At 62.2% G+C, this 56,818-nt stretch carries 51 protein-coding genes and 2 tRNA genes (2 of these 53 only partly in view); 28 read left to right on the plus strand and 25 right to left on the minus strand.

All coding sequences use genetic code 11. The features are described 5' to 3' along the window. Positions 1-737, minus strand: the 5' portion of a protein-coding gene (gene nudC, locus SPHS8_RS10090) for an NAD(+) diphosphatase (RefSeq protein WP_201515363.1). The gene continues 166 nt to the left of window position 1, outside the view; the window shows 737 of its 903 coding nt (coding positions 1-737); its start codon is at positions 735-737; the stop codon falls past the left edge of the window. Then, positions 727-1,794: an A/G-specific adenine glycosylase gene (gene mutY / locus SPHS8_RS10095; RefSeq protein WP_201515364.1), complete on the minus strand. Its 1,068-nt coding sequence runs from the start codon at positions 1,792-1,794 to the stop codon at positions 727-729. Before mutY ends, nudC begins: the two co-directional genes overlap by 11 nt. A gap of 26 nt (positions 1,795-1,820) precedes the next feature. Here mutY and SPHS8_RS10100 point away from each other — a divergent pair, with 26 nt between their 5' ends. The 6 genes from SPHS8_RS10100 (at position 1,821) to SPHS8_RS10125 (ending at position 8,794) form a co-directional block, all read left to right on the plus strand. Beyond that, positions 1,821-2,363 carry a DUF721 domain-containing protein gene (locus tag SPHS8_RS10100; protein ID WP_201515365.1) on the plus strand — a complete coding sequence of 181 codons (543 nt, stop codon included), beginning with the start codon at positions 1,821-1,823 and terminating at the stop codon, positions 2,361-2,363. A gap of 99 nt (positions 2,364-2,462) precedes the next feature. Continuing rightward, positions 2,463-3,134, plus strand: coding sequence for a thioredoxin domain-containing protein (locus tag SPHS8_RS10105; protein WP_201515366.1), 672 nt, complete (start codon positions 2,463-2,465; stop codon positions 3,132-3,134). Between the two features lie 45 nt (positions 3,135-3,179). Continuing rightward, a complete protein-coding gene (locus tag SPHS8_RS10110) occupies positions 3,180-3,914 on the plus strand; it encodes a thioredoxin domain-containing protein (protein ID WP_201515367.1) in 735 nt (244 codons plus the stop codon). A gap of 80 nt (positions 3,915-3,994) precedes the next feature. After that, positions 3,995-7,435 carry a chromosome segregation protein SMC gene (smc, locus tag SPHS8_RS10115; RefSeq protein ID WP_201515368.1) on the plus strand — a complete coding sequence of 1,147 codons (3,441 nt, stop codon included), beginning with the start codon at positions 3,995-3,997 and terminating at the stop codon, positions 7,433-7,435. A gap of 215 nt (positions 7,436-7,650) precedes the next feature. Beyond that, entirely contained in the window at positions 7,651-7,833 is a 183-nt protein-coding gene (locus tag SPHS8_RS10120) for a hypothetical protein (protein WP_201515369.1), read from the plus strand. Positions 7,834-7,909: 76 nt separating this feature from the next. Beyond that, entirely contained in the window at positions 7,910-8,794 is an 885-nt protein-coding gene (locus tag SPHS8_RS10125; RefSeq protein ID WP_201515370.1) for a bestrophin family protein, read from the plus strand. A 2-nt stretch (positions 8,795-8,796) separates the two neighbouring features. On the opposite strand, the gene SPHS8_RS10130 is transcribed toward SPHS8_RS10125, so the two are convergent. Both SPHS8_RS10130 and ubiA read right to left on the minus strand, forming a co-directional pair. Next, positions 8,797-10,257, minus strand: a complete 1,461-nt coding sequence (locus tag SPHS8_RS10130) for a phospholipase D-like domain-containing protein (RefSeq protein ID WP_201515371.1) — start codon at positions 10,255-10,257, stop codon at positions 8,797-8,799. Next, on the minus strand, positions 10,254-11,156 hold the full coding sequence (ubiA, locus tag SPHS8_RS10135; RefSeq protein ID WP_201515372.1) for a 4-hydroxybenzoate octaprenyltransferase: 903 nt from the start codon (positions 11,154-11,156) through the stop codon (positions 10,254-10,256). Before ubiA ends, SPHS8_RS10130 begins: the two co-directional genes overlap by 4 nt. Before the next feature lie 109 nt (positions 11,157-11,265). Here ubiA and SPHS8_RS10140 point away from each other — a divergent pair, with 109 nt between their 5' ends. Both SPHS8_RS10140 and SPHS8_RS10145 read left to right on the plus strand, forming a co-directional pair. Continuing rightward, positions 11,266-12,012 carry a 16S rRNA (uracil(1498)-N(3))-methyltransferase gene (locus SPHS8_RS10140; protein WP_097090615.1) on the plus strand — a complete coding sequence of 249 codons (747 nt, stop codon included), beginning with the start codon at positions 11,266-11,268 and terminating at the stop codon, positions 12,010-12,012. Positions 12,013-12,124: 112 nt separating this feature from the next. Next, a complete protein-coding gene (locus SPHS8_RS10145; RefSeq protein WP_201515373.1) occupies positions 12,125-13,498 on the plus strand; it encodes a glutamate--cysteine ligase in 1,374 nt (457 codons plus the stop codon). Between the two features lies 1 nt (position 13,499). Here SPHS8_RS10145 and SPHS8_RS10150 read toward each other — a convergent pair whose 3' ends face one another. The 3 genes from SPHS8_RS10150 to SPHS8_RS10160 form a co-directional block, all read right to left on the minus strand. Further along, positions 13,500-14,801, minus strand: a complete 1,302-nt coding sequence (locus SPHS8_RS10150) for a methyltransferase family protein (RefSeq protein ID WP_201515374.1) — start codon at positions 14,799-14,801, stop codon at positions 13,500-13,502. Between the two features lie 46 nt (positions 14,802-14,847). Beyond that, positions 14,848-15,486 (minus strand): DUF1345 domain-containing protein, encoded by a 639-nt coding sequence (locus SPHS8_RS10155; protein WP_201515515.1) that lies wholly within the window; start codon positions 15,484-15,486, stop codon positions 14,848-14,850. A 291-nt stretch (positions 15,487-15,777) separates the two neighbouring features. Further along, entirely contained in the window at positions 15,778-16,353 is a 576-nt protein-coding gene (locus tag SPHS8_RS10160; RefSeq protein WP_201515375.1) for a peptidase S14, read from the minus strand. Between the two features lie 137 nt (positions 16,354-16,490). On the opposite strand from SPHS8_RS10160, the gene ruvA reads away from it, so the two are divergent. The 3 genes from ruvA to SPHS8_RS10175 all read left to right on the plus strand — a co-directional run bounded on the left by ruvA (position 16,491) and on the right by SPHS8_RS10175 (position 19,987). Continuing rightward, positions 16,491-17,099, plus strand: a complete 609-nt coding sequence (ruvA, locus tag SPHS8_RS10165) for a Holliday junction branch migration protein RuvA (RefSeq protein WP_201515376.1) — start codon at positions 16,491-16,493, stop codon at positions 17,097-17,099. Then, positions 17,096-18,115, plus strand: a complete 1,020-nt coding sequence (ruvB, locus tag SPHS8_RS10170; protein WP_201515377.1) for a Holliday junction branch migration DNA helicase RuvB — start codon at positions 17,096-17,098, stop codon at positions 18,113-18,115. Before ruvA ends, ruvB begins: the two co-directional genes overlap by 4 nt. 129 nt (positions 18,116-18,244) lie before the next feature. Beyond that, complete coding sequence (locus tag SPHS8_RS10175) at positions 18,245-19,987, plus strand: AMP-dependent synthetase/ligase (protein WP_201515516.1); 1,743 nt, start codon at positions 18,245-18,247, stop codon at positions 19,985-19,987. 3 nt (positions 19,988-19,990) lie between these two features. On the opposite strand, the gene SPHS8_RS10180 is transcribed toward SPHS8_RS10175, so the two are convergent. From SPHS8_RS10180 to SPHS8_RS10190, 3 genes are read right to left on the minus strand one after another with little or no spacing between them, the layout of a single operon-like run. Next, the gene (locus tag SPHS8_RS10180) at positions 19,991-20,398 is read right to left on the minus strand and encodes a hypothetical protein (protein WP_201515378.1); all 408 of its coding nucleotides are present in this window, start codon (positions 20,396-20,398) and stop codon (positions 19,991-19,993) included. Between the two features lie 58 nt (positions 20,399-20,456). Next, positions 20,457-21,179 carry a hydroxyacylglutathione hydrolase gene (gene gloB / locus SPHS8_RS10185; RefSeq protein ID WP_201515379.1) on the minus strand — a complete coding sequence of 241 codons (723 nt, stop codon included), beginning with the start codon at positions 21,177-21,179 and terminating at the stop codon, positions 20,457-20,459. Between the two features lie 4 nt (positions 21,180-21,183). Then, entirely contained in the window at positions 21,184-21,618 is a 435-nt protein-coding gene (locus SPHS8_RS10190) for a VOC family protein (RefSeq protein ID WP_201515380.1), read from the minus strand. Between the two features lie 103 nt (positions 21,619-21,721). Between SPHS8_RS10190 and SPHS8_RS10195 the strand changes: the two genes are divergently transcribed. Continuing rightward, positions 21,722-22,426, plus strand: coding sequence for an SIMPL domain-containing protein (locus SPHS8_RS10195; protein ID WP_201515381.1), 705 nt, complete (start codon positions 21,722-21,724; stop codon positions 22,424-22,426). Positions 22,427-22,440: 14 nt separating this feature from the next. Here SPHS8_RS10195 and SPHS8_RS10200 read toward each other — a convergent pair whose 3' ends face one another. Both SPHS8_RS10200 and SPHS8_RS10205 read right to left on the minus strand, forming a co-directional pair. Beyond that, positions 22,441-23,298: a tetratricopeptide repeat protein gene (locus tag SPHS8_RS10200; RefSeq protein ID WP_201515517.1), complete on the minus strand. Its 858-nt coding sequence runs from the start codon at positions 23,296-23,298 to the stop codon at positions 22,441-22,443. After that, positions 23,295-24,050 (minus strand): alpha/beta fold hydrolase, encoded by a 756-nt coding sequence (locus tag SPHS8_RS10205; RefSeq protein WP_201515382.1) that lies wholly within the window; start codon positions 24,048-24,050, stop codon positions 23,295-23,297. The genes SPHS8_RS10200 and SPHS8_RS10205 overlap by 4 nt, the downstream gene beginning before the upstream one ends. Before the next feature lie 142 nt (positions 24,051-24,192). Here SPHS8_RS10205 and SPHS8_RS10210 point away from each other — a divergent pair. Both SPHS8_RS10210 and SPHS8_RS10215 read left to right on the plus strand, forming a co-directional pair. Next, positions 24,193-24,279, plus strand: a tRNA-Leu gene (locus SPHS8_RS10210). 61 nt (positions 24,280-24,340) lie between these two features. Next, positions 24,341-24,712 carry a DUF6538 domain-containing protein gene (locus tag SPHS8_RS10215; RefSeq protein ID WP_328805326.1) on the plus strand — a complete coding sequence of 124 codons (372 nt, stop codon included), beginning with the start codon at positions 24,341-24,343 and terminating at the stop codon, positions 24,710-24,712. Positions 24,713-25,126: 414 nt separating this feature from the next. Here the strand turns inward: SPHS8_RS10215 and SPHS8_RS10220 are convergent, their stop codons facing one another. Further along, positions 25,127-25,288, minus strand: a complete 162-nt coding sequence (locus SPHS8_RS10220; protein WP_201515384.1) for a hypothetical protein — start codon at positions 25,286-25,288, stop codon at positions 25,127-25,129. A gap of 87 nt (positions 25,289-25,375) precedes the next feature. On the opposite strand from SPHS8_RS10220, the gene SPHS8_RS10225 reads away from it, so the two are divergent. The 4 genes from SPHS8_RS10225 to SPHS8_RS10240 all read left to right on the plus strand — a co-directional run bounded on the left by SPHS8_RS10225 (position 25,376) and on the right by SPHS8_RS10240 (position 29,825). Beyond that, positions 25,376-26,656: a CmpA/NrtA family ABC transporter substrate-binding protein gene (locus SPHS8_RS10225; RefSeq protein WP_201515385.1), complete on the plus strand. Its 1,281-nt coding sequence runs from the start codon at positions 25,376-25,378 to the stop codon at positions 26,654-26,656. 17 nt (positions 26,657-26,673) lie between these two features. Further along, entirely contained in the window at positions 26,674-27,633 is a 960-nt protein-coding gene (gene ntrB, locus SPHS8_RS10230; RefSeq protein ID WP_236575074.1) for a nitrate ABC transporter permease, read from the plus strand. A 16-nt stretch (positions 27,634-27,649) separates the two neighbouring features. Next, the gene (locus tag SPHS8_RS10235; protein WP_201515387.1) at positions 27,650-28,453 is read left to right on the plus strand and encodes an ABC transporter ATP-binding protein; all 804 of its coding nucleotides are present in this window, start codon (positions 27,650-27,652) and stop codon (positions 28,451-28,453) included. 100 nt (positions 28,454-28,553) lie between these two features. After that, complete coding sequence (locus SPHS8_RS10240; RefSeq protein ID WP_201515388.1) at positions 28,554-29,825, plus strand: alginate export family protein; 1,272 nt, start codon at positions 28,554-28,556, stop codon at positions 29,823-29,825. Between the two features lie 233 nt (positions 29,826-30,058). Here the strand turns inward: SPHS8_RS10240 and SPHS8_RS10245 are convergent, their stop codons facing one another. Both SPHS8_RS10245 and SPHS8_RS10250 read right to left on the minus strand, forming a co-directional pair. Further along, positions 30,059-32,527 (minus strand): TonB-dependent receptor, encoded by a 2,469-nt coding sequence (locus tag SPHS8_RS10245; RefSeq protein WP_201515518.1) that lies wholly within the window; start codon positions 32,525-32,527, stop codon positions 30,059-30,061. 281 nt (positions 32,528-32,808) lie between these two features. Beyond that, on the minus strand, positions 32,809-33,654 hold the full coding sequence (locus SPHS8_RS10250) for an SMP-30/gluconolactonase/LRE family protein (protein ID WP_236575075.1): 846 nt from the start codon (positions 33,652-33,654) through the stop codon (positions 32,809-32,811). Positions 33,655-34,184: 530 nt separating this feature from the next. Here SPHS8_RS10250 and SPHS8_RS10255 point away from each other — a divergent pair. Further along, positions 34,185-35,549 carry an aspartate aminotransferase family protein gene (locus SPHS8_RS10255; RefSeq protein ID WP_201515390.1) on the plus strand — a complete coding sequence of 455 codons (1,365 nt, stop codon included), beginning with the start codon at positions 34,185-34,187 and terminating at the stop codon, positions 35,547-35,549. Between the two features lie 147 nt (positions 35,550-35,696). Here SPHS8_RS10255 and SPHS8_RS10260 read toward each other — a convergent pair whose 3' ends face one another. Both SPHS8_RS10260 and SPHS8_RS10265 read right to left on the minus strand, forming a co-directional pair. Then, positions 35,697-36,401 (minus strand): LuxR C-terminal-related transcriptional regulator, encoded by a 705-nt coding sequence (locus tag SPHS8_RS10260; RefSeq protein WP_236575076.1) that lies wholly within the window; start codon positions 36,399-36,401, stop codon positions 35,697-35,699. 575 nt (positions 36,402-36,976) lie between these two features. Continuing rightward, the gene (locus tag SPHS8_RS10265; protein WP_201515392.1) at positions 36,977-37,528 is read right to left on the minus strand and encodes an outer membrane protein assembly factor BamE; all 552 of its coding nucleotides are present in this window, start codon (positions 37,526-37,528) and stop codon (positions 36,977-36,979) included. A gap of 88 nt (positions 37,529-37,616) precedes the next feature. On the opposite strand from SPHS8_RS10265, the gene SPHS8_RS10270 reads away from it, so the two are divergent. Genes SPHS8_RS10270 through dinB form a run of 3 tightly spaced genes read left to right on the plus strand, consistent with a single transcriptional unit; the run spans position 37,617 to position 39,794 of the window. After that, complete coding sequence (locus SPHS8_RS10270) at positions 37,617-38,132, plus strand: ubiquinol-cytochrome C chaperone family protein (RefSeq protein WP_201515393.1); 516 nt, start codon at positions 37,617-37,619, stop codon at positions 38,130-38,132. Beyond that, positions 38,129-38,659, plus strand: a complete 531-nt coding sequence (locus SPHS8_RS10275) for a YceD family protein (protein WP_201515394.1) — start codon at positions 38,129-38,131, stop codon at positions 38,657-38,659. The genes SPHS8_RS10270 and SPHS8_RS10275 overlap by 4 nt, the downstream gene beginning before the upstream one ends. Positions 38,660-38,714: 55 nt before the next feature. After that, positions 38,715-39,794 (plus strand): DNA polymerase IV, encoded by a 1,080-nt coding sequence (gene dinB / locus SPHS8_RS10280; RefSeq protein ID WP_201515395.1) that lies wholly within the window; start codon positions 38,715-38,717, stop codon positions 39,792-39,794. A gap of 7 nt (positions 39,795-39,801) precedes the next feature. Here dinB and SPHS8_RS10285 read toward each other — a convergent pair whose 3' ends face one another. Beyond that, the gene (locus tag SPHS8_RS10285; RefSeq protein ID WP_201515396.1) at positions 39,802-40,596 is read right to left on the minus strand and encodes a DUF1134 domain-containing protein; all 795 of its coding nucleotides are present in this window, start codon (positions 40,594-40,596) and stop codon (positions 39,802-39,804) included. Positions 40,597-40,828: 232 nt separating this feature from the next. On the opposite strand from SPHS8_RS10285, the gene SPHS8_RS10290 reads away from it, so the two are divergent. Continuing rightward, a tRNA-Ser gene (locus tag SPHS8_RS10290) sits at positions 40,829-40,921 on the plus strand. Positions 40,922-40,952: 31 nt separating this feature from the next. Here the strand turns inward: SPHS8_RS10290 and SPHS8_RS10295 are convergent. Then, complete coding sequence (locus tag SPHS8_RS10295; RefSeq protein ID WP_236575077.1) at positions 40,953-41,936, minus strand: polysaccharide deacetylase family protein; 984 nt, start codon at positions 41,934-41,936, stop codon at positions 40,953-40,955. Positions 41,937-42,036: 100 nt separating this feature from the next. Here SPHS8_RS10295 and cofE point away from each other — a divergent pair, with 100 nt between their 5' ends. From cofE to cofC, 3 genes are read left to right on the plus strand one after another with little or no spacing between them, the layout of a single operon-like run. Then, on the plus strand, positions 42,037-42,792 hold the full coding sequence (cofE, locus tag SPHS8_RS10300) for a coenzyme F420-0:L-glutamate ligase (protein WP_201515519.1): 756 nt from the start codon (positions 42,037-42,039) through the stop codon (positions 42,790-42,792). Further along, entirely contained in the window at positions 42,789-43,721 is a 933-nt protein-coding gene (gene cofD, locus SPHS8_RS10305; RefSeq protein WP_201515398.1) for a 2-phospho-L-lactate transferase, read from the plus strand. The genes cofE and cofD overlap by 4 nt, the downstream gene beginning before the upstream one ends. Positions 43,722-43,723: 2 nt before the next feature. Next, the gene (gene cofC, locus SPHS8_RS10310; protein ID WP_201515399.1) at positions 43,724-44,311 is read left to right on the plus strand and encodes a 2-phospho-L-lactate guanylyltransferase; all 588 of its coding nucleotides are present in this window, start codon (positions 43,724-43,726) and stop codon (positions 44,309-44,311) included. 9 nt (positions 44,312-44,320) lie between these two features. Here cofC and SPHS8_RS10315 read toward each other — a convergent pair whose 3' ends face one another. After that, positions 44,321-46,582, minus strand: coding sequence for an NADP-dependent malic enzyme (locus tag SPHS8_RS10315; RefSeq protein ID WP_097090580.1), 2,262 nt, complete (start codon positions 46,580-46,582; stop codon positions 44,321-44,323). 127 nt (positions 46,583-46,709) lie between these two features. Between SPHS8_RS10315 and mutS the strand changes: the two genes are divergently transcribed. Then, positions 46,710-49,355 (plus strand): DNA mismatch repair protein MutS, encoded by a 2,646-nt coding sequence (gene mutS / locus SPHS8_RS10320; protein WP_236575078.1) that lies wholly within the window; start codon positions 46,710-46,712, stop codon positions 49,353-49,355. 15 nt (positions 49,356-49,370) lie between these two features. Beyond that, positions 49,371-52,133, plus strand: a complete 2,763-nt coding sequence (locus SPHS8_RS10325; RefSeq protein ID WP_201515400.1) for a [protein-PII] uridylyltransferase — start codon at positions 49,371-49,373, stop codon at positions 52,131-52,133. Positions 52,134-52,142: 9 nt separating this feature from the next. Here the strand turns inward: SPHS8_RS10325 and SPHS8_RS10330 are convergent, their stop codons facing one another. The 5 genes from SPHS8_RS10330 to SPHS8_RS10350 form a co-directional block, all read right to left on the minus strand. Further along, positions 52,143-52,643, minus strand: a complete 501-nt coding sequence (locus SPHS8_RS10330) for a L,D-transpeptidase family protein (protein ID WP_201515401.1) — start codon at positions 52,641-52,643, stop codon at positions 52,143-52,145. Next, a complete protein-coding gene (ribA, locus tag SPHS8_RS10335; protein WP_201515402.1) occupies positions 52,640-53,698 on the minus strand; it encodes a GTP cyclohydrolase II in 1,059 nt (352 codons plus the stop codon). The genes SPHS8_RS10330 and ribA overlap by 4 nt, the downstream gene beginning before the upstream one ends. Before the next feature lie 13 nt (positions 53,699-53,711). After that, complete coding sequence (gene xth, locus SPHS8_RS10340; protein ID WP_201515403.1) at positions 53,712-54,509, minus strand: exodeoxyribonuclease III; 798 nt, start codon at positions 54,507-54,509, stop codon at positions 53,712-53,714. Positions 54,510-54,776: 267 nt separating this feature from the next. Further along, positions 54,777-55,415 carry a LolA family protein gene (locus tag SPHS8_RS10345; protein WP_097090574.1) on the minus strand — a complete coding sequence of 213 codons (639 nt, stop codon included), beginning with the start codon at positions 55,413-55,415 and terminating at the stop codon, positions 54,777-54,779. Positions 55,416-55,680: 265 nt separating this feature from the next. Then, positions 55,681-56,818, minus strand: the 3' end of a protein-coding gene (locus SPHS8_RS10350) for an FtsK/SpoIIIE family DNA translocase (RefSeq protein WP_201515404.1). The gene runs 1,184 nt beyond the window's last position; only the last 1,138 of its 2,322 coding nucleotides appear in the window; its start codon lies beyond the right edge, outside the window; the stop codon is at positions 55,681-55,683.

Here is a 56,818-nt window from a genome sequence, read left to right on the forward strand (position 1 = left end):
TCGTCCAGCTTCAACGCATCATCGTCGGCCTGGCCGATGCAGGCGATCATGAGCGAGGAGGGGAAAGGCCAGGGCTGGCTCATCACATAGCGGACGGAATGGACGGTGATGCCCGCTTCTTCCTTGATCTCCCGCATGACCGCTTCTTCGATCGTCTCACCAGGCTCGACGAAGCCTGCGAGGGCGGAATAAAAGCCTTCGGGCCAGCTATGCTGCCGCCCCACAAGCACGCGGCCCTCATGCTCGGCAAGCATGATGACGACCGGGTCGACACGGGGGAAATGCTCCGCGTTGCAGGCGCCGCAACGGCGTGCCCATCCGGCCTTTTCGGGCGATGTGCGCGATCCGCACACCGAGCAGAAGGGGTGACGGCCATGCCAATGGACGAGGCTGCGAGCCGCGCCATAGAGCGCAACTTCGTCGGCCGGGATTTCAGTGACGATGGCACGGCTACGGGGGCTGGGGAAGAAATTGCTGCCGACTTCCTGAGCAAGGCGGACGAAGACCGGGCGCTGTTCGTCGTCGAGGCCGAGCAGCAGATGATCGTCAAGTCTGGCGTCTGTCGCGACCGGCTCCATCAGCAGATGGCCATCCTGCGTGACGGGATCCAATCCATCGAGCACGAGGCAACGCGCGCCGGGCGAAGCGAGGGCTTGCGCTGCCTGATCGGGGTTCATGCGAATATAATCCGCCCTGTCGAGACGACCGCCGACATAGCCAAGCTGCTCAAGGGGCATGTGCTTCACTCTCCTTCATCGCCACATCTGCCGCGCGACGGAACAAGGTCGGCAATCCCGCCTCTTCCAACCGGGCGAGCGGCCACCATTCCCCTTCGCCGGGAGGTATGCTTTCATTTGCCACATGGGCGACATGGACGGTCAAGGCCAGCGAGAAATGGGTGAAGACATGGCCGACAGGTTGGGAAGCTGTTTTCCATTCAGCCGCCATGGGTGGGGCGGCGGTGGGCGCGTCGCTCCAGTCCGAAGAAGGGAGCGCGCGCATGCCGCCAAGCAGGCCCTTGGACGGACGGCGAATTAGCCAGACATGGCCGTCCGGTCGCTCGATCCACCAGCCATGGCCCAGGCGGTGCGGCTTTGCCTTCTTCGCGGCCTTGACCGGAAAGGCGGTTGGATCGGCGGTGTGGAAGGCCGCACAATCCTGGCGCAACGGGCAGATGCCGCAGGCAGGGTTGCGGGGCGTGCAGATGGTCGCGCCAAGGTCCATCATCGCCTGGGCAAAGTCGCCAGCACGCACATCGGGGGTAATGCGATTGGCGGCAGCGCGGATCGCGGGACGCGCTGCGGGCAACGGGGTATCGATCGCAAACAGGCGAGCAACCACGCGCTCCACGTTGGCATCCACCACGACGGCGCGGCGGCCAAAGGCGATCGCCGCCACCGCAGCGGCGGTATAAGCGCCGACGCCGGGAAGGGCGCGCAACCCATCTTCATCGCCCGGAAAGAGGCCGTCATGCTGCTGCGCCACGGCGCGGGCGCAGGCGAGCAGGTTGCGGGCGCGGGCATAATAGCCAAGGCCCGCCCATGCCGCCATGACATCGGCATCCTCGGCTGCCGCAAGTGCTTGGACCGTGGGCCAGCGGGCCGTGAACTTTGCGAAATAAGGGGCGACCGCCGCCACCGTCGTTTGCTGAAGCATGATCTCGGACAGCCAGACTCGATAGGGATCTGTTGCGTTGCTCCGGGGCGGCGCGCGCCATGGCAGGCGGCGGGCATGCACATCATAATGCGCGAGCAGATCTTCTGCGATTTTCTGCGGGGTCCCCTCGACGTGCATGGCCGCCCTATGCCATTAAGCGGCGCATGACGGAACGGCCCGCGACACCCAAATTGAAAAGCCGTGCAGAAGCGGCGGCCGAACGGCCCCGCGTCGGCGGCCCGCGTCAGATCGCCGACCTGATGCCGCAAATTGGCGCTGCGGCCTTTCGCAAGTTCGGTTTTGTCCAATCCAGCATCGTCACCCGCTGGGCCGAGATCGTCGGATCGCATTATGCGGAGATTTCCGCGCCCGAATCGATCCGCTTCCCCGTTGGCAAGAAGGCAGGCGGGACGCTCCAGCTCACGGTCATGAGTGGCCATGCTCCGATGATCCAGCATGTGCTGCCGGACATTATCGAGCGGGTGAACCGATTCTTCGGCTATGCCGCGGTGGCGAAGATCGCGATGAAGCAGGGTGAAGTACGTGGGACAGCGGCCGAGCGGCGGCCACCGCCGCGCAACTTGCGGCCAGTCCCGATCGAGCTCGGCGATTCGCTGCGGGATATCGGCGACCCGGAACTGCGCGCCGTGCTGGAATCCCTGGCACAGGGGCTTGCCAATTCGAACGGCTTGCCGAAAATCAGCTAGCAAAAAAAGGGCGTGGTTCTGACAGCTATGCTGCGACCGGTACTGCCGCCTGCATCAATTCAACAGCCGTACAGGGGCGGCGCTTCATTGGGTGATCGCATGATGAAACTCCGCTTTGCCGTGCTTGCTCCATTTGCCCTACCCTCCGTCCTGATGGCGGCTCCCGCTGCCAACTGGACCGCGCGGGTCGCGCTTTCACCCATCGGCGGCCATGTGCTCGGCAATCCTGCCGCACCGACGAAGCTGGTCGAATATGTAAGCTATACCTGTTCGCACTGCGCGCATTTCGTGGGCGAGGCGAGCGCACCCTTGAAGGCGAACTATGTGAAGGGCGGCAAGGTGAGCGTCGAAGTGCGCAATGCCGTGCGCGACAAATATGACCTTACCGCCGCACTGCTGGCGCGATGTGGAGGCCCAAGGCGCTTCTTTGGCAATCACGAGGCACTGTTTGCCAATCAGGACGCCTGGATGGCGCAGTTGCAGGCCTATGACCGCGGTGCCGCCAAGCCATCCGAGCAAATCCCCGCGCTCAAGGACATCGGGCGGAATACCGGGCTCTACACGTTGATGGGCAAGCGCGGCTTCACGCCCGCGCAGCTTGATGCGTGCATTGCCGATCCGACCGCGATGAAGCAGATATTGGCGATGACCGACGAGGCGTGGAACAAGGTGAAGATCGGCGGGACACCCGCCTTCACGATCAACGGGACGCGGGCCGGGGGGTCAAGCTGGACGAGCTTGCGCGATGCATTGCCCGCCGCCGCACAGTGAACTAAACCCCTGATACCGACGCCCGAGCAACGGAGCCTGCACCCAGTGAAAGCCATTATCGGACTTGCCCTTATCGCCCTCTCGCTGACCATTTCCGCCTGCGGGAAAAAGGACGCGGCCAGCAACTCTTCCGCCGAGCCCGTCGCCGCGGTTGCCGCGCCGGCAGGGACCAACTGGTCCAGCACAGTGACCGAAACGCCCGAGGGCGGGTTCGTCATGGGCAACCCGCAGGCGAAAGTGAAGCTGGTCGAATATGCGAGCTATACTTGCAGCCATTGCCGCGACTTTTCCGCCGAGGCGTCCGAGGAAATCCGCAAGATCGTCGATACTGGCAAGATGAGCTATGAATTGCGCAACTTCGTGCGCGATCCGATCGACATCTCTACTTCGCTCCTCGCCCGCTGCGGCGGCAAGGATGTCTTCTATCCGCTGAGCGAACAGTTCTTCGCCAACCAGAATGCCATGTTCGAAAAGGCGCAGGCGCTGGGCGATGCGAAATATCAGCAGTTGATGAGCAGCCCCCCGGCGCAGCGCTTCGGCAATCTCGCCGAAGCTGTCGGGTTGGTCGACTTCGCCAAGCAGCGCGGGATCGCGGAAGACAAGGCAAAGCAATGCCTTGCCGACACGGCGGCGGCTGAAAAGCTGGCCAAGGGTGTCGAGACCGCAAGCAATCAATATAAGATCGACGGCACGCCGACCTTCGTCCTCAACGATGTGAAGGTGGACAATGTCGCAAACTGGGCGACATTGCAGCCCAAGCTGAAGGAAGCGGGTCTCTGATTGACTGAAGGGGGGCGGACATCTGCAATGAGCTTGCCCGTTGAAGGCGGGGCGGCGGCGCGCTGCCCCGGCGGACGGTCATGCAGATAAAGCGCCTCAAGCTTTCCGGCTTCAAGAGCTTCGTCGATCCGACGGAGTTGCGCATCGAACCGGGCCTTACCGGGATCGTCGGCCCCAATGGTTGCGGCAAGTCCAACCTGCTCGAGGCGATCCGCTGGGTGATGGGCGAATCCAGCGCCAAGTCGATGCGCGGCGCTGGCATGGAGGATGTGATCTTCGCGGGCACGTCTACCCGGCCGCAGCGGGACTTTGCCGAAGTATCGCTGCTGACGGTGCAGGAACAGGGTGAGCTGTTCAATGCGGTAGAGGTCGGCGCCGACGGTGAACTGGAAGTCACGCGGCGGATCGAGCGCGGCGCAGGCAGCGCCTACCGCGCGAACGGCCGCGACGTGCGGGCGAAGGACGTATCGCTGATCTTCGCTGATGCCGCCACCGGGCCGCATAGCCCGGCACTGGTGAGCCAGGGGCGGATCGCCGCCGTTATCGCCGCGCGTCCGCAGGAACGGCGGGCCATGCTGGAGGAAGCGGCAGGCATTTCCGGCCTGCATGTCCGGCGCAAGGATGCGGAGCAGAAGCTGCGCGCGGCCGAGGCCAATCTCGCCCGCCTTGACGAGATTTTGACCGACATGGAAGCGCGGGCGAGCAGCCTGCGGCGGCAGGCGAAGGCCGCCGAACGCTATATCAAGCTGTCCGAGCAGATCAGGGTCGCCGAAGGGCGCGTCATCTTCGCGCGCTGGCGTGAAGCGTCGGCGAGTGCAGATGCCGCGCGGAAGGAAGCCGCCGAGGCTGAAGGCGCGGTGCGGACTGCTCAGGAGGCGCAAGCGGCGGCGGCCGTGCATGCCAATGCTGCGGTCGAGACGCTTGCTGAGCGGCGGGCGGCGGCGCAGGCAGCGCGGGATCAGGCCAATGAGGCGGGCCATAGACTATCGGCGCTGAAGACCGAGCGTGATGGCGTGGTGCGGCGGCTGCATGATCTGGCGCAGCAGTCCGAACGGCTGGAAGAGGATCGCGCGCGGGAAGGGACCCTCGCCAACGACGCGGCGGAGGCGATTGCCCGGCTTTCGGGCGAGATCTCAAGATTGAAACAGCGAATTGCACAGACTGAGGCGATGCGGCCTGACTTTGCAGGGCGGATCGCGCAGGCGGAGGATGCGGCGCGCGACGCGGAGCTGGAATTGGCCAAGGCGATGGCGCGACAGGCGAGCGAACAGGCGGAGTTGCGCGTCGCTGAAGCGGCGCTGGCGGCAGCGCGAAGCCGATTGGAGCGAGCGGAGCGTGAGGTGGCGCGGCTCGGCGCCGAGGCGGCTGCCCTGCCCGATGTTGCGCCGCTGGAAGCGAAGCGAAACGACGCGCTGACCGCCCAGGCGCAGACAGGAGCGGATCGCGATAGCGCGGAGGGGGCGATCGGGCAGGCGGAAGCCGCGCGGCAGAGGGCGTCCGAGGCACGCGCAGCGGCGGAAGCAGCGCTATCGGCCGCGCGGGCAGGCCTGGCCGCGCTCGACAGCGAGGCCGCCGCGCTAAAACGCGCTGTCGAGAGCGGCAGCGGGCGGAAAAGGGCGCTGGATCAGGTGAAGGCAGCGCCGGGGTTCGAACGCGCGCTGGCCGCTGCACTGGGCGACGACCTGGAAGCTGCGGTGGGTGCGCAGGGCACGCGGCGCTGGGGAGGCGCGGTGCTGCTGGAAGGTGACCCAGCCTTGCCCTCCGGGTGCACGGCGCTGGCGGCCCATGTCAGCGCGCCCGAGGAACTGGTGCGGCGGCTGTCGCAGGTGGCCGTTGTGGACACAGATCAGGGACAGCCGTTGGCGGTGGGACAGCGGCTGGTCACGAAGGACGGGCAGCTCCGGCGCTGGGACGGCTATGTCGCGGCCGAGGGCGGAGCGGCGGCGGCCGAGCGGCTGATCCGGCTCAACCGGCTGGAGGCGATCGAGGCCACCCGGCCAGCGGCGCAAGCGGAGGTCGAAACAGCTCGCCAGGCACAGGATGAAGCCGCGGCGCAGGAGAAGGCGGCAGCGCAAGCGCTGGCGACTGCCCGCACGCAGCTTGGCGCGGCCGACCAACGCTTGCGGGCGGCCCTGCGCGCCGCCGATGAGGCCGCCACCGCGCTCGAACGGCTTGCCGGTCGGCGGGAGGCGATCGAAGAACGTCTGGCGGAAGCCCGTGCTGACCTGGAGACCGCCAGGATCGAGCATGACAAGGCGGATGCCGCCCGGGCGGCGGTGCCGGATGGCGCGGAGACACGGGCGCTGGTCGCGTCCCTTTCGCAGCTGAGCGACAAGGCGCGTCTTTCCGTCAGTCAGTTGCAGGCGGATCAGGCGCTGGCCGACAGGGCGTTGGCGAGCGATCGGGAACGGATGGCGGCGGCCGATGCGGAGGCCAAAGGGTGGCGCGCGCGCGCGGGGGAAGCGGCAAAGCGAATCGCCGCCATGGTCGATCGGGGCCAGACGATCACTGCCGAACGCGACGCTTTGACCGATCAGCCGGAGCAGCTGGCGGAAGCGATCGCACGGCTTTCCAATGAGGGCGCGGCGTTGGTGGACACCGCCGAGGCGGCGCGGCGCGCGGAGAGCGAGGCGGAAGCGGCTTTGCGCACTGCCGAGACCAAGGCCGCGCAAGCGGGCGAAACACTGGCTGAGGCACGCGAACGGCGCGCCACTGCCGCAGCGCGGGCCGAAGCGGCGGACGAGAAGCGGATAGAGACCAATCGCCTGTCAGGCGAACGCTTTGAATGTCCGCCGCCAGTTCTTCCCGAAAAGCTGGGCTTCGCCAGCGCCGAAATCCGGATCGCGCAAAGCGAGCAAGGCGAACATGATCGTTTGTCCGCGGAGCGCGAGCGGATCGGGCCGGTCAATCTGGTGGCGGCGCAGGAGCTGGAAGAACTGGAGGCCACACAGGCCGCCAGCCGGGCCGAAAGCGAGGAGCTGGCTCAAGCCATCAACCGGCTGCGCGGGTCGATCGGGAGCCTCAATCGCGAAGGGCGGCAGCGGCTGCTCGCGGCCTTCGAGGCTGTGGACGGCCATTTCCGGCGTCTGTTCACCACCTTGTTCAACGGCGGGCAAGCGCATCTGGAATTGATCGACAGCGATGATCCGCTGGAGGCCGGACTGGAAATCATGGCGCAGCCGCCGGGCAAGAAGCTGGCGGCGCTGACCCTTTTGTCGGGCGGTGAGCAGGCGCTGACGGCCGTTGCGCTGATATTCGGCCTGTTCCTCACAAATCCGGCGCCCATCTGCGTGCTGGACGAAGTCGACGCGCCGCTGGACGATGCCAATGTCGAGCGCTTCTGCGATCTGCTGGACGTCATGGTGGGCCAGACCGATACCCGTTACCTGATCGTCAGTCACAACGCGGTCACGATGGCGCGCATGCACCGCCTGTTCGGCGTGACTATGGTTGAACGTGGCGTCAGCCGTCTAGTGTCCGTCAATCTGGGCGGAGCCGAGGCGTTGCTCGCAGCAGAGTGAGTTCGCTTCGTGGCGACGAGTTGCAAGCGCGTCACCAACCGCTGAACCTATCGGGATAATGAACAAAATATCTGGCCATACCAGTATCTTGACCTGCTACCGGCTCCGTTCACCGACATATTGCGCTGCAGCAATATTATGTAACTGTCCGCTTGTAGACCTGCATAGCTTGGTTCTTACATCGCTCTGCCTTATCCGATTAAAAGGAGACAAGCATGCAGGATCATCGTCAATCCAAGCGAAAGACAAAGGAGAGCCTGATCGGGTCGCTGATGTTGTTAAGCTTCGGGGTGGCTGTTCTGGCCTTCCTCGTGGCGATCGACCGGCCGGAATGGTTTGAACTAAGGCCAGGGTCCGGAATCGCAGCGGCTATGTTCAGCGCTTCCGCCCGTCCATGATACAGGTCGGTCACCCTTTTGAATGCAGCGCACTGAAATCGATGTGCGCCATGGCAAGCAAGGGGTTTGTGATTTCATGATCGTCACCGCCAGGCCCGGCCTGCAACAGATTATATGTGAAGTCTGGAAGCCGTTAGCGCTCCTCTTCATCTGGGATGTGTTCGTAACGATCACCTATTATGCACTGCCGTTCCAAGCACCTTCGCTGCCGCTCGCCCTATTCGGATCCGCGCTTGCGCTGTTCCTCGGCTTTCGCAGCAACTCGGCCTATCAGCGGTGGTGGGAAGGGCGGATGCTGTGGGGCCTGATGATCAACGCCAGCCGCAACCTGGCGCGGCAGGCGGGGAGCTTTTTGCCGGTGGAGGCGATCGATGCACGACGATCAATCGTTGTTCGTCAGATCGCCTATGTCAACGCCCTGCGCTGCCAGCTTCGGCGACAGGATCCTGGCGGCGAGATCACGAAATCGCTGCCGAGTGGCGAAGCGGAGGCGGCACTGGCGCGCACCAATAGCGCGAATGCCGTCCTTGATGGCATCGGACGCCAAATCAACGCTGCCCGCGCCAAAGGCTGGATCGACACCATTCAGCAAAGCAGGATGGAATCGGTCCTGATCGACATCGCCAATGCACAGGGCGGGATGGAACGGCTGAAGAATACGCCACTTCCCATGCAATATCGTTTCTTCCCCACATTCTTCACCCATCTGCTTTGCATATTGCTGCCGATCGGCCTCATCGAGGCGCTGGGCCTTGCGACACCATTGGGTTCGACGATCGCAGGCCTGATGTTTTTGGCCGTACTGGCGATCGGTGACGACCTGGTGGACCCATTCGCCGACAGCCCGCACGATCTGCCGCTAAGCGCCATGTGCCGGACGATCGAAATAGATCTGCTGCAAGGCCTGGGCGCGCCTGCGCCCAAACCGCTGTCGCCTGACGCGAACGGAATATTGTGGTGAAGCTAAGCCTTGCCGAAGGAGCGAAACGTCCTTCGGAATAATCCCTTGGACGTTGTGGGCTCGAACATTTCCTCAGGACCTTCGGGATCCAGCACCTCATTGTCGGCGAGCCAGGCCTGCACATCGTTAAGGTCCGGCGTCACATAGGGACGCAAGGTTCGGCCCGGCTTGTCGCGCAACTGTTCGATGGCGGCGATCAGTCCACGCTCTGCGATGACGGCGGAGACGCGTTCCGCAGGCAGGTCCAGATGCTCTGCGATGAGGTCGTCGCGGATGGCAAGGATGGTCGCCTTCTGCCCAGCGTTCGCAGGCAGTACCGTGTCGATCGTCACGTCGCATTCAGTGTCGAGCCGCAGCGAGCGGTTGTTCATGTTGGACGACCCGACGCGCACGCTGCGGTCATCGACGATCATGATCTTGGCATGGACGTAGATGGGTTCGCCGCGCACGGTGAAAGGATGGTAGATGCGCAGCTTGCCATAGGTGTCGCGGGCGCGCAGCGCTTCCACCAGCCGGGCGCGGGCCGTGTCCATCGCCTGCTGTTCCAGCCAGCCATCAGCCTGTTCGGGATTGATGATGACGATTTCCGGGCCGTCGGGATCGCCGAGCCGTGCAGCGATCGCCTCCGCTATGCGGCGCGACGCGAAATATTGGCTTTCGGCATAGATGCTGTGCCGGGCCGCCGCGATCTGGTTCAGATAGAGCTTCTCGATCTCCCGGTGCGGCTGCTGATCCTCCATTTCCGGCGCTGACCGGGAAATGGCGATGTCGACATTTTCGAACTGCACCGCCAGCGCATCGGGCCAGCAATCATGTTCGCCGAAGATGGGCTCCAACTCGCCACCGCCTGCACCCTGCCATCGGGCACGGGCATGGTCGCCCAGCACCATCGCCACATCGCCCTGCAATGCGGTGGTGGCGTCATGCCAGGGACCATAGGGCGAGCCATCGGGATGGTGGCGGCCAGGGTCTTCGTCACGGTGGTGGCGCGTGTCCCAACGGTCGCCGGTCATGTCGATGCCGCCGCAAAAAGCGAAGCAGTCGTCGATCACGACGATCTTCTGGTGGTGCGAGGCCGCGGGCGGATGATGGCTGTCCAGCTTCACCTGAATCCGCTTGTTGGCCATCCATTTGACGGTGGTGAAGAGGTTGGCGGGCTGCACCATCGACTTCATCGCGCCAACGTCCCAGCGCAGCAGGAAAATCTCAAGCTCCGGCTTCTCTGCGACGAGCCAGCTGATGAAGTCGCCGATGATGACGGGCGCGCCATCTTTCGCCTCATCTTCGCGGATGAGGCTTATGGCTGCATCGAAATCCCATCCGATCAGCATGATGCGGCGCTTCGCCTTGAGCATGGCGGCACGGGCGTGGCGGAAATAGGCTTCCGCATCGATGATCACGCTGGCCTTGGTGGCGCGGGCGATGCGCCAGCAATCCTCGCCCGGGAGGGGACCGCTGCTCATGCGCTGCCTACCACCAGACAGCCGAGGAACATGAGGAGCCCGGCAAAGCGGTTCGACCGGAATTTGGTCAGCGGGTCGGCTCCATCCTCCTTCAGCGTTCCCACCTGCCAGAGGAGATGCGCCGCCATCGGCAGCAACGCGGCGAGAGCAAGCCATTGCGGCCGGACCTGCCACAGCGCTGCGGCCCATAGGGCAAGTGCGGCCATATAGCAGAGTGTTACGCCAGCACGGACATGGCGGCCCATAGAAAGGGCGCTCGACCCGATACCGATCAACGCGTCATCCTCCCTGTCCTGCAATGCATAGATGGTATCATAACCTACAACCCAGAAGATGGTGCCTGCGTAAAGGAGTAGCCCCGGCAGGGTAAGCGCGCCCGCCACCTCGCTCCAGCCGACGAGCGCCGCCCAGGAGAAGACGAGGCCGAGCCAGATCTGCGGCCAGCCGGTGATGCGCTTCATGAAGGGGTAGGCGGCCACCAGCGCGAGGCTGCCGAGCGAGACGAGTTGCGCATAGGGGCGCAGTTGCAGCAGGACGACCAGCCCGATGAGGCAGAGCAAGATCAGCCATGCCCAGGCCGCCTTCAGACTGACCGCACCACTGGCAAGCGGTCTTGCGGCAGTGCGAGCGACCTTTCGGTCAAGGTCACGATCGACGATGTCATTGAACACGCAGCCAGCGCCACGCATGGCTATGCTGCCGAGCAACAGCCAGAGGATGAGCGGCCAGCGCTCCCCTGCCCCGCCAGCCAGAACCACCGCCCAGGCACCCGGCCAGAAGAGCAGCCACCAGCCGATCGGACGATCGAGCCGGGCGAGCAGGGCGAGGGCGCGAGGCGTTGCGGGCAGGCGGGCAAGCAGGCTGCGCGCCTGGGTGTCGGGTACTATACTCTCACTCAACGTCACGCTCGCTTGTCGAAAGGCCGTTCTTCCTCTTTAGAGGAGTGGAGAGCCGCAACAAGCCTGTCCTGCGCTTGTTGACGGCGCAGCCCGAAGGGATGGATGTTCGATGACTGCAACCCCCGCCTGGCCGCCGCAGAGCGCGCCGCGCCTGCATGTCGAGACGCAGTTGGGCGATGGCGTGGCCGTGCCGGTCGATGGCAATCCCGCCCATTATCTGATCAGCGTCATGCGGGTGAAGCCGGATGACATCATATTGCTGTTCGATGGCAGATCCGGCGAATGGGCCGCGCGGGTGCGGGACATGCGAAAGCGCGACCTGGTGCTGGAGTGCGTGAGCCAGACGAAAGCGCCGGAAGAGGTGCCCGATTTCTGGCTATGCTGCGCCCCGATCAAGAAGGGCCGCATCGACCTGATCGCCGAAAAGGCGTGCGAACTGGGGGTGGCGAAGCTGCAACCGGTGCTGACGCGGCGGGCCGTTGTGGACAAGCTGAACCTCGACCGGTTGCACGCGCATCTTGTCGAGGCGGCGGAGCAGTGCGGCCGCACCGCCTTGCCGGAACTGGGCGCGATGGTGAAATTGGACGCACTGCTGCGGGAGTGGCCCGATGACCGCTGGCTGTTCTTTGCCGATGAGAGTGGCGGCGAACCGCTGAACGAGGCGCTGCGCGCGCATCCGGGCGCAGCGGCGTTCCTTATCGGGCCCGAGGGCGGATTCGATCCAGCCGAGCGGGAGGCGATCCGCGCTGTCGGCAAGGCCGTTCCGGTCTCGCTGGGCCCGCGCATCCTGCGCGCGGAGACGGCCGCGATCGCAGCAACGGCCGCCTGGATGACGCTGAACGGCGACTGGCGATAGGAAAGCTGGGCCAGTTGCAATCCGAAATTGGATTGCAGCCCCAGCCAGCGCAACCTATTTGGTCGTTGAGCGCTGTCGATTGACGCGCAAGGGGGGCAAGACAAGGCGGGGCATGAGCACCAGAACCGACTCAGGGGGACTCGATCCCGTCATCGAAAGCCGCGATCAGCTGATCCTGGCCTTTTCCAAGGGCGCGAAGCCCAGGGAGCGCTGGCGCATCGGCACCGAGCATGAGAAGTTCGTCTATTCCAAAGCCGATCATCATGCGCCCTCTTATGACGAGCAGGGCGGCATCCACACATTGCTGATCGGCCTGACCCGCTATGGCTGGAGCCCGGTGTTCGAGGGCGACAATATCATCGCGCTGTCGGGCTCTGACGGGACGGTCAGCCTGGAACCGGCGGGGCAGCTGGAATTGTCCGGCGCGCCGCTGGAAAATCTGCACCAGACCTTCGCGGAGACGGCGCGGCACCTGGAGCAGGTCAAATATGTCGGCGGCATGCTGGGCCTGGGCTTCCTGGGCCTGGGCATGTGGCCGGACAAGACGCGCGACGAACTGCCGGTGATGCCCAAGGGGCGCTATGACATCATGCTGCGGCACATGCCACGGGTGGGCACGATGGGCCTCGACATGATGCTGCGCACCTGCACCATCCAGACGAACCTCGATTATGGCAGCGAGGCGGACATGGTGCAGAAGTTCCGTGTCAGCCTGGCGCTGCAACCGCTGGCGACGGCGCTGTTTGCCAATTCTCCTTTCACAGAGGGCAAACCCAACGGCTTCCTGTCCTATCGCAGCCATATCTGGTCGGATACGGACCCGCACCGGACGGGCATGCTGCCCTTCGTGTTCGAGGATGGCTTCGGCTATGAGCGTTATGCGGACTATGCGCTCGATGTGCCGATGTATTTCGTCTATCGCGACGGCCGCTATATCGATGCGGCGGGCCTGAGCTTCCGCGACTTCCTGGATGGCAGGCTATCGGTGCTGCCGGGTGAAAAGCCGACGGAGAAGGACTGGGAGGATCATCTTTCGACCGCTTTCCCGGAGGTGCGGCTGAAGAGCTTCCTGGAAATGCGCGGGGCCGATGGCGGAAGGGCCGATCGGATCACGGCGCTGCCCGCATTCTGGGTGGGCCTGCTCTATGACCAGGGCGCGCTGGATGCCGCATGGGATCTGGTGAAGGACTGGACGATGGAGGACCGGCAGATGTTGCGCGACGCGGCGCCGAAGCTGGCGCTCGACGCGCCGGTTCCCGGCGGGCGCAAGTTGCGGGATATCGCCGCTCAGGTGCTGGATATCAGCCGCAGCGGGCTCAAGGCGCGGGCGCGGCTGAACGATGGCGGCGCGGATGAAGCGGCCTATCTGGCGCCGCTGGACGCGATCGTGGCGGCAGGGCGGACGCATGCCGAAGAGCTGCTGGAGCGCTATCATGGGGAGTGGGCGGGCGATCTTTCCCGCGCCTATGCCGACGAGAGCTTCTGACCTATTCCGCTGGGTTAAGTGCCGGTTCGGCCTTGCGCCCGCGCCCCGTCATCCAGGCGAAGAGGCGGGGCACGGGGGCGTTGCGCTCCATCCAATCACTATAGGCGCGGTAGGCGGGGTCAGTGGAGAGGTGCGCCTCCTCCGTCCGCGCGCGCCAATAATAGACGGCGTTGGTGATCGCCAGCATCGCGCAGTTGCGGACCATGTCGGTGAGGCTTCCAGAAACTGTGAGGAATGGTAGCGCGGAAAACCACCAAAAGAGATTTTTTGACAGATAAGCTGGATGACGGCTCCAGCGATAAGGGCCGTGGGTCAGGATGCCCCGATGGGTAAGGTTGGAAAAGCGAATGCCGAAGACGACCGTCGCCCAGGCGTAAATGGCGGTCAGCAGGACCAGCCAGCCGCCGAGCAGCCATTGCAGCGCCCTGTGCCCTTGCGTCCACACATCCCATTCCGCACCGCCCGCATGATAGTCCAGCGGACCCCCTCCCCCCATCAGCACGAAGGGCGGATAGCAGATGAGCGCCGCGACCCAGCCAGCAAGCAACGGATTGGCTGACCGGATGTGGGAGTCGAGCGGCTTGCATGTCAGCAGATAGCCCACCGTTGCCATGCAGACATCGATCATGAACATGACCGCGATCAGGAAGGCCGCCAGGCTCACAGGGTTCGCGAAGGCATGATCCAGCCGCCAGTCGACGATGCTGGCGAAATTGCCCGGCACGATGGAGAGCATGAAGGCAAGGAAGAAGCCCTTGACCGCCCAGGCGCGCGCGTGATTGGCGACCTGCGCCATGTCGGGTTTCCCTGCTGCGCCGCCGATGACCCATTGGCCAAAAGCGTAGGTCGCGTCACGAGGCTCAACCAGCCGCCGGTCGAGCCATGCGACATAAGGAAAGGAAAACAGGAGCAGCCAGGGGGCGGCGTCCATGAACAGGTCCATGGAGTAGCGATAGTTGCCGTTCCAATACCAGCGGGCGAGACAGTAGAAGATAGCGATCGCCAGCCATGTCGCCCAAAGTCCGGCGACCTTTACGAGGCTGATGTCGAGCACGGCGCGCAGCCGCCGGGGTGGCGCCTGCCAATCGATGCCGGTCGAAGCATTGCGATGAACCTTGTCCACCAGCAGCGACCAAAGGACCATCGGAAGGCCGCAGGCGACGACCGCGGCAAAGCCCGCATTGGGGCCGTTCATGCCATAATGCCGAGCCACCATCGCCCAAAGACCCAGCCCCGCGAGGCCAACAAGGCCGACGCCATGACTGACGGCGGATGGGGGGCAGGGGTCGGCAGCAGGAGGCATGCTCGCGCTTATGCCTGCAAATGGTAAGCAAGCCGTGAAGCTTGGCTCAGGCGCCTCCGAGCACGTTGATCGTGAAGGCGAGGATGCCGAGATTGAACAGGAAGGCAGCAAGGCAGTGCGCCGTGACGACCTGGCGCATGGGCGTGCCGGTGATCGTGACGTCCGAGGTCTGAAATGTCATGCCGAGGGTGAAGGCGAAATAGACGAAGTCGCTGTAGCCGGGCTCCGGCGTGCCGGGAAATTCGAGTCCCTGGCTATCTGAACCCTGCGCATCGGCCAGATAGAAAAGATGCGCATAGTGCATGGCATAGACAAGGTTCGAAAAGAGCCAAGCGAGCGCCAGTGTCACGAGCAGCAGGGCTATGACCGCCGCGTTCGGGCCGCCATGCTGGCTGACGGCAGCGCCCACGGCAACCAGAACGACCAATGAGACGATACCCGTGAGAAGGAGCATGAGGCGGCGATTGGCGTCGTTCACTTCGGCATTGCGGCGCATGCTGTCCGGATCGGCATGAATGAGCGATGCTGCGGCGGCGATGAAAGCGGAAGAGGCACAATCGAACCCCGCCATCACCGCCTGATGCCAAGGCATCATCAGGCCGAAGGGCAAGGCCGTCGCCAGAAGCATCAGGAACATCCCATAGCGCCAGGGGAAACGTGCGCGACGCGAAGAGGCAGGCTTCATGTCCATCAGGAAGCCGCAAAAAACGGAGGCTGGCAAGGGTGGGCTATTTCTGAGCGCGCCCGTTCGCCCCTGACGGCACAAAGAGCAGCGAACAGAAGGATTTCAGGATCGCGCCTCAAATCGGCTTTTCTTTTCACTACCGTTCGCGCTGAATTTGCTTCTCCTACCGTTCGCCCTGAGCTTGTCGAAGGGTTTTACGTTTTAGAATGAGAAAGGCTTCGACAGGCTCAGCCTGAGGGGCTTTTAGTTTTTCGGATCAATTTCAGTTTTCAGATCAAATGCTGCGCGCTTTTAGAGCACGGCTGCCACCAGACCGAGCGACGCAGCTTCATTGGCTTCCAGATACCAGTTTTCGGGGGCGCGGCGCAGGACTTCCTCAAGCGTGATGTCGGAACCAAGGATAAGGTTCGAAAAGCCCTCATTTTGAATGGTGATCGAAGACTCTATCTCATTGAGCGCAGCTTTGAGCGGCGCGATGCAGGTCGTGAGCGGCCCCTGCAAATGGATGTCCTTCGTGATCAGCCGCTCATGGATCATGACCCGCGTCCCGCGGGTGAGATAGCGATTCTCCTTGGCGAAGAAGCCCATGAAGGTAGCTCCTGCCGAATAGACGGCGGTCTTGCCAAGGAAGACGAGCCTACGGCCGGGACTAAGCTCGGAATGAAACCGGATATCCTCGCCCATCATCCGGGCGATTTCGGGATCGCCCCCCAGCGTCGCGATTTCTATTACCACCAAGCCTTCAGAAGGAGCGGCGGCGAGTGCATCCTTGAAGTGCAGATACATCGCCTGGTCGACGGGGCCGGAAAGGCGAATGGCGGGGCAGACGAAATCCTGCGGCGAGAGCAGCGGCGCTTGCATGGACATCAATGGCTTCCTGAAAAAAGGGAGGATTTCGCTGCATTACGCCCGGCAGACCAAATGGTGCCGTGACAAACACGCTTTTGACTGGCGCTGCGCCGGAGACGCTGTAAAGAACAGACCATGACCAAAGGGTGCGGGGCATGATCGCGAAATTGAAAGGGCGGCTGGACAGCACCGGGCTGGACCATGCGATCATCGATGTGGCGGGCGTGGGCTATCTGGTCGGGGCATCGTCCCGGACGCTGGCTGCGCTGGGGCCGGTGGGCGAAGCCGTGACCGTGCATACCGAAATGCTGGTGTCGGAGGATTCGATCCGGCTCGTCGGCTTTGCGCGCGGAGAAGAGCGCGACTGGTTCCGCCTGCTGATCGGCGTACAGGGCGTGGGGTCGCGCGTGGCGCTGGCCATTTTGTCGGCGCTTGAACCAGCCGAACTGCATCGCGCGGTGGCGACGGGCGACAAGGCCATGGTGGCGCGCGCCAATGGCGTCGGCCCCAAGCTGGCGCTGCGCATCGTCAATGAGCTCAAGGACAAGATCGGCGCCGCGCCGGGCGCGGGTGGAATATCGGGCACCGGCATCATCCCGGCGACTGCCGGAGGGCTTGGCGCGGATGCCGTGTCTGCGCTTCAGAATCTCGGTTTCAAGCCGGTCGAGGCCAGCAGCGCGGTTGCCGCGGCGGAAGAAGAGCTGGGTGAAGGCGCGACGCTGGATGCGCTGGTGCGGCTGGCGCTGCGGAAGGCGGCCAAGTGAGCGAGGACCGGTTGATCGCCTCGACGCGCCGTCCCGAGGATGTGGACGCAGCGCTGCGGCCCAAATCGCTCACCGAATTTATCGGGCAGCAGGCAGCGCGCGAAAATCTGCGCGTCTTCATCGAGGCGGCGAAGCAGCGCGGCGACGCGTTGGACCATGTGCTGTTCTTTGGCCCGCCCGGCCTTGGCAAGACGACCCTGGCGCAGATCGTTGCGAAGGAAATGGGCGTCGGCTTTCGCGCGACATCGGGCCCGGTGATCGCCAAGTCGGGGGATCTGGCGGCGCTGCTCACCAACCTCGACGAAGGCGACGTGCTGTTCGTGGACGAAATCCACCGGCTCAATCCAGCCGTGGAAGAAGTCCTCTATCCCGCGATGGAGGACCGGGCGCTCGACCTGATGATCGGCGAGGGACCATCGGCCCGGTCGGTGCGCATCGACCTGCCCCGCTTCACGCTGGTGGGCGCGACGACGCGGCAGGGACTGCTGACGACGCCGCTGCGCGACCGTTTCGGCATTCCGGTGCGGCTGCAATTTTATACCGTCGAGGAACTGGAACTGGTGGTGCGGCGCGCTGCCCGGTTGCTCGACCTTGGCATCACGTCTGACGGAGCGATCGAGATCGCCCGGCGGTCGCGCGGAACTCCGCGCATCGCGGGGCGATTACTGCGGCGGGTGCGCGATTTCGCGAACGTCGCTGGTGTCGAAGCGGTGGACGCCAAGGCCGCCGACGCGGCGCTCAGCCGTCTGGAAGTCGATCAACTTGGCCTTGACCTTATGGATCGCCGCTACCTGATGATGATCGCCGACATTTATCGCGGCGGGCCGGTGGGCGTCGAAACGCTGGCGGCAGGGTTGTCGGAGCCGCGCGACACGATCGAAGAGGTGATCGAGCCCTATCTGATCCAGCTTGGCCTCATTGCGCGCACGGCGCGCGGACGCTGTCTCAACGGGCCGGGCTGGAAGCATCTCGGTCTCAATCCACCCAGCGGTCTCCAGGACGGGCTGTTCGACTGAAAAATGCGTGACCGCTACGGCAAGGCACGGCTATAGCGGCCGAAGGAGCGGATGCGCGGGTGATACGCGCCCTCAATCAAGGAGTTGCGCTGCTTGCGGGCGATCGAACAGTATCCCAATCTGGTGACCATGTTCTTCGCGCGGGCGAAGGAAATGGGCGACCTGCCTTTCCTGTGGCGCAAGACAGCAGGCGGCTGGAAATCGCTTAGCTGGACCGAGGTGGCGTTGCAGGTTGCGGGCCTTGCCGCCGCCCTCAAGGCACAAGGGCTGAAGCCAGGCGACCCCGTGATGCTGGTGAGCGAGAACCGGCCGGAATTCTGCATCGCCGACCTTGCCATCATGGCAGCCGGGTGCGTGACGGTGCCGACCTACACCACCAACACGACGCGCGATCATCAACATATCCTGACCGACAGCGGCGCGCGGGCGGTGATCGTGTCGACCGCCAAGCTGGCCCAGACGCTGATGCCCGCCGTCCTGCGATCGCAGGCGAGCTTCATCGTCGGCATGGAACCGCTGCGCGGCGCGCAGGGCGATCTGTCTTGCCATCTGTGGGCGGACATGATCGCGTCGCACATCGCCGATCCGGATGCCTGCGCGGCGGAACAGACCGCCGGGCGGAACGACCTTGCCTGCATCATCTACACCAGCGGCACCGGCGGTGCGCCCCGGGGCGTCATGCAGCATCATGGCGCGATCCTGTGCAATATCGAGGGCGCGGGAAAGCTGGTGGCGGAGGATTTCGGATGGGGGGACGAGGTCTTCCTGTCCTTCCTGCCGCTCAGCCACGCCTATGAGCATAGCGGCGGCCAGTTCCTGCCGATCATGCTGGCGGGGCAGATCTATTATGCCGAGGGGCTGGAGAAGCTCGCCAGCAACATAGAGGAAGCGCGGCCCACGATCATGGTCGTCGTCCCCCGCCTGTTCGAGGTGCTGCGGGCACGGATCATCAAATCGATCGAGAAGCAGGGCAAGTTTCCGGCCTGGCTTCTGGCCCAGTCCCTGCGGATCGCGGCCAAGGAGCAGAGGGGCGAGGGGTCCATTGCCGACCTGCCGGTGAAGCTGTTGCTGAACCGGACGCTGAAACCCAAGATCGCCAAGCGCTTCGGCGGGCGCATGAAGGCTCTGGTATCGGGCGGCGCGCCTCTCAACCCTGATGTCGGACTCTTCTTCGATGCGATGGGGCTGACGCTGCTACAGGGCTATGGCCAGACGGAGGCCGGGCCAGTCGTCAGCTGCAACCGGCCCGGCGTTGGCATCGCTATGGACACGGTCGGGCCGCCGCTGGACGGGGTCGAGGTAAAGATCGCCGATGATGGCGAGATCCTGGTGCGCGGGGAACTGGTGATGCAGGGCTATTGGCGCAACGCGGCGGAGACCGAGAAAGCGCTGAAGAACGGCTGGCTGCATACCGGCGACATTGGCGAGATCGACCACAAGGGCCGGATCCGGATCACCGACCGCAAGAAGGACCTGATCGTCAACGACAAGGGCGACAATGTGTCGCCTCAGAAGGTCGAGGGCATGTTGACGCTGCAGCCCGAGATCGGCCAGGCTATGGTCTATGGCGACCGGCGGCCGCATCTGGTGGGTCTGCTGGTGCCGGATGCCGAGTGGACACGCGAATGGGCGCTGGCCGGAGGGAAGACGGCCGATCAGCTTGCGAAAGACGCCCAATATCTGGCGGCGCTAAGGGCGGCGGTGGACCGGGTGAATGAAGAGCTTTCCGTGACCGAACGGGTGCGCCGCATCATCCTGGCCGAGGAGCCCTTCACCATAGAAAATGGCGAGATGACACCGTCGATGAAAATCCGCCGCCATGTCATCAAGGCGCGCTATAGCGAACAGCTGGACGCCTTGTATAAAGGTTGAACGTCAGCGATCCGGCGTGCGATAAGGTGTGAAGGAGCCAAGCGCGCAACCGCCCGTGATGGACCCGGTAACCAGATCGGCGCTTCGCACGATGTCGCCACGGCAATATTGAGACCCGGCGCCGGTCGGCCTGATGACGAGCGTGTCGCCCCGCCCAAGCCCGGTGCAACTGCCATTAAGGTCGTTGCGGTAGACGAGGCGTCCGCTCACCCGGTACAGCAACACGCTTTCGCTGATCGCGGTCAGGCTGGAACCGGGATAGCGGCTCACGCAACTGACCGGATCACCGGCGACCTTGCCGTCCAACGCCGCTTCCAGCCGGTCGGCTTGCTTTTCCGTAAGACGCGCGGGTTCGTCACCACCCGCGCACGCTGCCAGCATCAGCGGCGCCAGACACATCCATGCACGCATGGCACTTCTCCTGCACTTGTCTCCGCACGGCGGAGCAATCGCGGTAACGCCCGAACCGTCAGGCCGTATCCTTGGCCGTGCGTCGACGGGCGAGTTCCTGCACATCATTGGCGCGCATGAAGATATTGGTCGCGCGCTCAAGGCCGATGGTGGTGGGCACGGTTGCTTCTCCCCGCGCCCGCGCCTCATCCACCTCGGCCATACGCGCCGCCAGCGCTTCATTGTCCGGCTCGATCGTCAGGGCGAAGCGGCCATTGCCCTGCGTATATTCATGCGCGCAATAAACCGCCGTCTCGTCGGGCAAGGCGGCGAAGCGGGCCATGTTGGCGAACATCTGGTCGGCCGTCCCTTCGAACAGCCGCCCGCAGCCCATCGCGAACAACGTGTCGCCGACAAATATGATGCGATCGGAGGCGAGATGATAGGCGATGTGACCGGCGGTATGGGCAGGCACCTCCATGACGGTCGCGACATGGCCGCCGATGCGTACCTCGTCGCCCTCGCCCACCTGCCGGTCGAGCGTACCGATCTTGGCGGCCTCCGCTGCGGGTCCGGTGATCCGGCAGCCGGTCGCGGCCTTGATCGCCGCATTGCCGCCGACATGATCGCCATGCCAGTGCGTATTCCAGATCTGGCTTATCGTCCATCCCCGCTCCGCCGCCGCAGCCAGCACGGGTTCCGCCACCGCGGGGTCGATCACGACCGTTTCTCTGCTGGCATCATCATGCAGCAGCCAGACATAGTTGTCGGACAGTACGGCTATGCGCGCGACGCTCAGCATGGGATTACCAGACGCCTGTGTTCTGCATGGAAGCCCAGGGTTCGGCAGGCTCCAGATGACCGTCCTGCAACAGTTCGATCGAGATATTGTCCGGCGTGCGGACGAAAGCCATATGCCCATCGCGCGGCGGCCGGTTGATGGTGACGCCCGCATCCATCAGACGCTGGCAGACGTCATAGATGTTGCTCACCCGATAGGCGAGATGGCCGAAATTACGGCCCTCGCCATAATGTTCAGCAGGCGTCCCATCTTCCGCTGGCCAGTTATAGGTCAGTTCAACCTGAGCATCCTCGTCCCCCGGCGCGGCGAGAAAAACGAGTGTGTAGCGGCCGCCTTCATTGTCGAAGCGCTTCTGCTCCTCAAGGCCCAACAGCTTGAAGAAGGCGACTGTGCGATCGATGTCGGTCACACGGATCATGGTATGAAGATATTTGGTCAAGCAGTCGCTCCATTCGTCGCCAGCAAGCAACGGTTCATCTCGGCAGTGGCAGGGTCGCTGCCAAGATAGGGTGGCACGGGCATCGATGAAAGAGGAGACGCGAATGGCGCTGGAGGATCGCGACAAGGTGCTGCTGGCTTGTGTCGGCCTGCTGACGCTGGGATTGGTCAGCGGCGGCTATTTGCTGGGTGACGGGTTGAAGCGGGCCAAGGCCGCCGATCGGTCCGTCACCGTCCGCGGCTTGGCGGAGCGCAATGTCACAGCTGATCTCGCTACCTGGTCGATCAGCTATGCTGCGACGGGCTTTGATCTGCCCGCCGTACGCGCGGAGATCGACAACAATACGAAGGAGCTGAAGGCCTATTTCACAAGCCTGGGCTTCAAGCCGGAGGCGCTCACGCCCACCGGCGCTGGCGTCAATCAATATATCAACAACGGCGTCAACACGATCACCATCACCCAGCGCATGTTGTTGCGCACGACCGACATCGCCAAGGCGCAGAAGGCAGTCGCGCAACAGTTCGATCTGGTCCGCCGGGGCGTCACCTTACAGGAGGGATCCGGCATGCGTTACAGCTTCACCAAGCTCAATGACATCAAACCGCCCATGGTTGCCGCCGCGACCCGCGATGCGCGCGCGGCGGCCGAACAATTTGCCCGCGACAGCGGCGCCAGCGTAGGCGGGATCAAGAGCGCCACCCAAGGCTATTTCTCCATCGATCCGCGCGACGGCGAGGCGGACGGATCCAGCGACACGCCCTACAAGAAGGTGCGCGTCGTCACGACCGTGGACTTCTACCTCAATTAGGGCGCGCTAGCCGTTCAGCGAGCCGGAGCGCCTATAGGCAGCCGGGTGAGATTGTCGGCAGCGGCCTTTCCAGCGGGGGATTGAGGGCCGAGCTTGATCGCGCGCTGCCAGGCCGACCGCGCGACATCGTCATGGTGGGTCAGGACTGCGATGTTGCCCTCCTCCAGCGCGACGGATGCATCATCGGGGGAAAGCTGCACCGCGCGCGCAATATGCGCCTGCGCGAGCTTCAGCTCTCCGGACCGACGCGCGAGTGTGGCCGATAACAGCCAGGCAAGGGGATCCTGCGGTACTTGAGCGAGCGCCACATCGAGCGAGTCCCGCGCTTCCTTGGCGTCGCCCAACGCCACGAGGGCCCGGGCGCGATCAAGATAGGTCTCTCCCTTTTCAAGGCCATCGGGCAAGCCGCGCGCCAAGGCCGCATCGAAACTGCTGCGCGCCTTTGCGGCATCGCCTGCCGCCAGCGCGGCGTTCCCCGCCTGCGCCCACAACCGGGCGCTTTGCGCCATCTCGCCGCTCCGTTCCGCCTCATCGGCCGCCTGTTCGAAGGCGACCATGGCGGGCGCCCACCGCTCCGCGCGGGCATAAGCGAAGCCCATGCAATGGCGCGCGTAGAAAGAGCCTCCTTCAATCCGCCATTTCTGTGCGAATGCTACACCTTTGTCGGGGGACGCGAGCGCTTCATCAAGGCAGGCCTGAAATGGCGCAGCATATTTTTCCGGAACGGGAATGCGGCCATCGGCAGCGGAGGAGCCGCGCGGTCGCGGGGTGGACGCCCGCTGCTCCTCCTTCCTGGGCCGGTTCATCACCGCTTCGATTTCGGGATCATAGGCTTGCGGCGTCAAGAGCAGCAGCGGGAGAAGAAGCATCAGAGAATATCCAGAAGGCTGCCAAGGGTGTTGATCAACAGCGTGATATCGCTGTCACGCGACAGGCGATGATCACCATCCTTAACGAGCAGCGTCTGCACATCATATGAATGCAGGCGCTGGGAAAGCCGCAGGGCCGTCTGCCAAGGCACGTCGCGGTCCTCTTGCCCCTGCAGCAGCCGGACGGGGCAGCTGATCGGGATTGGCCGGTCGAGCAAACGAAGCGCCTGGCCCGACTGCCAGAAAGCCAGCGTAGTCACAAGCGGCTGGTCGCCATAGGGCGTGGGCTCGCGCAACTGGCCCTCCGTAGCCAGCAGCGCCTTGTCCGCGTCGCTGAAGCCCCATTCGGTAAAATCCGGCGCCGCGGCGATCCCGACCAGCCCGGCAACTCTTTCGGGACGAGCCAGCGCGATCAACAAGGCGATCCAGCCGCCCATCGACGATCCCGCCAGCAGCAGCGGCCCGTCCGTCAAAGCGTCAACCAACAGCAACGCATCGTCACGCCAACTGGCAAGCGTACCATCCTCGAACCGGCCTTCGCTCGCTCCGTTGCCGCCATAGTCGAGCCGCAGCATCGCCCGGCCAGTCCGTGCCGCCCAGGCGTCGATGGCGGCCGCCTTGCCGCCTTCCATGTCGGACATATAGCCGGGCAGGAAGACGATGGTCGGGCCGGAACCCGGGCGATGCCGATAGGCGAGGCGCACGCCATCCGGGCGGGCGAACGACGCCAGCGGAACTGCTGAAATAGGGTTCATCGGCTATCTCCCACCGACCTTGATGCGGCTTGCATGAGGTCAATAGACGCTGGCGCGCGGAAAACCAGAAAGGAAGAAAATAATAGCTCCGATGGAATTGACACTAGGCAGACCAACGGCTAATCGCGCCGTCCTACCCCGTGCCCAGATGGCGGAATTGGTAGACGCACCAGCTTCAGGTGCTGGCGATCGCAAGGTCGTGGAGGTTCGAGTCCTCTTCTGGGCACCAGCTACTCTCAAAGCATTGAAAATGCACGGGGATCGTCGAGAACACGGTCCCCAGAGAGCGTTTGCTACAAAGAACTGCTACTCGCCGCATTCCGCACGATGCTCGACCGCTCATGGGTCACCCCGAAATATGGCGGTCGCTTCAAACCGACAGCTTGAAGATCTCCCTGCGCCGGTTGCCCAACGCCATGGCTCGGGTCGAGACAGAGATTGAACATCGCCGCTGGGCTGCTGGTCTTCACTGCGACCCGACGCTGCTCGAACCGTTGTCGGACGATGCCGTGGCAAAGCGTCAGGTGATCCATGATGCGGCTCCGGTGGATGCAGAGCCAGTGCCGCCCGTCCCGGCCAGCAACCTCACCCTGAGCGAAACATACGAGCAGTATGACCGATCCGATGCAGGCGTAGTCAGCCCGAACGCGGGAGGCTTATGAGACAAGCCGTAGGCTTGCCGTGTCGATCATCGGCAAAGACGTTCCCATACAATCGCACGCTCGCGCCCGTTGTCGCGACTATATCGACGTGCTGCATCTCATGCCGCGCAATGCCGCAAAACGGTTTTCGAAGCTCACCACCTTCAAGCCTCCGATCGCGCCCGAACGCCCGGCAAGACCGATCTCGGCGCACCAGAACGGATAGACATTCCCTCCGCAGCTAGTGCACGGAAATTTGCCCCTGGCGGCTGAAAAGGGCGGGACTCAAATGGATGCCGGACGGTGGGCCAGCTTAGCGACTTCAGCAGCGACACACCTCTTCGATTGCAAATTGTGCAACGCAAAAATTTTTCTTGCGACTCGGACGAATCGGTGACAGCTTAATCCATGTCGAGGCAGGGGCGCTTCGACGCGTTAGGCTGGGACGCCGATGACGGCAGGAACCAGCTTCGATCTTACAGGATCGAAATCGGCAATGACGCCGCCCGGACTGGTCTGAACAGACCTCGTCCAGGCGGCTTTTTTATTATGTTTTTCAAGCGGACGCGAATGCGCGCCGTGAACCTTCAGCATCATCTTTCGCACGCCGGGCAGTGCTTCGGCGAATGGCTGGCTGCGTGCCTGTCGCAGCGCTGACGATCTGACAGAGAAGGACATTGGGGAATGGCAGAGGGGGACAATCCGAAAGGCGTTAGCCGCCGTGGCGCGTTGAAAGCCGGTGGGACAGCTGCGCTTTTTGCTGCGGTGCATCAGGCATTTCCGTCGGGCGCCTTCGCCGCAGGTGCTGGGCCGGAAGTGACTGGCGCGAAGTTGGGCTTCATCGCCCTGACCGATGCTGCGCCTGTGATCATTGCCAAGGAACTGGGCTTCTTCGCCAAATATGGTCTGCCCGATGTGCAGGTGACCAAGCAGGCCAGCTGGGGCGCGACACGCGACAATCTAGTCTTGGGCAGCGCCGGTGGCGGCATCGACGGCGCGCATATTCTCACGCCAATGTCCTATCTGCTGACGCTGGGCGCGATCGGCAAGGCGACGCCGATGAGCATTCTCGCCCGCCTGAACGTCAACGGTCAGGCCATTTCGGTTTCCAAGGAATATCTGGGCGCGAAAGCCGACATCAGCTCTGCGAAAATGAAGGGCGTGATCGCCCAGCGCAAGGGCGCGGGCAAGAAGATCACGATGGCGATGACCTTCCCCGGCGGGACGCACGACATGTGGATCCGCTACTGGCTGGCGGCGGGTGGCATCGATCCGGACAAGGATGTCGAGCTGATCACCATCCCGCCGCCGCAGATGGTGGCGAACATGAAGGCCGACACGATGGACGCCTTCTGCGTGGGTGAGCCGTGGAATGATCAGCTTGTGGCGCAAAATCTGGGCTACACGGCGGTTTCGACCGGCCAGATGTGGATGAACCATCCCGAAAAGAGCTTCGCCATGCGGTCGGACTGGGTGGCGAAGAACCCGCGCGCCGCAGTCGCGATTACCGCAGCCATCATCGAAGCGCAGCGGTGGGCGGACAATCCGAGCAATATCGCGCGTCTGGCGGGTACGATCGCTGGTCGCGACTATCTGAAGTGCCCGGTTACGGACATTGCCGACCGCCTGCAGGGCAATTTCAACATGGGCGACGGGCGTAAATTCCCGAACGCGGCGTTCAAGATGAAGTTCTTCAACGGCTATGCCTCGTTCCCCTACAAGAGCCACGACCTGTGGTTCCTCACGGAAAATCAGCGCTGGGGCAAGCTGCCCATGTCGCTGGATACCAAGGGGGTGATCAGCAAGGTCAATCGCTCCGACATCTGGCGGAAGGCAGCAGCGATGATGGGAGGCAAGGGGCCAGCCAGCGATAGCCGCGGCGTCGAGAAATTCTTCGACGGCAAGACCTTCGATCCCAGCAACCCCAAGGCCTATCTGGCCAGCCTGGCGATCAAGCGGGTCTGATGAGGGAGGAAAAAGCCATGGCTCCGTTATCGCCAAAGAGCAGGAATGGAGGGCCGCCGGTATCGTCCGGCGGCACCACCACCGAACTGGGGGTCATCCTGCCCTATCCGGAAGAAGCGATCGCACGACGCAGTTTCGAGCCCGTAGCCGCGCCGGTGAATCCGATCGTGAGCAAGGGGCGTGCGCTAATTGCCGCCATACTGCCCACTGTCGTCATGATCGGGGCGCTGTTGCTGTTCTGGCAGCTTCTGTGCGGATCGCCGGACGCGACTTTCCCCAGCCCTGTGAAAGTCTGGCAGGAAAGTCATGACGTCATCACTCACCCGTTCAAGGGCGTTGAGATCGGCTTTACCCACTTCAGCATCCAGGATGGCGGCGATGTCGGCATTGCCGGTCATGTTCTGACCAGCCTCAGTCGGGTCCTCATCGGCTACAGCATCGCGGCGATCGTCGGTGTGGCGCTGGGTATTCTGATCGGTCAGAGCGTTTTCGCCTTCCGCGCGCTTGATCCCTTGTTCCAGGTGCTGCGCACAGTGCCGCCGCTCGCCTGGTTGCCGATCAGTCTCGCCATCTTTCAGCAAGCGCAGCCATCGGCGATCTTCCTGATCTTCATCACCGCGATCTGGCCGGTCATCCTGAACACGGCGGCAGGGGTTCAGACCATTCCGGCGGCCTATCGCAACGTGGCGAAGGTGCTCGCGCTCAATCCCGTCGAATATTTCGTCCGGATCATGCTGCCCGCCACCGTGCCGCACATGTTCACCGGGCTGCGTATCGGCGTCGGCATGAGTTGGCTGGCGATAGTGGCGGCGGAGATGGTGCAGGGAGGCACCGGCGTCGGCTTCTTCATCTGGGACAGCTACAACAGCTCGTTGCTCACCGACACGATCGTCGCACTCGTCTGGATCGGCCTGGTCGGATTTACGCTGGATCGCATCGTCGCCTTTGCGGGCCGCATCATCAGCCGGGCAGGCTGAAGGGGAGAGCAGTTTCATGAAACAACGCAGCTATCTCGCGCTTGAGGGCATTACCGTCGAATTTCCCACCAAGGCTGGACGTTTCTGCGCGTTGGACCGCATCGATCTGGAAGTGGACAAGGGGCAGTTCTTAGCGCTGATCGGTCATTCGGGCTGCGGCAAGTCAACCTTGCTCAACGCCGTGGCCGGGCTGGTCAAACCGACCCGCGGGGCGATCTTCCTGGACGGGGAAGTCGTGGATGCACCGGGACCGGACCGCGCAGTCGTCTTCCAGGATCATTCGCTGCTGCCCTGGTTGACGGTCGAGGAAAATGTCCGCCTGGCGGTGGACAAGACGGCGCGCGGCAAGAGCAAGGCAGAGCGCAGGGATTGGGTCATGCACAATCTTGAGCTGGTGCAGATGGCCCACGCCGCCGGGAAAAGGCCGGGCGAATTGTCCGGGGGCATGAAGCAGCGCGTGGGCATCGCCCGCGCGATAGCGATGAACCCGCGCATCCTACTGATGGACGAACCCTTCGGCGCGCTCGATGCGCTGACGCGGGCGGCGCTGCAGGACGTTGTTATGGATCTGCAGGCGCGGCTCAACAACACGGTGCTGATGATCACCCATGATGTGGACGAGGCCGTGCTGCTCGCCGACCGCGTCGTCATGATGACCAACGGCCCGGCCGCGCGGATCGGTGAGGACCGGCCCGTGGCATTGGCGAGGCCGCGCAACCGGCTCGAAGCCATCGACATGCCTGAATATGCAGAGGCCCGCAGCGCGGTCATCCATTTTCTGCACGAGCGCTACCGCAATCCGGCGACGCTCGCTGCGTGAGGGACAAGTCGCCCAGCGAGGCGGCATCAAGAATATCGGGATTGAGAGGGGATGCCCTGAAAGGCCTCAAAAAGCCATCGGGAGCAATAGAGGGGGAATTATGCGTGGATTGAATATGTTGCTGTCGGCGTCCGCGCTGGCGACGTTAGCGACGCCAGCCTTGGCCCAGGATATCGTGTTCAAGCCGATCGTCGAAGCGCGGCTGCGTTATGAAACGGTCGATCAGGACGGGCCGCTGCCGTTGACCAGCAGCCGTGATGCCGATGCAGTCACCATGCGCCTGCGCGCTGGCGGCGAACTGTCCAAGGGACCTTTTGCTTTCCTTGTGGAAGGGGAAGGGACGCTGGCCATCGACGAGGATTATAATAGCGGCGTCAACGGCAAGACGCTCTATCCCATCGTCGCTGATCCTGAGACCGTCGAACTCAATCGCCTGCAACTGCAATATCGCACCAAGCCGCTGGTGGTCACGCTGGGGCGGCAGCGCATCAACCTGGACGATCAGCGCTTTGTCGGTTCGGTCGCGTGGCGCCAGAATGAGCAGACCTTCGACGCACTGCGCGTGGAATATATGGGGGTCAAGAATCTGAAGGTCGATGTGACCTATGCCATCGCCGCACGCACGATCTGGGGCATCGATGGCGGCAAGTTCGGATCAGTGAACCGGCCCACCGAGATTGACGGCGACGACATCTTCGTGAACGTCTCCTACAAGACCAAGCTGGGCACGCTCACCGGCTTTGCCTATCTGATCGATGAGGACGAGCCTGTCGCCGCACTGCTGCGCAACAGCAGTCAAACCTATGGCGCTCGCTTTGCCGGAGCCGTTCCGCTCGCCCAGAAGGTGAAGCTGAGCTACCTCGCCAGCTACGCACGGCAGAGCGATTATCAGAAGAACCCGGTGGACTATAAGGCTGACTATGTTGCAGCGGAACTGGGGCTGGAAGTGGCCCCCTTCAAGCTGACGGCCGGTTATGAGCTATTGGGGTCGGACAGCAATGCTAAGGGCATTGCGGGCGGTTTCGCCTTTCAGACGCCTTTCGCGACGCTGCACAAGTTCAACGGCTGGGCGGACAAGTTCCTGACGACCCCGGCGACGGGTATTCAGGACTATTATGGCGGCATCGCCTACACGATGCCGAAGGTCGGCAAGATGGGGCCGCTGGTCGCATCCTTCATCTACCATCGTTTTAGCAGTGACCGACTCTCGATCCACTATGGGGACGAATATAACGCCCAGGTGACCTTGAAGATCGACAAGCATCTGAGCGCTCTCGTCAAATATGCGGACTATGAGCGGAAGGGAATCGCGAGCTTCACGGGCGACGCCGACACCAAGAAGTTCTGGGCGCAGATCGACTACGCGCTCTGAACAACATTTGGCCAGAACAAAAGTCCGCGACGGGGCATTGTTAGCCAATGGCCCGTCAGATGGAGGCTGGTTGTCAGGATGCGTTGCGATATCGCAGCAGATCAACAGACCCTTCATCCTAACATCATCGGACCAGCGCCTCCTTCTGCAAGTAAGGCTCCGCCGCCTGTTAGCGGCTGAGCCTTACTTTTCACCTGCAAAAGTAGAACCGCTATAAGCCGGTCATCACGCCATCAGTCCGACCCGCCGAACTTGTAACGCGCGCGCAGGCCGAACATTCGCGGTTCGCCATACATCTGCGTCCAGGCCCCGATCGTCTGGTATGTGCCGGTATTGGTGATCGCATAAAGCTTGTTGGTCAGGTTGGTCGCAAACAGCGACAGGTCCAGCCCGCTGGCAAGAGCATTCTTCCAGTCCAGGGTGGCGTTGAGCAAGCCGAAAGCCGGCAGACGCACACCTGGCTCGTTTGTGGTGCCGTCTGGGAATGTCTCCGTCGAGAAAGGCGCGGTTTCCTGCGCGTCCGTCCAGTTATAGCTGACGAACAAGCTGACGTTGCCGAACTTCTCAGCGGTCGGGATCGTGAAGCGACCGTAGACCGAGAGAATGTTGGGAGACAGATATTGCAACGGGCGGCAGGTCATGTCTGCTCCGGCAAAAACCTTGGGCGACGTGATGGACTGAGCCGTGCAATCCCAGACACCCGAGTTCGAGTCGAACTTGAACGACTTGTAGTGGGAAGAGGTATGGCTGTAGTTCAAGCCGAGTTCGATTTCGCGAGATGGCCGGATCATGGCCTCCACTTCCACACCCTTGATCACGGCCGAAGCAGTGCTGAGCGTGATCGCGCCGTTGCCGCCGGTGGCGTTGTTGCGGTCACCCGCAGCGCGCTGAATGTTCGAATAATCCAGATAGAAGCCGTTGACGTTGAACCGCGTGGCCATACCGCCGACCTCGAAGTCGGATTTGAAGCCTGCTTCATAGTCGGTGAGATATTCCGGCCCGAAGGTCCGGGTGTTCGGGAACACTGCATAGGCGTTGAAGCCGCCTGCCTTGTAGCCCTTGGTCACCTTCGCATAGAGCATCAGGTCGTCATTCGGCCGATAATCGATCCCCACTGTCCAGTTCGGCGCCGAGCTTTTGAGGTTGCCGGTAAACCGGCAATCAGTGAGCGGCGTCGTTGTGAACTGCGATTTCCAGGAGCACAGGTTGATCACGGCACCCCCGCCCACCGGGATCGCCGACCAGGAAGCCGTAAAGCCCTCCACATGATCCCAGGTATAGCGATACCCACCAGTCAGCCGAACACGATCCAGCGCGGGCACAAACGCTCCGAGATCAAGGCTCGCTTGAGCATAGAGCGCCTTTGATTCATTGGTCACCCCAACCTGGCTGGTGCCAAGCGCGCAGCCAGCTTCGGTTTTGTTACTACATACGTTGATGGAGAAGGATTCCATCAGGCCTGCGGGGGACTGTTTGAAGTAGAAGCCGCCTACGGTATAAGTAAGCTTGTTGTCCAGGGCATTGCCCTGCAACTGCAGTTCTTCCGTGAACAGCTTGTAATGATCACGCGGAGACCGGCGACTTTCAACCGTCGTGCCAGTGTTATAGATCGGCGCGATCGTGCCGTCCTGATCGTTCGAGTAATAAGATTTAAAACGAGCATAGCTGATGATGTTACGTATCTTTATATTGTCAGTTGCATCAAAATCAGTGGTGTTCGTGATCCCCCATGTCACTGTCTTGGCGAAATCATCCACGCCATGAGCAGTCTTCCGGGGCCCAAGCTCATTGGCCTTCGCTATTAGATCGGTGTAGTAATTGCAGTTGCCGGCGGAACGACAGAAATCGAATGATGGCACAAAGCTGTCAAGCGCCTGAAAATAGCCCGTGTTGAACCCCTTGGCGATTGATCCCGAACCGTTTGTCCGGGAATATCCGTAATAAGCCATCGTATAGTTCTGAAGAGTTTCGGTCGGGGTCAACAACAGGCCGAAGCGAGCCATGCGCCAATGCGTGTCGTCGCGATCCTTGCGCCAATTAACGTCGTAGGTGAAACCGTCACGATCGCGCGTTGCACCGACCAGGCGAATGCTCACCTTGTCCGTAACCGGCACGTTGAGCATGGCTTCCAGTTCGGTCATATTATAGTTACCGACGCCACCGCCGATATAGCCCTCAAGCCGATCCGTCGGCTTGGCCGGAGTAAGTAGGATCGCGCCACCAGTAGTGTTACGGCCGAACAAAGTGCCCTGCGCACCCGACAAGACCTGCACACTCTGAAGATCGACGAAGTTACCTGGGCCGCCTTGGTTCGACAGTGTGTAGCCGGATGGCAGCGGTACTTCGTTCATGTACACGACAACTGCGGGCGAACCCTGAAACGATGCCGACTGACCTCGAATGGAAGGTGACATGACGTCGCGCGACGCCTGACCATTGGGCGCGATGACCAACGACGGCACCGATGCCTGCATGTCTTGAAGGCTTGTGACGCCGCGCTCCCGCAGCCCTTCACCTGAAACCGCTGTAATGGTGATTGGAACATCCTGCGCACGTTCCTCACGCCGCTGGGCGGTTACGACAATTTCGTCGATCGCAGTTTGGGCAGCCGCGATATCAGGCGCGATCACCGCACCCGCAGCAACGCCTGCAAGTAACAGCCGACCCGCATGTCGTCTAAACGCTAGGAATTCAGCCCCCATGTCATCCTCTCCCTTATCTTCTCGTGCGAGAACCATTGAATATTGGAAGAAAACAAAGAAGATTGCCGCCAACAACGCACAGCCATCATAATGCCGACCTCAGGGTCGCTGAATTCACTGAGACGTATGACATGGCAGAGCGTTTCCACTCCGACCCTCTCCAACCTGTTTATTCTTTCCGAATATTTTAATCTACCTACCACTACGATATATGACCTGCAATGGCCATTTATCAGCTATGACAACTTCTCCGACATGAACATTATACGTTATCAACTTATTTAAGGTCTTGCCCCCGATGACCCGACATCGACACGAGCAACATCGATACGACCACTCCTGACCTTCACTGTCACTGCTGGATCATGATCCGAAGCACAGCAGATGAACAGGTCACGCCCATCCATTCCGCCCAGCATACAGGCATATGGTCGGGCGCCCTCAATCGGGATTTGCGTCAAGATCTCGCCACCTTCGCGCACGCGCACGACAGAGTTCGCAAGGGCAACTGCCACCCAGACGCAGCCTTCCGCATCAAGGCAGATGCCATCTGGTGCATAGCCGCCAAAGTCAGCAAATATCCGCCGATTGGAGAGCCGTCCTTCCGCATCTATGTCAAAAGCTGTCAGGCGAAACGCAAATGTTTCGGCAACGATGAATGTTCGACCATCTGGTGTGATAACGCTGCCGTTCGGGCAATGCAGGTGATCCGCCGCGACTGTAACCATCCCCTCGTCCGCAACCGCAACGATACATGTTGGCCGGGGCGCTTCACCATTGAAATAATCAAATCCGACATTGCCTACGTAGGCGCGGCCCAGATGATCAACGACCATGTCGTTGCTCTGCCCCGAGTGAATGTCCGCCAATTCGGCATGCACCACTAATTGCGCATCCGATCGCCTGCGGTAAAGTCTGCGCTCGTCCATCGACACGACCAGCAGATCGCCATTCGGCAGCCACCCCATGCCCGATGGCCCGCCCGGCACATCGAAATGCTCGTGAATACTACCATCAGGCTCAAGGACGTACACGGTTCCGCCATGCTGGTCGGCGAACCACAAACGCCCTTCATGCCAGCGCGGCCCCTCCGGAAAGGCAAAACCGCGCGCAATCGTTCGGATCATAGGTGCTTTAACGCCGACTGCGGTGAGTTCTTCGGCGAAACCCAAGCTCTTACCTCCCCACTGTCTGCGCTTTATTTTTGCGCCTTGCCTCCATGTTTACGCATATTGGCACCTCTTGGCAATGGAGGCTTATCGTTTTGCGGAACGGTAATGCGCGCAACGCATGCAGATCCGCACCAAAGGGCGACCATCTTGATGTATGCGTAGCGAAGCAATAGCCATCATACGAATTGATTCCTCTTCGCCCTGCCAGCATTCCCAGTGTGTTAGGGGGGACGCTGACCCATGCTAGCTACGGGTGAAGCTCCGTCACAGGTCAGAAATCTTCCAGATCATCTGTTGATAACTGTCCACAAAATCGCTTATGACGCAGGCGGGCAAGCTGCTTACCTGCAAGATGCGCCGACGAGTGCGACCGCGCATGAATGAGGTACGTCGATACCCACATGTTTGGCGCATAACGGCTGTCGGACGCTCGTCCACGGGATGGCCGCGAGAGTCAGTTCTTAACGATCGGAAGCACGACGATAATGTACGATCCCAGCGAAAATGCCGCGGCTGATATTGCAGCTCACTTCCATTCCTTCACGAACCTGGCGGCCCATCCTGAGGTCGGTCCCCTTGTCATAACGAAGGGTGATGGCGTGTTCGTGGAAGATGACAAAGGTAACCGCTATCTTGAGGCGGTGTCGGCGCTGTGGTGTGCTTCGCTGGGCTTCAGCAATGAGCGTCTTGCCAAGGCAGGAAGCGATGCGCTGCGAGGCTTGCCTTATTATCACACCTTCACCGGCCGCTCCAATCCGACCGTGATCGAACTGGCCAACAAGCTGCTGTCGGTCGCGCCTGTTCCGATGTCGAAGGTGTTCTTCGCAAACAGCGGATCTGAAGCCAACGACTCCGCTGTGAAGATGATTTGGTATTATCATAATGCCATCGGCAAGCCGGAAAAGAAGAAGATCATCGCCCGGCTCAATGCCTATCATGGCGTGACTGTCGCGTCGGCAAGCCTCAGCGGACTCGTCACGAACCATCGCGATTTTGACCTGCCGATCGCCAATATCCTGCATGTCGATTGCCCGCATTATTTCCGCTACGCCGAGCCCGGCGAAAGCGAGGAGGATTTCGCCACTCGCCTGGCCGACAATCTTGAAAAGCGGATCCTGGCTGAAGGTCCTGAGACCGTCGCCGCTTTCTTCGCTGAGCCGGTGATGGGGGCCGGCGGGGTGATTCCGCCACCGGCGACCTATTTCGAGAAGATTCAAGAAGTTCTCGCCAAATATGACGTGCTCCTCGTCGCGGACGAAGTGGTGTGTGGCTATGGCCGGACGGGCGAGATGTTCGGTTCGACCACCTTCGGCATGAAGCCTGACATTCTGACGACGGCAAAAGGCCTGTCCTCGGCCTATGCGCCCATCTCCGCAGTGATGGTGAATGAGAAGGTCTATGCGCCGATCGCCCGAAACAGCGGCACTATCGGAACCTTTGGCCATGGCTTCACCTATTCCGGCCACCCGGTGAGCTGTGCCATCGCGCTCGAAACCCTGAAGATCTACGAAGAAGATAATGTGGTCGGCCATGTGCAGTCACTGATGCCGCAATTCTGGAAGGCGCTGCGCAGTTATGAAGGCCGCAAATATGTCGGCGAAGTGCGTGGCGTAGGCCTGGTAGCCGCGATCGAGCTCTATGCCGATCCTGAGAACCGGACCAGCTTCGATCCAGCAGTAAAGGCGGGTGCACGCCTTGTTGAAATCGGGCTCACCCAAGGCCTGATCGTGCGGGCGCTTGGCGACACGATCGTCTTCTGTCCCCCGCTCATCATCACAGCGGAAGAGCTTGACGAGCTATTCGCCCGTTTCGAACGCACCATGGCGATCTTTGAAGAAACTATCGGCTGACCAGCAGGCGAGGGCCGCCAATGCGAGCGGCGGTCGCTGAGCTAGGATGCCGCTGCTGCACTTCGCCACATTAGGCGAAGTGCAGCATGCACCAATAGCGATCCTTTAGAGAATACTTGCCGCGGCTATCATAAGCCGCGGTGTGGGTCAGGCACGGCTGAGAGGCATTGCGGCGATCTCAAGCTGTGGAAGCTGCGCAGGATGCGGGATCGTGACATCCACGGGTACAACCGGCTCCACTTCGGGGACACGGCCGCGCATGCCGTGATTGGCTGCCCAGATGGCGGCTTGGGTGCGGTTCTTGACGCGGAGCTTGCGCAGCACCGCCTTCACATGGACCTTCACCGTCGCCTCGCTGATATCCATCCTCTTGGAAATGACCTTGTTCGGGCATCCCATGATGAGCCAGCGCAGGATTTCCAGCTCACGATCGGACAGGCTTGCAGCATCGACGGGCCGTTCCACCTCCAACGCATCTGTCAGCGTCGGCCGCGACTGCAATTCGTCGGCAAGTTGCGGCGGCAGGACCCGCTCACCCATCGCAACCAGATGCAATGTCGCCACCAGGCGATCGCAACTGATTTCCTTGATGATGTAACCCATCGCGCCCAGGCGGAAGGCCTTCAGCATGGTTTGAAAGTCAAACCGATCGGATAATAGTACCAGATAGGCGCAAGGGAATTTCCGCTGAAGAACGGCGACACTGTCGGCGTCCAGCTCTTCGGTTCCATTGTCTATCAGGAGCAACGAAGGCCCCGTATCTTCCTCCGGCACCTCCACCTTTTGGAGTGCGGCGGCAATATTTGGATATTGATTAACCCGGAAGTCCCGCTCAGTGAGAATCCGGCTCAAACCTTCTCTTACGATTGCATTACCGCACAACAGACGCACATTGACTGGGTAAGCCATTGGGTAGTCCCCTCATGATCCCTTCCACTTTCGTTAGCAGGCCCCAAACGAAGCGTGAAAGACCAGTGATCAAATGCCTGCAGTGCAACCCTTTCTTTTCGTTTCAATAAGTTATGACTAGCATATTTACGACGCTAGAGTCCTGAACTGACCTATGGAAATTTAGGGTTAGTTCAACAACTCGCTAACTGATTGGTAAGGTTGTGCATTTCGTTCTTAACCATGGGAGTTATGTCCTAAGCACAGCGTTCCCGATAATACTTTGGGCTTACTGCGAAGAACGTGACTCGAGCATATGCCGGACGAACGATGGTTGCGAGTCTCTATTGGTTAACTTCAGCTGTTAACTATCTTTCCTAACAAGTCCAAAGACTTGCCCTGCGCCCAAAGCGAGGATGCGGCGCTCCTTTGCGGGTAGATCCTGCAGAGACTCGATAGAGCGAGGATTTGAGGTCACAGTAGGAAGGGCGTGCCGAACGTCAGGGCGTTTTCAAGCTCAATGACGCCTTCTTCGGCCGTCAGCTTCCGTTAGGGCCGCCGCCGGTATTGCTGCCGCCACCGCCGCCACCCATGCCACCGGCCCCTACTGCGCCGATATTGCCGAATATTTCGTCGAACAGGCTGCGATGGCGGCCCAGGGTGGGCGTCTTGTCGCCGGACGGCGAAATCTTGGCGACCTGCTCAAGGCCCATGCGGTCAACCGCCACGACATTGCCCGCGGGGTCAAAGCGGACATGGAGCACCGTCTGCGCCACCGGCTTGGGATTGGAGAAGGCCAGCGCCCGCATGTCGCGCGACACATAATACCAGTCCTGATCGCCGAATTGGGCGGTAAAGCTGGGGCGGCCCAGCGTCCCTTCTACCGAAGCGCGGTTGTCGATGCCGGGCTGGATCGAATCGACCAGCAGCTTGTCCACCTGATATCCCTGATGGGTGCGGATGCGCGAACAAGCCGAGGTTCCGAGCACGAGCGCGCCAAGGCCGACGGCAAGCAACAGATGTCGGCTGAACTGACGCATGAACTTCTCCTGCCGGGAAGGGACCCGGAAACCAAATACCAAAGCCGCCATTGCATCGCGCGGCCCGCCGATCAATATGGAATTGCGCGCCCCCCGGCAAGGGGGCCTCCGCTCAGCTCAGCCAGGAAACCGTTTCGACATGCCAAAGCTTTTCCAGCGCCTGTTCGCGCGCACCGACCCCAAGGATGCGATGCAGCCGCTTTACCAAGCCGTCATCCGCGAAGGCCGCGCGCCGCATTGGTATATGGAAGGCCAGGTGCCCGACACGATGGATGGCCGGTTCGACATGATCGTCGCCATATTGGCGCAGGTGCTGATGCGGCTTGAAGCGCTCGGAGCAGCTCAGGAAAGCGTCTGGCTCACCGAATTGTTCGTCGACGACATGGACGGGCAGTTACGGCAGGAGGGCGTAGGCGACGTGGTCGTAGGCAAACATGTCGGCCGCATGGTGAGCGCGCTCGGTGGAAGGCTCTCAGCCTACAAGGCGGCCCTTTTGGGCGGAGCGGAACTGCGGGACGCCCTGGCGCGTAACCTGTACCGTGGGGCGACGCCTGCTGGAGACGCCGTGACGCATGTCGAATCCCGGCTGAGGTCGCGCTGGGTCGGCCTTTCCACCTTGCCGCTCGACGCATTGATGGCGGGAGATATTGGATGACTAATCCTGCGCCCGAATTTTCCCGACCCGTTCGGGCCGACCAGATCGCGCGGCATGCGCAGGGCATGACCATCACTGCGGACGCCGGGGAGCGCGACGCATTGGCGCGACGCTTCAACCTGACATCACTGGATTCGCTTGAGGCTGATTATGCGTTGAGCGAACAGGACGGCGCCATCGAGGCACGGGGCCGGGTACGCGCAAGACTGGCTCAACCCTGCGTCGCCACCGGTGTAGCGGTGCCGGAGACCATCGATACCGACTTCCTGTTGCGCTTCGTTCCGGAAGGTGGCGGCGCCGATGGTGGTGAGGAATTGGAGATCGATTCGGAAGATTGCGACACGATCGGCTATGACGGGCAGACGGTCGACATCGGGGAAGCGGTCGCCGAGACGATGGCGCTGGCGATGACGCCTTATCCTCGATCAGCGGAAGCCGATGCTTATCTGCGGGAAGCGGGCGTATTGACGGAAGAGCAAGCAAGTCCTTTTGCCGTGTTGCAGTCGCTCAAAGACAATAAGTCCTGACGGACCGGCCTCCACGCGTTTCACTCTCCTGCTTGCTGTGGCATAAACCGCCTTCATGGACTCTCGGCCGCGCAAGATCATCCATATCGATATGGATGCCTTTTACGCGTCGGTGGAGCAGCGCGACGATCCAAGTCTGCGCGGGAAACCCATCGCGGTAGGCGGCGGTGGGCCCAGGGGGGTGGTGGCGACGGCCAGCTATGAAGCGCGCGTTTTTGGCGTGAAGTCCGCCATGCCGGGCGCGCGAGCGCGGCGGCTCTGTCCGGACCTGCTGTTCGTGAAACCCCGATTTGAGGTTTACCGCGCGGTTTCGACTCATGTGCGTGAGATTTTCGCCCGCTTCACCGATGTCATTCAGCCCCTGTCGCTGGATGAAGCCTATCTGGACGTCACCGAAAACAAGGCAGGGTCATCGTCCGCCACCGCAATCGCGCAGCAGATCCGGCGCATGATCCGGGACGAAACCGGCCTCACTGCCTCAGCCGGCGTCTCCTACAACAAGTTGATCGCCAAGCTCGCGTCGGATCAGAACAAGCCGGACGGTATTTGCGTGGTGCGGCCGGACGAAGGAGCGCGCTTCATGGCGCAGATGCCGGTCCGGCGAATCCATGGTGTGGGACCCGTAACAGCGCGGCGGATGCAAGCTTTGGGAATAGAGACAGGCGCCGACTTGCTGGCCCGTGACCTTGGTTTCCTGCAGCAGCATTTCGGGAGCGCTGCGCCTTTCTACTATCGCGCCGCGCGGGGAGAGGATGATCGGCCCGTCCATGAAAGGCAGGAAAGGAAATCGGTCAGCGTCGAAGACACGTTCTTCGATGACCTGATCACTCAGGACGCCTTGGTCGCGGAAATCGACCGGATCGCGCAAAGCCTCTGGACCCGGATCGAGAAGAGCGGCGCCTATGGCCGCACCGTCGTCCTCAAGATCAAGTTCGCTGATTTCCGGATCATCACCCGGTCACGCAGTATGAACGCGCCGGTTCGCTCGCCAGACCTGCTCGCGGAAACTGCGCGCGCCCTGTTAATCGCCCAGTTGCCGCTGCGGATGGGCGCGCGGCTGCTGGGCTTGGGTGTCCATAATCTCGATGCTGAGGAGCCGGTCGAGCAAAGTCAGCAGCTCAGCTTCCCTCTTTAAAAACCGGTCAGAACGGCAGCCAGTTCCGCTTTTCCGTGAACTTCATGTAACCGGCGTTTACACCAAGCCGATACCCTACGCCGAGACGGATGGGGATCAACACGACGCTGCCCCAGCGAAGATAGCTCGCCGTAAAGCCGCCAACCAGATAGGCCGTGCCTTCCGCCGCGGGAAAACGGTGGTAAAGATCCTGCGTGTCGTAGAGATTATAGACCAGGACGAAGGTGTTGGCGGCGTTGCCCCCCACGTCGAAGCCGATCGACGGCCCGGTCCAATACACTTCCCGGCGCCCTTCCACCTTGTGGTTGAGCGTGCCCGATCCATAGCGCAGACCAACCACAAAGGCGCCCGACGCTTCCCGGCCAGCGATATAGGCGTTGGGGCGGCCCTGATCCTTCAGGATCTTTTCGATCATGCCAGCCAGCCCCTCTGCCCCCTTGCCGAAGACGCCTTCGGCAGCGCCGATCAGGTCATCTTCCTGATAGGATTCGCTGGGGCTCAACGCAGCGGGCGGAGAGTTGGCGGTGACGGGAGCTCCCGTCGCTGTACTATTTGCCGTGGATGCCGAAGACTCCGGTGCCGCACTGCTCGCTGGCGGAACGCTATTGTCCACACCCGGTTCGGTCGGCGTGCTGTTCGCCTGCGGCACGGGCGCGAGATCAGCGTCAATCGCGCTGTTCGGATCGACCGTGCGCACCTGCGCCTCCGCCGCGAGCGGACTGAATGCCACCCCGGCAACGGCAAGCGTCCATGCGCCACGTCGTGCCACGCGAGCCGACACTCGCCTTACCATCCCGATCATGCCCGCTACTCCCCGACTTTGCCGCTCTTCGACCATCTATCAGATTATCGGAAGCCAAGCTGAAACGACAATGAACGAACGGCGACCCGAGTCGATTCCGGGCTGGAACGAATCCGGCAGCGAAGTTTGTAAGAATTTCATGGCATAGCCCGTTGCCTTGCGGGAAAGCCGCCGTTATAGCGCTTCTCGCCTAGCCGCTGTCCCGCCCCAAGCGGGCGTTCAGGCCATGTTTGGAGACGTGGGTGAGTGGCTGAAACCAACGGTTTGCTAAACCGTCGTACTGGTAAATCCGGTACCGAGGGTTCGAATCCCTCCGTCTCCGCCATCATTCCGATATTAGATCACAGCTGCGGCAATCACGCCGGTATCAGACGGCGTTCGTAGCGCCAGCTGGCCCATAGCTGCTGCGCCATGCGGCTTGCCGTTCGCACGCGGCTTGGCGGTACGCGGTTGTGTGAGGCGGGTGCGGTCGACGCCAAGTCGGGTGGAAGATCGTGGAAGCCGCACACAGTGAGGCCTGGTAATCGGGCTGCGGCGCGGCAGAGAGAAGTGAACCGGCGCATGATTGCATGGTTGGGACGTTTGCGGTCGCGGCTGAGCATTTCGAAACTGTGCGTGACGACCACATAAGCCGCATGGCTTTCGCGCACGGCGTGGCGCAGTCCCGTGCGCATCTCCCCCGCCGACATCGCGCAGATTTGCGCGGGGCGGAAGCTGCCGCGCCGGTCCGTGATACCCGACACGGCAAGTTCGCCAACGCCGAAGCGGTGAGAAGGAGCGATCTGATCGCGAGCGCCGCTGATCCGGCAGCCATAGCGATGATAGGCCGGATTGACGCTGCTGTCCCAAGCCAGGCCGACGTCAGCAAGCGCCCGTAATGTATCGTCATTGGCGCCGAAATTTCCCGCGCGGAAGGCGGTAATCGGCGGTGCCCCCGCCTCCTCCAGCCATGCCTTGCCGAGGCGCAGCAATATGGCTTGGTCTGCTTGACTGAAATCGCCGATGTTGCGGCCCAGTTGCCCGCTCACAGGAGAGTGACGCGCCCAGCGAAGCCATTCGCTGTGGATATGCAGCTGCACCTCATGTCCGCGTGCCACGATCGGCGCGACGATGGGTCTCAGAAACTCCGTCCCATATAAAAGCGCGGGCATCGGGTCGACGAAGAACACGCCCTTCAGGCCATGGCTCTCCAACTTATCCATCTGCCAGCCAATGCCATAGGCTCGGCCCTCGGCTTCTCCCCAGATGGATGAACGGACATTGTCTTGCAGACCCATCCCCCGCTCATGAAGCAGCGACGATAATTCTGTGTCTACGGTGATCAGGACGGCGGTCATCATCAACGCCTTACTTCATCCATGTTAAGGAGCCGTAACGCCCATGCTGTTCGCGGACCATGGAGCGGCTACCAACAGGGACAGCCGCGCGCTACATCGCCTCATGATCTCGATTCATCCGCTAACCGGCTTGGCAGAAATATGTGAAGGTGACGACTTGGCCATGCTGTTGCGCGATGCGCTTGGGCGGGCCGGGCTGTGGCCGTTGCAAAAAGGCGATATACTGGTCGTCACGCAGAAAATACTGTCCAAGGCGGAAGGCCGCATGGTGGACCTCACTGAGGTCGAGCCTGGCGAGCAAGCGCTGGAACTGGCGGAAACGACGAGGAAAGATCCCCGCCTCGTCGAGCTTGTGCTTCGTGAAAGCAGCGCCATCGTACGTGCCGTGCCGCACATATTGATTACCCGGCACAGGCTTGGCCATGTCATGGCCAATGGTGGCATAGATCGATCCAATATCGGTCCGGGTGGCGCGGAACGGGCGCTGCTGCTGCCGGTGGACCCCGATGGATCAGCCGCCGCGCTCAGCCATGATCTTGCAAGCGAGGGCGCCGCTCCTGCCGTGGTCATTTCCGACAGCTTCGGACGCCCCTGGCGCCACGGTGTCGTGGGTGTGGCGATCGGCGCCGCGGGACTGCCGGCGCTCGTCGATCGGCGGGGCGAAGAGGACAGGGATGGTCGGCGGCTGGAAGTGACGCAGATCGCGCTGGCTGATCAGATTGCGACCGCCGCCGCCCTGATCACCGGTGAAGGGGCCGAAAGCATACCGGCTGTTCTCATGCGTGGAATGCGTCTGCCGCCCGGAGATGCTCCAGCCGCCACGCTTGTGCGGCCGATCGAAGAGGATCTGTTTCGATGAGCCGGGTCGTGACCCTGACCGGAGGCGTGGGCGGAGCCAAGCTGGTGCTGGGGTTGATGCAGATATGCCCGCCGGAACAGATCACCGCCATCGTGAACACGGGAGACGATTTCCGGCACCTGGGGCTTGCCATATCGCCCGACATCGACACGCTGCTGTATACCCTGTCCGGCAAGGCCAATAAGACGCAAGGCTGGGGCCGGGAGGGCGAAAGCTGGAGCTTCATGGATGCCGTCAAATCGCTGGGCGGCGAAGACTGGTTCCTGCTGGGCGATGGGGACCTGGCGCTGCATGTACTGCGGTCGCATCTGCTTGCAGAGGGCGAGACGTTAAGCGCTATCACGGCGCGGTTCGCTTCTGCGTGGGAGTTGGGTCTTTCCATTCTGCCGATGAGCGATGACCCTGTGGCCACTCATCTCACTACAAGTGAGGGCGACATGCCGTTTCAGCGCTATTTTGTCGAATGCCGCTGCGCGCCTGAGGTGGAGGCCATCCGGTTTGAGGGCGCCGAACGGGCGTCAGCGACGGCGGGCGTGATCGAAGCGATCACGGATCCAGCCACAAAAGCCATTCTGATTGCGCCCTCCAATCCTTGGCTCAGCGTCGACCCGATCCTGGCCGTGCCCGGCATAAAGGAGGCACTTGCGGTTACGCATGCACCGGTCGTGGCCGTGTCGCCGATCGTGGGCGGGCAAGCAGTCAAGGGACCTACTGCGAAGCTGATGGGCGAGATGGGATTGGCCGTGACGAACGAAAGTATCGCCGCGCATTATGCCGATATCATCGACGGCTTGCTGGTCGATGAGCGCGACGATGCTTCTGGCCTGACCATTCCACATGACGTCACCGACACGCTGATGAAGACGCTAGCGGACCGGGAACGCGTCGCGCGCGCTGCTTTGGCGTTGGCGGATCGGATCGCTGGCTGATCGTGAACTGCTGGGTCGTCATACCGATCAAGGCGCCGGAATGGTGCAAGACGCGGCTTGCGCCTGTCCTCGGCGATAGCGAGCGTCGAAAGCTGGTGGCTGACATGCTGGGACAAACCGTATCTGCCGCGCAAAGCATTGTCGGTCTGCAGCGGGTATTGCTACTCGGCCCGTCACGCCATGACCTACCAGGCGACATCCCGCTGCTTCCCGACGCTGGACAGGGGCTCAATGTGGCGCTGGAAGGCGCGCGGGATGCGGCTATCGGGGCGGGGGTCCGTCGGCTGCTGATAGTGTCGGCAGATTTGCCTTTGATCAAAGCTGACGATGTCGCCGCCCTGCTGAACCTGCCGGGGGAGAGTGTCGCCATAGCGCCTGACCATGCGGGCACGGGCACCAACGCTGTGTCGCTCCCCCTCCCCTCGGCCGCCAAGTTCGTGTTCCACTATGGCGATGGCAGCTTCGCCGCGCACCGGGCCGAAACAGGTCGGCTGGGCCTACCATTTCTCAGCCTTCGACGACCGGGTTTGGAACTCGATATTGATCGGCCGGAAGAACTCGCGTTCTGGCGGCAGAGCCAAGTTTACTGACATCGGCCCTTAAAGGGCGACGCCCGCCGAAGCCAGCACTGCGAGCGTCAGCAGTTCGGACGCATTGGACGACATGGTGGCGATCTGCACGGACTTCTCCATGCCCACGAGCATAGGTCCGATCATCGTCGTACCACCAAGTTCGCGCAGCAGCTTGGCCGAGATGTTGGCTGACTGGAGGCCCGGCATGACCAGCACATTGGCGGGACCCGACAGACGGCTGAACGGATAATTCTTCATGACCGTAGGATTGAGCGCCGCGTCGGCGGTCATCTCGCCCTCATATTCGAAATCGACATTCCGGCCGTCGAGCACCTTGAGCGCATCACGGACATTTTCCAGATGGCCACCCGGCGGATTGCCGAAGTTGGAATAGGAAAGGAAAGCGACACGCGGGTCATGCCCCATGCGCCGCGCGACGGCGACCGTACCCTCGGCGATATCGGCCAGTTCACTGGCGGAGGGACGCTCATTGACCGTGGTGTCGGCCAGGAACACCGTCTTGTCCTTCGACACCATGATATGAATGCCAAAGGCGGTGCGGCCCACCGCCGGATCCATGACGCGCTTCACTTCGCGCAGCGTCTGCGCGAACGGCCGCGTCACGCCGGTGATCATCGCATCGGCATGGCCCATGCTGACCAGCAAAGCACCGAATATATTGCGATCCCGGTTGACCATACGCTCGCAGTCGCGCCGAAGATGTCCACGCCGCTGCAACCGGCCGTAGAGCGCATCCACCATCTCTGGGACCAGCGGCGAATTGACGCTGTTATGCAGTTCGAAACTTTCCGGATCGCGAACGCCCAGCGCCTTCAGCTTGTCATAGACTTCGTTCCGCCCGACCAGCACGGGGATGCCATAGCCAAGGTCGCGGAACTGGATGGCGGCGCGCAGCACCACCTCCTCTTCCGCTTCGGCGAACACCACGCGCTTGGGGTTGGCTTTCGCCACCTCATAGGCGCTTGTCAGGACCGAAGTCGTGGGATTCAACCGCCCTTTAAGCGACTGGCGATAGGCGGCCATGTCAGAAATCGGCTTTTGCGCGACGCCGCTTTCCATCGCAGCCTGCGCCACGGCCGCCGGAACGACCTCCATCAGGCGCGGGTCGAACGGTGCGGGTATGATGTAATCGGGGCCGAAACTGTGCGACCGGCCATAGGCCTTCGCCACTTCCTCGGGCACCTGCTCGCGCGCGAGTTCCGCGATCGCCTGGGCCGCGGCGACCTTCATCGGCTCGTTGATGCCTGTTGCCCGCACGTCCAGGGCGCCGCGGAAGATGAAGGGGAAGCCAAGCACATTGTTGACCTGGTTCGGATAATCCGAGCGCCCGGTCGCAACGATCGCGTCGGGCCGAACTTCCAGAACCTCGGGCGGGGCGATTTCCGGATCGGGATTGGCCATGGCGAAGATGATCGGCTTTTGCGCCATCGACTTCACCATCTCCTGCGACACGGCGCCCGCGACGGAGAGGCCGAGGAAAACGTCCGCACCCTTGATCGCTTCGCCAAGCGTCCGTGCATCCGTCTTCACCGCATGCGCCGACTTCCACTGGTTCATGCCTTCGGTGCGGCCCTGGTAGATAACGCCCTTGCTGTCGCACATGATGACATTGTCGTGCGCGACGCCGATCGCCTTGATCAGCTCGGTGCAGGAGATGGAGGCGGCCCCCGCCCCGTTCACCACCACCTTCATGTCCTTGAGATCGCGCCCTGTCAGCATCGCCGCGTTGATGACGCCCGCCGCCGCAATGATCGCGGTGCCATGCTGGTCATCGTGAAAGACGGGGATGTTCATCCGTTCTTTCAGCGTCTGTTCGATGATGAAGCATTCGGGTGCCTTGATATCCTCAAGGTTGATCCCGCCGAAGCTCGGCTCCATCAGCTCGACCGCGTCGATGAACTTGTCGACATCTTCGGTCTTGAGCTCGATATCGATCGAGTCGACGTCAGCGAAGCGCTTGAAGAGCACCGCCTTGCCCTCCATCACCGGCTTGGACGCGAGCGCGCCCAGATTGCCAAGGCCAAGGATGGCCGTGCCGTTCGAGATGACGGCGACGAGGTTGCCCTTGGCGGTATAGTCATAGGCGGTTTGCGGATCGGCCGCGATGGCGCGCACCGGAACGGCGACGCCGGGCGAATAGGCGAGGCTGAGGTCGCGCTGGGTCGCCATCGGCTTCGATGCGATGATCTCGATCTTGCCTGGCCTGCCAGTCGAATGGAAAAACAGCGCCTCGCGCTCGGAAAATTCCACGTTCGACTTATCTGCCATGACGCATCCGCCCCTCTTTACCTACTGATGAGGCCCTAGCGGCAAGGCGGACCTGTCGGCAAGCGCACGGCCACCTTTTTTCCACACCCTTTCCTGATCTGCTGCTTGCCGCTATCGCCAAAAGGCCATGCACAGCCCCAAGGATATCGCAGCGAGCCAGCCGACGCCGATGATGGCGCAATATCTGGCGCTGAAGGCGGAGGCGCAGGATTGCCTGCTCTTCTATCGCATGGGCGATTTTTTCGAACTTTTTTTCGACGATGCAAAGGCGGCGGCGGCCACACTGGACATCGCGCTCACCAGCCGGGGGGAACATGGCGGCGCACCGATCCCGATGTGCGGCGTGCCGGTGCACAGCGCGGAAAACTATCTCGCCCGGCTGATCAAGGCAGGGCATCGGGTCGCTATCGCGGAACAGACGGAGACGCCCGCCGAGGCGAAGGCGCGGGGCAGCAAGGCGCTCGTCGCACGCGCTATCGTGCGGTATGTGACGGCGGGCACACTCACAGAGGAGACGCTGCTCGATTCCCGGCGCGACAATATGCTGGTTGCGCTTGCGCAGACAGGTGGTGAAGGCACCGGCGAGATCGGGATTGCCGCCGCCGACATTTCAACAGGTCGGTTCGAGACGCTGACTTTGCGGTCGAGCGATCTTCCGGCAGAGCTGGCACGACTGAGGCCCAGTGAGATCGTACTGCCCGATGGGTTCGATCTCGATCTGCCTGAGGCACATCCATTCGACCGTGCCGCCTTTTCGAGCAACCGGGCGGAGGCAGCGCTCAAGCGGCTCTTTGGTGTCGCCACTCTCGACGGATTCGGTCAGTTCAGCCGGGCGGAGCTTGCCGCGATGGGCGGGCTGATCGCCTATCTCGACCATGCGGGCAAGGGCACCCTGCCCTTCCTGGCTCCCCCCGTGCGAAAGACGAGCGGCGCGCATGTCGCGATTGACGCAGCGACGCGGGAAAGCCTGGAAATCACCGCCACGATGAGCGGCGCGCGGGCCGGGAGCCTGTTGGGGGCGGTGGACAGGACCGTCACGGGCGCAGGCGCGCGTCTGCTCGCACAAGACCTGTCGGCTCCGTTGATGGATCAAGAACTGATCGAGGCCCGGCTTGGACTGGTGCAACTGCTCCATGACGACCCGCTGCTCCGCGATCAGCTGCGTGCTGCGCTGAGGGCGCTTCCCGATATCGGGCGAGCGTTGGGACGGATCGCCGTGGGTCGGGGAAGTCCGCGTGACCTGGGGCAGCTTCGCGACGGCCTGAATGAGGCGCGCATGCTGCGCGAGCGATTGGGCAGACTGGCTGATCAGCCGCTTCTGCTCCGGCAATTATTGCCAGCGCTGGACGGCCATGGAGCGCTGGTCGACAGTCTATCGCGCGCATTGGTGGCCACCCCTCCGACAGAGACGGCCAATGGCGGCTATATCGCCGATGGCTACGACTCGGCACTCGACGAACTGCGGCGGATGGCAGGCGATGGCAGGCGAGCCATCGCGGCCCTGGAAGCCAGCTATCGTGAGCGTACCGGCATCGCATCGCTGAAGATTCGGCATAATGGCGTGCTCGGCTATCATGTCGAAGTCCCCGCCCGATCCGCTGACCCGCTGATGCAGCCGGACAGCGGCTTCACCCATCGCCAGACGCTGGCAGGCGTGGTGCGGTTCAACTCGGTCGACCTGCATGAGCAGGCAGGGCGTGTCGCGCAGGCAGGCGCCCATGCACTGGTGGCCGAAGCGGCCCATCTGGAGGATCTGATCGAGACGGCGCTGGCGCGCAAGGCGGAGATCGCGTCTGCGGCGGACGCGCTCGCCAGGCTGGACGTCGCGGCTGCGCTGGCGGAGCGGGCCGCCGAAGGGGGCTGGCAGCGGCCCCACTTGCTGCCGCAGGATGGCGAAGGACCGTGCCTGCAGATTATCGGCGGCCGTCACCCCGTCGTCGAGGACGCGCTGCGCAAGGAAGGGCAGCCCTTTGTCGCGAATGACTGCTGCCTGGGTGCCGATGATCGGCTTTGGCTGGTTACCGGGCCCAATATGGGCGGCAAATCAACCTTCCTGCGACAAAATGCGCTGATCGTGATATTGGCGCAGGCAGGGAGCTATGTTCCGGCGCAGTCGGCGACGCTGACGTTGGTGGATCGGTTGTTCAGCCGGGTCGGTGCTTCGGACAATCTCGCGCGCGGACGATCGACCTTCATGGTGGAGATGGTCGAAACCGCGGCCATCCTGGCGCAGGCGACCGAGCGCAGCTTCGTCATCCTGGACGAAGTCGGACGCGGCACATCGACCTATGACGGGCTGGCTCTTGCGTGGGCTGTTGTTGAAGCGGTGCATGAGGTCAATCGCTGCCGCTGCCTCTTCGCCACCCATTATCATGAGCTGACGCGATTGGCGGAGACGCTTTCCTCACTGTCCCTCCACCATGTGCGCGCGCGGGAATGGAAAGGCGACCTCATATTGTTGCATGAGGTGGCACCTGGGCCAGCCGATCGCAGCTATGGCCTTGCCGTTGCGCGGCTGGCGGGATTGCCGCCCGCTGTGCTCAAGCGGGCCAAGGATGTGCTGAACAGGTTGGAAGCAGCCCGTGCCAAAACGGGCGGCATTGCCGCGGGGCTTGGCGACCTTCCCCTCTTTGCCGCTGCCGCCGCCCAGGAGGAAGAGAAGGTCGACGCCCTGCGCGCCGCCATCGATCTGATCGATGCCGACGCCCTTTCTCCGCGCGAGGCGCTGGAGCAGCTTTATCACCTGAAACAACTGGCCGCAGCCAGCAGCTGACATTAGATTGAGCCGATGGTCATGCAGTACCCCTCCCTCGGCTCCCGCCGGTCTATCATCGATCGGCGCGCGATTTCAGACCGTATCCACGATCTGTCGCGGGATCACAGGAGTGATCCGGCGAAGCTGCGCGGCCTGATCGTCCGGGAACTGAAGTCAGCCCTCGATGCGGGGCGTCTGGACGTTGCAAGGCGGTTGGAGGCCAAGCCGACGCGCGGGCGGGAGGCTGTGACGGCCTTCGCCTTCCTGATCGATCAGATTTTGCGGCTGCTTTACGACGCGACGACGCATCATCTGTACCCTGCGAGCAATCGCAGTACCGGTGAGCGCATCACGCTGATGGCGGTGGGCGGCTATGGGCGCGGCGAGATGGCGCCGCACAGCGATGTCGACATAGCCTTCATCACGCCATGGAAGCCCACCGGATGGACCGAGCAGGTCATCGAATCGATGCTCTATTCGCTTTGGGACCTGGGGCTGAAGGTCGGGCATTCAAGCCGATCGATCGATGAAACCATGCGCATGGCCAAGGCGGACCTGACTGTTCGCACGGCGGTGCTGGAGGCGCGCTACGTGTGGGGTGACCGCGCGCTATATGAGGAAACCGCCCGGCGCTTCGATGCCGAAGTGATGCAGGGAACCGCCCGCGCGTTCGTCACCGAAAAGCTGGAAGAGCGGGACGAACGGCATAAGCGGATGGGTGACAGCCGCTATGTCGTCGAGCCCAATGTCAAGGAAGGCAAGGGCGGCCTGCGCGACCTCCATACGCTGTTCTGGATCGGCAAATATGTGAACCGGGTGAAGTCCGTTGCCGAACTGGTGGATGTCGGCCTGCTCACTGACCTTGAACTGCGGCAGTTCCAGAAGGCGGAGGACTTCCTGTGGGCCGTGCGGTGCCATCTGCACATGATCACCGGGCGGGCGGAGGACCGTCTGACGTTCGATCTGCAATTGGAAACGGCGACACGAATGCATTTTACCGGGCGGCAAGGCCGATCCGGGGTGGAGCGCTTCATGCGCTACTATTTCCTGAACGCGAAGATCGTCGGCGACCTGACCGCCGTGTTCCTGGCGCATCTCGATGATCAGCTGGGCGCCAAGGGCCGACGCTACATTCCGTCCATTTTCCGCCGTCCAAAGAAGCTGGACGGTTTCGTGCTGGACCGCGGCCGCCTCGCGCTGCCAAGCGGCGACTTCTTCCAGCAGGATCCAGTGCGGCTGCTGGAGATTTTCGCCGTGGCCGATCGTCATGAACTGGCCATTCACCCGAGCGCGATGCGCGCGGCGAGCCGGGATGCGGGCCTTATCACGGCCAAGGTCCGCCGAGATCCCCGCGCCAACGCCGCCTTCATGGACGTGCTGACATCACGCCGCGATCCCGAAACCGTGCTGCGCTGGATGAATGAGTCGAGCGTCTTCGGCCGCTTCATCCCCGATTTTCGGCGCGTCGTCGCACAAATGCAGTTCGACATGTACCATCATTACACGGTCGATGAGCATACCATCCGCGCGGTCGGGCTTCTCGCCCGTGTGGAAAAGGGCGATCTGGAAGAGGATCACCCGCTGTCGACCGAAATCATGGGAAGGCTGCTGTCGCGCCGGGTCCTCTATGTCGCGGTTCTGCTCCACGACATCGCCAAGGGACGGGGAGGCGACCACAGCATATTGGGTGCAGAGGTCGCGGAACGTCTCTGCCCGCGTCTGGGGCTGTCCGCTGCGGAAACCGAGACCGTCGCCTGGCTGGTGCGGCACCATCTGCTGATGTCGGCCACCGCCTTCAAGCGCGACTTGGCGGATTACAAGACGATCCTGGATTTCGTGGAGGTGGTGCAAAGCCCGGAGCGACTGCGCCTCCTCCTTTGCCTCACTGTCGTGGATATCCGCGCCGTCGGGCCTGGCGTATGGAACAGCTGGAAGCGGCAGCTTCTGGGCGACCTGTATGAAGCTGCCGAGGAAGTATTGCGCCTTGGCCACAAGCAAAAGGGACGCAGCGAGCGTGTCACCGCCAAGCAGGAATCGCTGCGAAACGCACTTGGCATGACGAAGGCCGAGTTCCAGAAGCTCAGCAATCGCCTGCCCGAATCCTACTGGATCGCCGAGCCCGATGATATTCTGATCCACAATGCGCAGCATATATTGGCGTCCGGCGACGCGCCGCTGTCGATCGCTGCGCAATATTACCCGCAGCGCGGCGCGACGCTGGTCACCGTCTATGCCGCCGACCATCCCGGCCTGTTCTACCGGATTGCCGGTGCGATTCACCTTGCAGGGGGCAACATCATCGACGCGCGCATCCACACCACGCGGGATGGCGTCGCGATCGACAATTTCCTGGTGCAAGACCCGTTGGGCGGCGCTTTCCACAGCCCGGAGCAGTTAACCCGCATCCGCAATGCGATCGAGGATTCGCTGGCCAACCGTCACCGCATGATCACGAAGCTGGAAGCGCGCCCCCTGTCCCGAACCCGTGCCGAGGCGTTCCGCATCGAACCCAATGTGCTGATCGACAACAAGGCATCCAACCGCTTCACGGTGATCGAGGTCAATGCCCGTGATCGCCCTGCCCTGCTGTTCAGCCTCGCCAACGCGCTCTTTCAGTCGAAGGTCACGGTGCATAGCGCCCATGTCGCCACCTATGGCGAAAGGGCGGTCGACACCTTTTACGTGACGGACCTTCTGGGCGGAAAGATCGAGAGCAAGGCGCGCATCCAGACATTGGAACGGCGGCTGCTGGAGGCTGCGGGCGATCAGGCGGATGAAGCGCTTCAGCAGGCCTGATCGCCGCCGCTAGACGATCTCCACCGTGTCGCCCGGGGCGAGCATCGGCAACAGCTTCAGCATGTCACCGCGATCGATCGCGATGCAGCCAGCGGTCGGACGACCTTCGGAGAGGTGGAGGAAGATGGCACTTCCCTGCCCTGGCACCGGCGGCGCGTCATTGTGGCCGAGTATGACGATGACGTCATAGGCATCATCTTCGCGCAGCAACGACTCGGTTGAAAAAGGCCGTGGCAGATGGACTGGGCGGTTATAGGCGGGATCAGCCGGATCATCGGACCAGCCATCGCCCTCCCTCACCCACCGCCAGGGAAGCTGGATAGCGGTGGGATCAATCTTCCCAGGGCGCAGCAACACGCCACGCAGCGGCCATTCGCCCAAAGGAGTGCAACCATCCCCTTCCCGCTTGTCAGCCGCCGCGCAAACGCCGCTGCGGCCCAGCGTGCATGCGATATCCAACGTACCGAACTGAAGTCGGCCGCTGGCGCTGTCGACTTGGATGACGCTCATAGCTGGTGCCCGGTGCGGTCGCGCTTGGTGGCCAGATATTGTTCGTTATGGGGGTTGGCCGCCAATATGATGGGCAGGCGCTCGGCGACCTTGACGCCGGCTTGCTCCAATCCCTCGACCTTCTTCGGGTTGTTGGTAAGCAGCCTGACCTCATCGATGCCCAACAATTCGAGCATGCGCGCCGCTACGGAAAAGTCCCGCGCATCGATGGCAAAGCCGAGGCGGATATTGGCGTCGACCGTATCGAAGCCCTGATCCTGCAAAGCGTAGGCGCGCAGCTTGTTGATCAGGCCGATGCCGCGCCCCTCCTGCCTGAGATAAAGCAGCACCCCCCAGCGAGAGTCGGCGATCCGGTGCAGCGCCTCATGCAGTTGCGGGCCACAATCGCATTTGAGGCTCCCGAGAACATCGCCCGTCAGGCACTCGCTATGCAGCCGCACCACGGGCGGCGAGTCATCGCGCGTGCCGATGACCAGCGCGACATGCTCGCGCGGCTCGTCAGGACTGCGGAAGGCGATGATCTCGGCCGTTTCACTTGTAGAGACCGGCAACCGGGCGCGCGTTGCGATCGCAAGGTGCGCCGCATCGTCATAAGCGTCGATGTCGGCTGCATCGACTGACGCTTCGCTTGATCCTTCTGATCCAACGAAGAAGGCGGGAAGAATGCCCGCGAGGCGGGCGAGCCTGAGCGTCGCTTTCGCTGCAGCCGGCGCGCCGAGCGGCTTTGCGGCAAATGGTCCCTTCAAGGGTGATGAGAGGTCGAGCACCGGATCGGCAATTGCAGCCGCCACATCGCCATCGATCCAGGGGGCGCGGGCGATCAGCACCGGCATGTCGGGATCAGCCGCCGCCAACTGGTTGGCAAGCTTCAACGTCTCGCCTCTGGCCGCCGCGACCAATATGTCAGCCTTGCCCGAAGGATCGAAAGCCTTCAGCGTCACAGCGTCCGCGCCTTCTACAGCCATGACATGCACGACACCGTCCGCTGCATGGACGCTGATGGCCCAGCCACGACGAAGGGCATCTATTGCACGGGCGGCAGCGCGGGCGTTCATGACAAGAGCCTCATCAGAAGGCGAACTCCGTGATGATCGGAATATGATCCGACGGCTTGACCCAGCTTCGCGCCGGTTCGACGACCCGATGTGAGACGGCCTTGTCAGCGACGTCCTGCGTCATCCACATATGGTCCAGGCGCCGTCCCCGGTCGGACTCCGCCCAGTCGCGCGCGCGGTAGCTCCACCAGGTGTAAAGGCGCTGGGGTGCGGGAAAGAATTTGCGGCCGATGTCCACCCAATTGTTTGAATGCTGCAACCGGCTGAGCAGTTCGCATTCGATCGCCGTATGGCTGACGACGTTCAGCAGTTGCTTGTGGCTCCACACATCGCATTCCATCGGGGCGATATTGAAATCGCCGGTCAGGATGGTCGGCATGTCTTCGAGCTGGGAAGACCACTCGATCATTCGCTCAAGGAAGTCGAGCTTCTGGCCGAACTTCGGATTGACCGTGCGGTCGGGAACATCGCCGCCCGCCGGGACGTAGACATTTTCGATGCGGACCCCATTGTCCAGACGGACGCCGACATGGCGCGCTTCCCCATTGGCTTGCCAGTCCAACCGGTCATCCTCATGGATCGGCACCTTGCTCATGATCGCGACGCCATGGTGCATGCGCTGTCCGTTCAGCACCTGATGAACATAACCCAAGCGCCGGAACATCTCCGTCGGGAATGTCTCGTTCACGACCTTTGTTTCCTGAAGGCAAAGAAGGTCAGGCGCTTCTTCGGTCAGGAAGCGTTCGACGATGTCGATTCGGGCGCGGACGCTGTTGATGTTCCAGGAGGCGATGCTGAGTGTCTTCGGCATGCTGATCCCCTAAGACCCTGTGAAGGCCCGCGCAAGCTTGGGCGCCGCGCCGCATGATCCTGACACAGTAAGACCCCCGCTCCGGGGGCATGGAACGGGGGTCTCGATCGCGCCCTTGAAGCGCTTTGCGGCGGGAGTGACATCCGAGTAACAGGGGGGAAATCCCGGATTTCGTCTCGCGCCGTGGAGTCCTTATTAGGGCTGCGGATATGAGCCCAAGATGAACAGGATTTATCGTATCACCGTCCATCTCACGCCAGACCCGCTTCATCCGCCCGCAGCACGCCCTTTCGGCCGTGGGTCTGTCCAGCGGAACGCAGAATCAGCAACGGGAACGCCGTAACGCTGGTTCGACAGGCGAACCGTCGTGCGGTTATTCTGCGAATCCAGCGCCACCCAGCCATAGAGTTGCAGGCCAGCGGGGCCAGCCGGATCCTTCTGGAAGATCATCGTGATGGTCCCGAACTCGGGCCGCTTGGGATCGCGCGCCTGTACACTGATGACCTTCGGATCGCCGGTCTGGATCAGCTTGCCGAAGCGGGACAGGTCCTTCTTCGGGTCGAGCAAGGCGCCGAGCGGCGAGCTGCCGATCGGCCAGCGCTGTACCTGACGGACCTCATAGTCGATCATGGTCAATGCCTTGCCATCCCCGACGATGAGCAGCGGCACCCCCTTCTGATATTGGAACCGCACCTTGCCCGGTTGCCTGATGGTGAGCTTGCCCGACAATGTCTGACCGGCGCGGTCGGTTTGCACGAAGTCCGCCGTCATGGTCGTGACGCCACGGATATAGGCATTTACCTGCGCCAAGCCGCCCTGCGCCTGCTGCGCTGGTGCGGGCGACGCAGGGATGATCAGGGGCGCGGCGGCCAGAGCCAAGGCGAGGGGCGCAACCAAGCGCTTCATGTATTTTTCTCCGCTTTGTTGAGAAAACAATATGTAAGGGTCAGGCGTTGAACCCATCGTGAACTGATGCGTTCCTGATCACGCGCGCCAATAAGGCCGTTCTGCAGCCGGATGTAAATTCCTGGCAGATCAAAAAAAAGGCTGGTCCGAAGACCAGCCTGGAAAGTTTTAGGAGAGGATGCCTGAAAGGCCCGTCCTTATTGAACGGTCCCGATCATTATCGCAAATGCGTTGAGCATCGCCCCGATTGCGTTTTTCGCAATCGTCAAAGCGGATTGCCATTTTCGTCGCGCAGCACTTCACGGCGTCCGACATGGTTGGGGGCACCGACTAGCCCTTCTTCCTCCATCCGTTCTATGAGGCGCGCGGCCGAGTTATAGCCGATGCGGAGCTGGCGCTGGAGCCAGCTGGTCGATGCCTTCTGATTCTCGAACACCAGCTGACACGCCTTGCGGAACAGCTGAGCGTCGGGGCTGTCATCGCCCAGATCCACCCCATCCAGGGCAAAGCTGCCTTCTTCGGGTTCCTCGGTTACGGCGGCGATATAGTCGGGTTGGCCCTGTGCGCGCCAATGATCGGCGACGACGCGGACCTCATCATCGGACACGAACGGTCCATGGACGCGCATCAGCCCCTTGCCACCATGCATATAGAGCATGTCGCCCTTGCCCAGCAGTTGCTCGGCGCCCTGTTCGCCCAAGATCGTGCGGCTATCGATCTTCGATGTCACGAAGAAGCTGATGCGGGTCGGCAAGTTCGCCTTGATGACGCCGGTGATGACGTCGACCGACGGGCGCTGCGTCGCGAGGATCAGGTGGATGCCCGCAGCACGCGCTTTCTGTGCAAGGCGCTGGATCAGGAATTCCACTTCCTTGCCCGCAGTCATCATCAGGTCGGCAAGTTCATCCACCACCACCACGATCTGGGGCAGCGGCTGGAAGTCGAGCTGCTCTTCCTCGTAGATCGGCTTGCCGGTTTCGGGATCATAGCCGGTCTGGACGCGGCGGCCGAGCGGCTTGCCCTTGGCTTTTGCCGCCCGGACCTTCTCATTGTAATTGGCGAGGTTGCGGACGGATATCGACGCCATCATGCGATAGCGGTCCTCCATCTGCTCGACCGCCCATTTCAGGGCTCGGATCGCCTTGCTCGGCTCGGTAACGACCGGCGACAGCAGATGCGGGATGTCGTCATAGGTCGACAGTTCCAGCATCTTGGGATCGATCATGATGAGGCGCAGCTGATCCGGCGTCATGCGATAGAGCAGCGACAGAATCATGGCGTTGAGACCAACCGACTTACCCGAGCCGGTGGTGCCCGCGATCAGCAGGTGCGGCATGGGGGCGAGGTCGGCGATGATCGGCTCGCCCGATATGTTCTTGCCCAGGATGATCGGCAGGGTGGCG

This window comes from Sphingobium sp. S6, from assembly GCF_905120495.1.
Lineage (GTDB): Bacteria > Pseudomonadota > Alphaproteobacteria > Sphingomonadales > Sphingomonadaceae > Sphingobium > Sphingobium agri.

What these genes read in the sequence shown, in the direction of transcription:
- SPHS8_RS10205 (WP_201515382.1), bottom strand. Translation starts at nt 24,050, where the DNA reads ATGAACCCTATTTCAGCAGTTCCGCTGGCGTCGTTCGCCCGCCCGGAT.
- SPHS8_RS10255 (WP_201515390.1), top strand. Translation starts at nt 34,185, where the DNA reads ATGTACGATCCCAGCGAAAATGCCGCGGCTGATATTGCAGCTCACTTC.
- SPHS8_RS10295 (WP_236575077.1), bottom strand. Translation starts at nt 41,936, where the DNA reads ATGATGACCGCCGTCCTGATCACCGTAGACACAGAATTATCGTCGCTG.
- SPHS8_RS10250 (WP_236575075.1), bottom strand. Translation starts at nt 33,654, where the DNA reads ATGATCCGAACGATTGCGCGCGGTTTTGCCTTTCCGGAGGGGCCGCGC.
- dinB (WP_201515395.1), top strand. Translation starts at nt 38,715, where the DNA reads ATGGACTCTCGGCCGCGCAAGATCATCCATATCGATATGGATGCCTTT.
- cofE (WP_201515519.1), top strand. Translation starts at nt 42,037, where the DNA reads ATGATCTCGATTCATCCGCTAACCGGCTTGGCAGAAATATGTGAAGGT.
- SPHS8_RS10345 (WP_097090574.1), bottom strand. Translation starts at nt 55,415, where the DNA reads ATGAAGCGCTTGGTTGCGCCCCTCGCCTTGGCTCTGGCCGCCGCGCCC.
- ruvA (WP_201515376.1), top strand. Translation starts at nt 16,491, where the DNA reads ATGATCGCGAAATTGAAAGGGCGGCTGGACAGCACCGGGCTGGACCAT.
- SPHS8_RS10220 (WP_201515384.1), bottom strand. Translation starts at nt 25,288, where the DNA reads ATGATGCTGAAGGTTCACGGCGCGCATTCGCGTCCGCTTGAAAAACAT.
- ntrB (WP_236575074.1), top strand. Translation starts at nt 26,674, where the DNA reads ATGGCTCCGTTATCGCCAAAGAGCAGGAATGGAGGGCCGCCGGTATCG.
- mutY (WP_201515364.1), bottom strand. Translation starts at nt 1,794, where the DNA reads ATGCACGTCGAGGGGACCCCGCAGAAAATCGCAGAAGATCTGCTCGCG.
- SPHS8_RS10240 (WP_201515388.1), top strand. Translation starts at nt 28,554, where the DNA reads ATGCGTGGATTGAATATGTTGCTGTCGGCGTCCGCGCTGGCGACGTTA.
- cofD (WP_201515398.1), top strand. Translation starts at nt 42,789, where the DNA reads ATGAGCCGGGTCGTGACCCTGACCGGAGGCGTGGGCGGAGCCAAGCTG.
- SPHS8_RS10270 (WP_201515393.1), top strand. Translation starts at nt 37,617, where the DNA reads ATGCCAAAGCTTTTCCAGCGCCTGTTCGCGCGCACCGACCCCAAGGAT.
- mutS (WP_236575078.1), top strand. Translation starts at nt 46,710, where the DNA reads ATGCACAGCCCCAAGGATATCGCAGCGAGCCAGCCGACGCCGATGATG.
- SPHS8_RS10150 (WP_201515374.1), bottom strand. Translation starts at nt 14,801, where the DNA reads ATGCCTCCTGCTGCCGACCCCTGCCCCCCATCCGCCGTCAGTCATGGC.
- SPHS8_RS10225 (WP_201515385.1), top strand. Translation starts at nt 25,376, where the DNA reads ATGGCAGAGGGGGACAATCCGAAAGGCGTTAGCCGCCGTGGCGCGTTG.
- SPHS8_RS10245 (WP_201515518.1), bottom strand. Translation starts at nt 32,527, where the DNA reads ATGGGGGCTGAATTCCTAGCGTTTAGACGACATGCGGGTCGGCTGTTA.
- SPHS8_RS10325 (WP_201515400.1), top strand. Translation starts at nt 49,371, where the DNA reads ATGGTCATGCAGTACCCCTCCCTCGGCTCCCGCCGGTCTATCATCGAT.
- SPHS8_RS10315 (WP_097090580.1), bottom strand. Translation starts at nt 46,582, where the DNA reads ATGGCAGATAAGTCGAACGTGGAATTTTCCGAGCGCGAGGCGCTGTTT.
- SPHS8_RS10105 (WP_201515366.1), top strand. Translation starts at nt 2,463, where the DNA reads ATGATGAAACTCCGCTTTGCCGTGCTTGCTCCATTTGCCCTACCCTCC.
- SPHS8_RS10100 (WP_201515365.1), top strand. Translation starts at nt 1,821, where the DNA reads ATGACGGAACGGCCCGCGACACCCAAATTGAAAAGCCGTGCAGAAGCG.
- SPHS8_RS10235 (WP_201515387.1), top strand. Translation starts at nt 27,650, where the DNA reads ATGAAACAACGCAGCTATCTCGCGCTTGAGGGCATTACCGTCGAATTT.
- SPHS8_RS10175 (WP_201515516.1), top strand. Translation starts at nt 18,245, where the DNA reads ATGTTCTTCGCGCGGGCGAAGGAAATGGGCGACCTGCCTTTCCTGTGG.
- SPHS8_RS10180 (WP_201515378.1), bottom strand. Translation starts at nt 20,398, where the DNA reads ATGCGTGCATGGATGTGTCTGGCGCCGCTGATGCTGGCAGCGTGCGCG.
- SPHS8_RS10330 (WP_201515401.1), bottom strand. Translation starts at nt 52,643, where the DNA reads ATGAGCGTCATCCAAGTCGACAGCGCCAGCGGCCGACTTCAGTTCGGT.
- xth (WP_201515403.1), bottom strand. Translation starts at nt 54,509, where the DNA reads ATGCCGAAGACACTCAGCATCGCCTCCTGGAACATCAACAGCGTCCGC.
- SPHS8_RS10160 (WP_201515375.1), bottom strand. Translation starts at nt 16,353, where the DNA reads ATGTCCATGCAAGCGCCGCTGCTCTCGCCGCAGGATTTCGTCTGCCCC.
- gloB (WP_201515379.1), bottom strand. Translation starts at nt 21,179, where the DNA reads ATGCTGAGCGTCGCGCGCATAGCCGTACTGTCCGACAACTATGTCTGG.
- SPHS8_RS10265 (WP_201515392.1), bottom strand. Translation starts at nt 37,528, where the DNA reads ATGGCGGCTTTGGTATTTGGTTTCCGGGTCCCTTCCCGGCAGGAGAAG.
- ribA (WP_201515402.1), bottom strand. Translation starts at nt 53,698, where the DNA reads ATGAACGCCCGCGCTGCCGCCCGTGCAATAGATGCCCTTCGTCGTGGC.
- SPHS8_RS10145 (WP_201515373.1), top strand. Translation starts at nt 12,125, where the DNA reads ATGAGCACCAGAACCGACTCAGGGGGACTCGATCCCGTCATCGAAAGC.
- SPHS8_RS10140 (WP_097090615.1), top strand. Translation starts at nt 11,266, where the DNA reads ATGACTGCAACCCCCGCCTGGCCGCCGCAGAGCGCGCCGCGCCTGCAT.
- SPHS8_RS10285 (WP_201515396.1), bottom strand. Translation starts at nt 40,596, where the DNA reads ATGATCGGGATGGTAAGGCGAGTGTCGGCTCGCGTGGCACGACGTGGC.
- smc (WP_201515368.1), top strand. Translation starts at nt 3,995, where the DNA reads ATGCAGATAAAGCGCCTCAAGCTTTCCGGCTTCAAGAGCTTCGTCGAT.
- SPHS8_RS10275 (WP_201515394.1), top strand. Translation starts at nt 38,129, where the DNA reads ATGACTAATCCTGCGCCCGAATTTTCCCGACCCGTTCGGGCCGACCAG.
- SPHS8_RS10120 (WP_201515369.1), top strand. Translation starts at nt 7,651, where the DNA reads ATGCAGGATCATCGTCAATCCAAGCGAAAGACAAAGGAGAGCCTGATC.
- SPHS8_RS10155 (WP_201515515.1), bottom strand. Translation starts at nt 15,486, where the DNA reads ATGAAGCCTGCCTCTTCGCGTCGCGCACGTTTCCCCTGGCGCTATGGG.
- SPHS8_RS10195 (WP_201515381.1), top strand. Translation starts at nt 21,722, where the DNA reads ATGGCGCTGGAGGATCGCGACAAGGTGCTGCTGGCTTGTGTCGGCCTG.
- SPHS8_RS10130 (WP_201515371.1), bottom strand. Translation starts at nt 10,257, where the DNA reads ATGAGCAGCGGTCCCCTCCCGGGCGAGGATTGCTGGCGCATCGCCCGC.
- SPHS8_RS10125 (WP_201515370.1), top strand. Translation starts at nt 7,910, where the DNA reads ATGATCGTCACCGCCAGGCCCGGCCTGCAACAGATTATATGTGAAGTC.